Origin of the sequence: Acidovorax benzenivorans, from assembly GCF_028680575.1 — a bacterium.
Classification (GTDB): Bacteria; Pseudomonadota; Gammaproteobacteria; order Burkholderiales; family Burkholderiaceae_C; genus Acidovorax; species Acidovorax benzenivorans.
Genome location: NZ_JAPCKI010000001.1, coordinates 335463 through 391895 on the forward strand (window position 1 = coordinate 335463; position 56433 = coordinate 391895).

53 protein-coding genes and 1 riboswitch (2 of these 54 running past the window's edge) are annotated in these 56433 nt (G+C 66.5%); of the genes, 37 read left to right on the forward strand and 16 right to left on the reverse strand.

Annotated elements, in window-relative coordinates; genetic code table 11:
• Positions 1–4, forward strand: the final stretch of a protein-coding gene (locus OIN59_RS01585; protein WP_274106461.1) for an acylphosphatase. The gene continues 299 nt to the left of window position 1, outside the view; the window shows 4 of its 303 coding nt (coding positions 300–303); its start codon lies off the left edge, out of view; it ends in the stop codon at positions 2–4.
• A gap of 14 nt (positions 5–18) precedes the next feature.
• Here the strand turns inward: OIN59_RS01585 and OIN59_RS01590 are convergent, their stop codons facing one another.
• The 3 genes from OIN59_RS01590 to OIN59_RS01600 are packed head-to-tail and all read right to left on the reverse strand — an operon-like array spanning position 19 to position 2963.
• Positions 19–819 (reverse strand): DUF72 domain-containing protein, encoded by an 801-nt coding sequence (locus tag OIN59_RS01590; RefSeq protein ID WP_274106463.1) that lies wholly within the window; start codon positions 817–819, stop codon positions 19–21.
• 60 nt (positions 820–879) lie between these two features.
• Positions 880–2199 (reverse strand): ATP-binding protein, encoded by a 1320-nt coding sequence (locus OIN59_RS01595; RefSeq protein WP_274106464.1) that lies wholly within the window; start codon positions 2197–2199, stop codon positions 880–882.
• Positions 2196–2963 carry a response regulator gene (locus OIN59_RS01600; RefSeq protein ID WP_274106466.1) on the reverse strand — a complete coding sequence of 256 codons (768 nt, stop codon included), beginning with the start codon at positions 2961–2963 and terminating at the stop codon, positions 2196–2198. Before OIN59_RS01600 ends, OIN59_RS01595 begins: the two co-directional genes overlap by 4 nt.
• A gap of 179 nt (positions 2964–3142) precedes the next feature.
• Between OIN59_RS01600 and OIN59_RS01605 the strand changes: the two genes are divergently transcribed.
• The 5 genes from OIN59_RS01605 (at position 3143) to OIN59_RS01625 (ending at position 8069) form a co-directional block, all read left to right on the forward strand.
• Entirely contained in the window at positions 3143–3658 is a 516-nt protein-coding gene (locus tag OIN59_RS01605) for a DUF2147 domain-containing protein (protein ID WP_274106468.1), read from the forward strand.
• A complete protein-coding gene (locus OIN59_RS01610) occupies positions 3655–4377 on the forward strand; it encodes a cytochrome c biogenesis CcdA family protein (RefSeq protein ID WP_274106470.1) in 723 nt (240 codons plus the stop codon). The genes OIN59_RS01605 and OIN59_RS01610 overlap by 4 nt, the downstream gene beginning before the upstream one ends.
• 36 nt (positions 4378–4413) lie before the next feature.
• Positions 4414–4986 carry a thioredoxin family protein gene (locus tag OIN59_RS01615; protein WP_274106472.1) on the forward strand — a complete coding sequence of 191 codons (573 nt, stop codon included), beginning with the start codon at positions 4414–4416 and terminating at the stop codon, positions 4984–4986.
• A gap of 74 nt (positions 4987–5060) precedes the next feature.
• Positions 5061–6383, forward strand: a complete 1323-nt coding sequence (locus tag OIN59_RS01620) for a serine hydrolase domain-containing protein (RefSeq protein WP_274106473.1) — start codon at positions 5061–5063, stop codon at positions 6381–6383.
• 45 nt (positions 6384–6428) lie between these two features.
• Complete coding sequence (locus OIN59_RS01625; protein ID WP_274106475.1) at positions 6429–8069, forward strand: AMP-binding protein; 1641 nt, start codon at positions 6429–6431, stop codon at positions 8067–8069.
• 76 nt (positions 8070–8145) lie between these two features.
• Here OIN59_RS01625 and OIN59_RS01630 read toward each other — a convergent pair whose 3' ends face one another.
• The 4 genes from OIN59_RS01630 to dnaA form a co-directional block, all read right to left on the reverse strand.
• Positions 8146–8559 carry a YkgJ family cysteine cluster protein gene (locus OIN59_RS01630; protein WP_274106477.1) on the reverse strand — a complete coding sequence of 138 codons (414 nt, stop codon included), beginning with the start codon at positions 8557–8559 and terminating at the stop codon, positions 8146–8148.
• A 130-nt stretch (positions 8560–8689) separates the two neighbouring features.
• On the reverse strand, positions 8690–11308 hold the full coding sequence (gene gyrB, locus OIN59_RS01635; protein WP_274106479.1) for a DNA topoisomerase (ATP-hydrolyzing) subunit B: 2619 nt from the start codon (positions 11306–11308) through the stop codon (positions 8690–8692).
• Between the two features lie 154 nt (positions 11309–11462).
• On the reverse strand, positions 11463–12581 hold the full coding sequence (dnaN, locus tag OIN59_RS01640; RefSeq protein ID WP_274106481.1) for a DNA polymerase III subunit beta: 1119 nt from the start codon (positions 12579–12581) through the stop codon (positions 11463–11465).
• A gap of 131 nt (positions 12582–12712) precedes the next feature.
• Positions 12713–14137 (reverse strand): chromosomal replication initiator protein DnaA, encoded by a 1425-nt coding sequence (dnaA, locus tag OIN59_RS01645; RefSeq protein WP_274106483.1) that lies wholly within the window; start codon positions 14135–14137, stop codon positions 12713–12715.
• Between the two features lie 398 nt (positions 14138–14535).
• Between dnaA and rpmH the strand changes: the two genes are divergently transcribed.
• The 7 genes from rpmH to OIN59_RS01680 all read left to right on the forward strand — a co-directional run bounded on the left by rpmH (position 14536) and on the right by OIN59_RS01680 (position 20465).
• Entirely contained in the window at positions 14536–14670 is a 135-nt protein-coding gene (gene rpmH, locus OIN59_RS01650; protein ID WP_005798102.1) for a 50S ribosomal protein L34, read from the forward strand.
• A 73-nt stretch (positions 14671–14743) separates the two neighbouring features.
• Positions 14744–15256, forward strand: a complete 513-nt coding sequence (locus OIN59_RS01655) for a ribonuclease P protein component (protein WP_274106486.1) — start codon at positions 14744–14746, stop codon at positions 15254–15256.
• Entirely contained in the window at positions 15253–15546 is a 294-nt protein-coding gene (yidD, locus tag OIN59_RS01660; protein ID WP_274106488.1) for a membrane protein insertion efficiency factor YidD, read from the forward strand. Before OIN59_RS01655 ends, yidD begins: the two co-directional genes overlap by 4 nt.
• Entirely contained in the window at positions 15543–17255 is a 1713-nt protein-coding gene (gene yidC / locus OIN59_RS01665; protein ID WP_274106490.1) for a membrane protein insertase YidC, read from the forward strand. Before yidD ends, yidC begins: the two co-directional genes overlap by 4 nt.
• A gap of 147 nt (positions 17256–17402) precedes the next feature.
• A complete protein-coding gene (mnmE, locus tag OIN59_RS01670) occupies positions 17403–18824 on the forward strand; it encodes a tRNA uridine-5-carboxymethylaminomethyl(34) synthesis GTPase MnmE (RefSeq protein WP_274106492.1) in 1422 nt (473 codons plus the stop codon).
• An 81-nt stretch (positions 18825–18905) separates the two neighbouring features.
• Positions 18906–19397, forward strand: a complete 492-nt coding sequence (locus OIN59_RS01675; protein ID WP_274106494.1) for a Crp/Fnr family transcriptional regulator — start codon at positions 18906–18908, stop codon at positions 19395–19397.
• 111 nt (positions 19398–19508) lie between these two features.
• Positions 19509–20465, forward strand: coding sequence for a hypothetical protein (locus OIN59_RS01680; protein WP_274106496.1), 957 nt, complete (start codon positions 19509–19511; stop codon positions 20463–20465).
• A gap of 76 nt (positions 20466–20541) precedes the next feature.
• On the opposite strand, the gene OIN59_RS01685 is transcribed toward OIN59_RS01680, so the two are convergent.
• Positions 20542–21096: an adenine phosphoribosyltransferase gene (locus tag OIN59_RS01685; protein WP_274106498.1), complete on the reverse strand. Its 555-nt coding sequence runs from the start codon at positions 21094–21096 to the stop codon at positions 20542–20544.
• A 211-nt stretch (positions 21097–21307) separates the two neighbouring features.
• Between OIN59_RS01685 and OIN59_RS01690 the strand changes: the two genes are divergently transcribed.
• Entirely contained in the window at positions 21308–24361 is a 3054-nt protein-coding gene (locus OIN59_RS01690; protein ID WP_274106499.1) for an EAL domain-containing protein, read from the forward strand.
• Positions 24362–24509: 148 nt separating this feature from the next.
• Here the strand turns inward: OIN59_RS01690 and OIN59_RS01695 are convergent, their stop codons facing one another.
• Positions 24510–26495 (reverse strand): monovalent cation:proton antiporter family protein, encoded by a 1986-nt coding sequence (locus OIN59_RS01695; RefSeq protein WP_274106500.1) that lies wholly within the window; start codon positions 26493–26495, stop codon positions 24510–24512.
• 125 nt (positions 26496–26620) lie between these two features.
• On the opposite strand from OIN59_RS01695, the gene OIN59_RS01700 reads away from it, so the two are divergent.
• The 4 genes from OIN59_RS01700 to OIN59_RS01715 all read left to right on the forward strand — a co-directional run bounded on the left by OIN59_RS01700 (position 26621) and on the right by OIN59_RS01715 (position 29737).
• Positions 26621–27622 carry a KpsF/GutQ family sugar-phosphate isomerase gene (locus OIN59_RS01700; protein ID WP_274106502.1) on the forward strand — a complete coding sequence of 334 codons (1002 nt, stop codon included), beginning with the start codon at positions 26621–26623 and terminating at the stop codon, positions 27620–27622.
• Between the two features lie 111 nt (positions 27623–27733).
• A complete protein-coding gene (locus OIN59_RS01705) occupies positions 27734–28294 on the forward strand; it encodes a KdsC family phosphatase (RefSeq protein WP_274106504.1) in 561 nt (186 codons plus the stop codon).
• Positions 28291–28911, forward strand: coding sequence for an LPS export ABC transporter periplasmic protein LptC (lptC, locus tag OIN59_RS01710; RefSeq protein ID WP_274106506.1), 621 nt, complete (start codon positions 28291–28293; stop codon positions 28909–28911). The genes OIN59_RS01705 and lptC overlap by 4 nt, the downstream gene beginning before the upstream one ends.
• 43 nt (positions 28912–28954) lie before the next feature.
• Positions 28955–29737: an SDR family oxidoreductase gene (locus OIN59_RS01715; protein WP_274106507.1), complete on the forward strand. Its 783-nt coding sequence runs from the start codon at positions 28955–28957 to the stop codon at positions 29735–29737.
• A 107-nt stretch (positions 29738–29844) separates the two neighbouring features.
• Here the strand turns inward: OIN59_RS01715 and OIN59_RS01720 are convergent, their stop codons facing one another.
• Positions 29845–30414 carry an RNA recognition motif domain-containing protein gene (locus OIN59_RS01720; RefSeq protein WP_274106509.1) on the reverse strand — a complete coding sequence of 190 codons (570 nt, stop codon included), beginning with the start codon at positions 30412–30414 and terminating at the stop codon, positions 29845–29847.
• A 271-nt stretch (positions 30415–30685) separates the two neighbouring features.
• Positions 30686–31069 carry an RNA recognition motif domain-containing protein gene (locus tag OIN59_RS01725; RefSeq protein ID WP_056056787.1) on the reverse strand — a complete coding sequence of 128 codons (384 nt, stop codon included), beginning with the start codon at positions 31067–31069 and terminating at the stop codon, positions 30686–30688.
• A gap of 245 nt (positions 31070–31314) precedes the next feature.
• A riboswitch (yybP-ykoY riboswitch) is annotated at positions 31315–31507 on the forward strand.
• A gap of 9 nt (positions 31508–31516) precedes the next feature.
• Between OIN59_RS01725 and OIN59_RS01730 the strand changes: the two genes are divergently transcribed.
• The 4 genes from OIN59_RS01730 (at position 31517) to OIN59_RS01745 (ending at position 35269) form a co-directional block, all read left to right on the forward strand.
• The gene (locus OIN59_RS01730) at positions 31517–32083 is read left to right on the forward strand and encodes a TMEM165/GDT1 family protein (RefSeq protein WP_274106512.1); all 567 of its coding nucleotides are present in this window, start codon (positions 31517–31519) and stop codon (positions 32081–32083) included.
• Positions 32084–32328: 245 nt separating this feature from the next.
• Positions 32329–33459 carry a homoserine O-succinyltransferase MetX gene (metX, locus tag OIN59_RS01735; protein ID WP_274106514.1) on the forward strand — a complete coding sequence of 377 codons (1131 nt, stop codon included), beginning with the start codon at positions 32329–32331 and terminating at the stop codon, positions 33457–33459.
• Positions 33456–34040 (forward strand): methionine biosynthesis protein MetW, encoded by a 585-nt coding sequence (metW, locus tag OIN59_RS01740; protein WP_274106516.1) that lies wholly within the window; start codon positions 33456–33458, stop codon positions 34038–34040. Before metX ends, metW begins: the two co-directional genes overlap by 4 nt.
• Positions 34041–34123: 83 nt before the next feature.
• Entirely contained in the window at positions 34124–35269 is a 1146-nt protein-coding gene (locus OIN59_RS01745) for a glycerophosphodiester phosphodiesterase (RefSeq protein WP_274106518.1), read from the forward strand.
• On the opposite strand, the gene OIN59_RS01750 is transcribed toward OIN59_RS01745, so the two are convergent.
• On the reverse strand, positions 35238–35888 hold the full coding sequence (locus tag OIN59_RS01750) for an NAD(P)H-dependent oxidoreductase (RefSeq protein WP_274106520.1): 651 nt from the start codon (positions 35886–35888) through the stop codon (positions 35238–35240). The genes OIN59_RS01745 and OIN59_RS01750 overlap by 32 nt on opposite strands.
• A gap of 76 nt (positions 35889–35964) precedes the next feature.
• Positions 35965–36441 (reverse strand): MerR family transcriptional regulator, encoded by a 477-nt coding sequence (locus tag OIN59_RS01755; protein WP_274106522.1) that lies wholly within the window; start codon positions 36439–36441, stop codon positions 35965–35967.
• Positions 36442–36605: 164 nt separating this feature from the next.
• Here OIN59_RS01755 and OIN59_RS01760 point away from each other — a divergent pair, with 164 nt between their 5' ends.
• From OIN59_RS01760 to OIN59_RS01780, 5 genes are all read left to right on the forward strand, one after another.
• Positions 36606–37427, forward strand: coding sequence for a hydroxypyruvate isomerase family protein (locus OIN59_RS01760; protein WP_274106524.1), 822 nt, complete (start codon positions 36606–36608; stop codon positions 37425–37427).
• A gap of 231 nt (positions 37428–37658) precedes the next feature.
• Positions 37659–39722, forward strand: coding sequence for a methyl-accepting chemotaxis protein (locus tag OIN59_RS01765; RefSeq protein WP_274106526.1), 2064 nt, complete (start codon positions 37659–37661; stop codon positions 39720–39722).
• A 112-nt stretch (positions 39723–39834) separates the two neighbouring features.
• Complete coding sequence (locus OIN59_RS01770; RefSeq protein WP_274106528.1) at positions 39835–41061, forward strand: GGDEF domain-containing protein; 1227 nt, start codon at positions 39835–39837, stop codon at positions 41059–41061.
• A 70-nt stretch (positions 41062–41131) separates the two neighbouring features.
• Positions 41132–42613, forward strand: coding sequence for a M20 family metallopeptidase (locus OIN59_RS01775; RefSeq protein ID WP_274106530.1), 1482 nt, complete (start codon positions 41132–41134; stop codon positions 42611–42613).
• Positions 42614–42737: 124 nt separating this feature from the next.
• Positions 42738–43616 (forward strand): alpha/beta hydrolase, encoded by an 879-nt coding sequence (locus tag OIN59_RS01780; RefSeq protein WP_274106532.1) that lies wholly within the window; start codon positions 42738–42740, stop codon positions 43614–43616.
• A 48-nt stretch (positions 43617–43664) separates the two neighbouring features.
• Here the strand turns inward: OIN59_RS01780 and OIN59_RS01785 are convergent, their stop codons facing one another.
• Complete coding sequence (locus tag OIN59_RS01785; protein ID WP_274106534.1) at positions 43665–44147, reverse strand: YidB family protein; 483 nt, start codon at positions 44145–44147, stop codon at positions 43665–43667.
• Between the two features lie 117 nt (positions 44148–44264).
• Complete coding sequence (locus OIN59_RS01790; RefSeq protein WP_274106536.1) at positions 44265–45635, reverse strand: M20/M25/M40 family metallo-hydrolase; 1371 nt, start codon at positions 45633–45635, stop codon at positions 44265–44267.
• A gap of 150 nt (positions 45636–45785) precedes the next feature.
• On the opposite strand from OIN59_RS01790, the gene OIN59_RS01795 reads away from it, so the two are divergent.
• Positions 45786–46706 carry a LysR family transcriptional regulator gene (locus OIN59_RS01795; RefSeq protein ID WP_274106538.1) on the forward strand — a complete coding sequence of 307 codons (921 nt, stop codon included), beginning with the start codon at positions 45786–45788 and terminating at the stop codon, positions 46704–46706.
• Here OIN59_RS01795 and OIN59_RS01800 read toward each other — a convergent pair.
• Entirely contained in the window at positions 46692–47876 is a 1185-nt protein-coding gene (locus OIN59_RS01800) for an MFS transporter (protein WP_274106540.1), read from the reverse strand. The two genes, OIN59_RS01795 and OIN59_RS01800, sit on opposite strands and share 15 nt — an antisense overlap.
• Before the next feature lie 219 nt (positions 47877–48095).
• Between OIN59_RS01800 and ubiU the strand changes: the two genes are divergently transcribed.
• From ubiU to OIN59_RS01845, 9 genes are all read left to right on the forward strand, one after another.
• Positions 48096–49157, forward strand: coding sequence for a ubiquinone anaerobic biosynthesis protein UbiU (ubiU, locus tag OIN59_RS01805; protein WP_407655045.1), 1062 nt, complete (start codon positions 48096–48098; stop codon positions 49155–49157).
• A 38-nt stretch (positions 49158–49195) separates the two neighbouring features.
• The gene (locus OIN59_RS01810) at positions 49196–50158 is read left to right on the forward strand and encodes a U32 family peptidase (protein ID WP_274106544.1); all 963 of its coding nucleotides are present in this window, start codon (positions 49196–49198) and stop codon (positions 50156–50158) included.
• Between the two features lie 18 nt (positions 50159–50176).
• A complete protein-coding gene (gene trhA, locus OIN59_RS01815; RefSeq protein WP_274106545.1) occupies positions 50177–50797 on the forward strand; it encodes a PAQR family membrane homeostasis protein TrhA in 621 nt (206 codons plus the stop codon).
• 17 nt (positions 50798–50814) lie between these two features.
• A complete protein-coding gene (gene ubiT, locus OIN59_RS01820; RefSeq protein ID WP_274106547.1) occupies positions 50815–51351 on the forward strand; it encodes a ubiquinone anaerobic biosynthesis accessory factor UbiT in 537 nt (178 codons plus the stop codon).
• A 3-nt stretch (positions 51352–51354) separates the two neighbouring features.
• Positions 51355–51768 (forward strand): putative zinc-binding protein, encoded by a 414-nt coding sequence (locus OIN59_RS01825; protein ID WP_274106549.1) that lies wholly within the window; start codon positions 51355–51357, stop codon positions 51766–51768.
• Positions 51761–52357, forward strand: coding sequence for a UbiX family flavin prenyltransferase (locus OIN59_RS01830; RefSeq protein WP_274106551.1), 597 nt, complete (start codon positions 51761–51763; stop codon positions 52355–52357). Before OIN59_RS01825 ends, OIN59_RS01830 begins: the two co-directional genes overlap by 8 nt.
• 66 nt (positions 52358–52423) lie before the next feature.
• Positions 52424–53911, forward strand: a complete 1488-nt coding sequence (gene ubiD, locus OIN59_RS01835; protein ID WP_274106553.1) for a 4-hydroxy-3-polyprenylbenzoate decarboxylase — start codon at positions 52424–52426, stop codon at positions 53909–53911.
• A gap of 201 nt (positions 53912–54112) precedes the next feature.
• Positions 54113–55747: a long-chain-fatty-acid--CoA ligase gene (locus tag OIN59_RS01840; RefSeq protein WP_274106555.1), complete on the forward strand. Its 1635-nt coding sequence runs from the start codon at positions 54113–54115 to the stop codon at positions 55745–55747.
• Between the two features lie 56 nt (positions 55748–55803).
• Positions 55804–56433: the start of a branched-chain amino acid ABC transporter substrate-binding protein gene (locus tag OIN59_RS01845; protein WP_274106557.1), read on the forward strand. It continues 630 nt past the right edge of the window; only the first 630 of its 1260 coding nucleotides appear in the window; it begins with the start codon at positions 55804–55806; the stop codon falls past the right edge of the window.

Sequence of the window (56433 nt, forward strand, 5' to 3'; positions counted from 1 at the left end):
TTGACCGGACCGCTGCAGCTACGCGCGTGGGGCAAGCTGTCTCAGCAACTCCATCGCCCCTGCAGGCGCCCGCTCCTTGGCGCCGTTGATGAAGTACACGAACACATCGCGCGGATGGTCGCCACTGGTCCAGGCGCGTACGCCCTGGGCCCACTGTGCAATGGCCTCGGGCGTGTAGCCCGTGGGCACATCGCTCTGGCCGCGCATCAGCCGCAGGTAGGCAAAGTCAGCCTCGGCATCGGCAAGCGCCGGAAACTTCTCGGAGTCAGTGTGCACGGGTACGCAGCCGTAGCGGCGCGCAAGGGCAAGGAACTCCGGCGTATCAAAACTCGGGTGGCGCACATCCAGCGCGTGGCGCAGGCGGCGACCATCCACCTGCTGCGGTAGCAGGGCCAGAAAGGCCTCGAAGTCGCTCGGCTCAAACGCCTTGGTCGGCATGAACTGCCACACGATGGGCCCGAGCTTGTCCTTCAGTTCCGAGATGCCGCTCTCCACAAACCGCGTGATCGAATCGCCCGCATCTGCCAGCACGCGCCGGTGCGTGGCAAAGCGGTTGGCCTTGAGCGAGAACATGAAGCCTTCGGGCGTCTCGTTGTGCCACTTGGCAAAGGTGGGCGGCTTGAAGGTGCTGTAGTAGGTGCCGTTGACCTCGATGGCCGTGAGCTGGCGGCTGGCGTATTGCAGCTCTTTGCTGTGGGCCAGGCCCGCAGGGTAGAAGTTACCGCGCCAGGGCTCGAAGGTCCAGCCGCCGATGCCGACGCGGATGCGTGGGTCGCTGGCGCTGATCTCGCTCTGGCGGCTGCTGGCAGAGGTGTCCACGGCGTTGTCCTTCGAGAGTCCACGGAGCGGCCACTGTAGCAGCGGCGCTGGTGCGCAACCCTATGCTGGGAGCACCTCGGGCAGTTCCACCCGCGCCTCCAGCCCTTGGGCGCCGTCCTCGCGCGGCCCCAGTACCAGCCGACCTCCCAGGGCCTTGGCCAGTTCGCTGGCAATGGCCAGGCCCAGGCCCGTGCCACCGGTGCCCCGGTTGCGCGAATCTTCCAGCCGCACATAGGGCTGCAGCACGGCGACGAGGTCGGCCTGGGGAATGCCGGGGCCTTGATCCATCACGCGCACGAGCCACTGGCCCGGCACGCCCGCCTCCAGCGTCAGCTCGGCAGCGCCTGCAAACTTGAGCGCGTTGTCCACCAGGTTGCACACCAGGCGGCGCAGGGCCTGGGGGCGTGTGTCGCAGGTCACGTCCACCACCCGCAGCACCTGCACCGGCAGGCCCGCATCGGCGTAGTCGTGTGCAATGCTTTCCACCAGCGCGCGCAGGTCCACGCGCTGCGTGGGCTCGCGCACGGCCTGCGGTGAGCGCGCGTAGGCAATACCCTCCTCCACCAGCGACTGCATCTCTGCCAGGTCGGCATGCAGCTTGTCGCGCAGCGTGGTGTCGTCCAGCAGGTCGGCGCGCAGGCGCAGCCGGGTGATGGGCGTTTGCAGGTCGTGCGAGACGGCGGCCAGGATCTGCATGCGCTCCTGCAGATGCGCCTGGATGCGCTGCTGCATGCGGTTGAATGCAGCGGCGGCGCGCACCACTTCGCGCGGGCCGTCCTCGGCCAGGGGCACGGTGGGGCGGTCGGCGCCCAGCGCGTCGGCCGCATCGGCCAGCGTGCTCAGAGGCCGCGTGGCCGCGCGCACGGCCCAGGCGCACAGGCCCACCAGAAGCACCAACTGGAAGGCCAGCGCGCCCAGTACCCAGGGAGAGACTTGCAGCCGGGGCTCGTCCATGTCCACGGCCAGTGGCGTGCCGTCGGCCAGGCGCAGCTGTAGCCGCAGCTCGGTGCCGGGCACGCGAGGGTCGATCACCTGCACTGTCTGGCCTGCGGGCAGCGTCGCCTTTGCCGCACTGGCGACGAGGCGTGCAAGCTGGGAAGGGTCTTCGGGGGCGTTGATCGGTTCGGTCAGTGCAAAGCGGTAGTTGCGGCGTGCCAGCCGGTCCACCCACTGTGCGCGTTCTGTTGCGGGCAGGCGCTCCAGCATGGCCACGGAGCTGGCCACATCGCTCGCGAAGTACGACACCATGGCCCGCCGCATGGTCATGCTGCGCTCGGTGAACGCGAGCACAAACGTCAGCGCATGCGCCAGCGCCAGGCCCAGCGCCAGCACCAGCAGAATGCGCCCAAACAGCGAGCGCGGCCACCAGCGCTGCGTCATGGCGCAGCCTCTTTGGGCGCAGACACGGCGTGTACGTCGGCGCAGAACACATAGCCCTCATTGCGCACCGTCTTGATGTAGCGCGAGCTGCGTGCGCCACGTGCGTCATCGCCCAGCCGCTGCCGCACGCGGCTGACCAGCAGGTCGATGGAACGGTCAAACACATCGGCATCGCGCCCCTGCGTGAGCTGCAGCAGCTGGTCGCGCGTGAGGATGCGCTGCGGGTGGTCCAGCAGCACGCGCAGCAGCCGGTACTCGGCGCCCGACAGCGCCACCACCGCGCCCGTGGCATCGAGCAGGTGGCGTGCCGTGGTGTCCAGCCGCCAATCGCCAAACACCAATTGGCGCGTGGGCTCGGCCACCGCCAGGTTGGGCGGCAGCATGCGCGTGCGCCGCAGCACGGCGTGGATGCGCGCCAGCAGCTCGCGCGCGGCAAAGGGTTTGGTCAGGTAGTCGTCCGCACCCAGCTCCAGGCCCAGGATGCGGTCTGCCTCGTCACTGCGTGCGGTGAGCATGATGATGGGCAGCGGCGGCGCGCCCGGGCTGCGCAGCTCGCGGCACAGGGCGATGCCGTCGGTGCCGGGCAGCATGAGGTCCAGCACCAGCAGGTCGATGCGTTGCGTGGCCAGCACCTCGCGCATCTGTCGGCCATCGGCCGCCACGCTGACCTGCAGACCCTGGCGCTGCAGGTATTCGGCGGCTAGTTCGCGGATGCCGGCGTCGTCATCGACGATCAGGATGTGGTCGGGTGGGGGCGTCGTCATGGCGGTCATTGTCCGGGCTTTGGCGGGGCTGCGGTGGTGGCGTTGTTGGCGGGTATGTATCTGAACTTGTCTGCCTGGCATCCCGACAAGTGCACATACCAAAAGGCCCTGGCCGGACAAATCGCAGATACCTGCGGTGGCTTCAATGCAGTCTTCCTGAACTTCACGAGGACCTTGCCATGAAACTCCCCATCGCCGTGGCCGCCCAGGCCGTCTTTCTGGCACTGGGCCTGACACACGTTGCCGGTGCGCAAGAGACTACCGCAGCGCCACCCGCCACCACCGCGCAGGGCGCAGCCCAACCCAAGGCGCCCCTGGGTCGCTGGATCACCGAGAGCGGCAACCTGGAGGTGAACATCGCCCCCTGCAACCCGGGTGGGAGCAACACCTTGTGCGGCAAGGTGGTGCGTGTGCTGGCCAACCGCTCCATGAGCGCGCCGGGCACCGACATGGTGGCCGCCGACGCGCGGCCCGCACTGGGCATGACGCTGCTGTCGGGTCTGCGCCAGGCGGATGGCGGCAACAGCGAGTACCAGGGTGAGATCTACAACCGCGAGAACGCCAAGACCTACCGCGTCAACCTGACACCTGCCGAGCCTGAGCAACTGCTGGTGCACGCGTACGTGGGCATTCCGCTGTTCGGCAAGACGCAGGTGTGGCGCCGCCCTGCGGCTGAGCAGGGGAGCGGGCAATGACGATGGCCACCACCTCGCCCTGGCTGGCCGTGGCCGCTGGCATGCTCACCGTGGGGGCGCCCTGCGTGCTGCCCATGCTGCCGGTGGTGCTGGGGGCGTCGGTGGGCAGCAGCAGTGCAGTGCAGCGTACGCGCCCGCTGTTCATTGCGCTGGGCTTTGCGCTGTCGTTCGCGGCGGTGGCGCTGTTGTTCAGCAGCTTCACGCAGGTGCTGGGTGTGTCGCAAGAGGGCCTGCGCCGGTTTGCCGCCGTGATGCTGCTGGTGTTTGGCGTGCTCACCGTGTGGCCCCGGCCGTTTCAGTGGCTCAGTCAACACGCTGGCGGCGTGCTCAGCCGCATGGCCAGCCTGGGCATGGGCTGCGGGGGCGGCAACTGGGGTGGGCTGCTGCTGGGCCTGAGCCTGGGTGCGGTCTGGACACCCTGCGCCGGGCCGGTGCTCGCCTCCATCCTCACCCTCATCGCCACCGAGCCTGCCGGCGTGGGCACCGCCGTGCTGCTGCTCGCGTATTCCACCGGCGCGGCGCTGCCCATGCTGGCCATTGCCTACGGTGGCCAGGCCGCCGCCACCCATGTGCGCCGCCTTGCCCGCCACGCGCACCGCGTGCAGCAGGTGTTTGGCGTGGTGGTCATCACCGTCGCGCTGGCCATGTTGTGGGAGGTGGATGGACAGATCACCGCCTGGCTCACGCAGTTTTATCCCTCGGGCTGGGGCGGCCTGTAAGGGCTGACACGTCACCGCTTGCAAGGAGCTTTCACCATGACATTGCACCCCACTTCACCTCTCTTCTCAGAACGCCGCGCGTTTCTGGCCTCGCTGGCCACCGCGTTGGTGGCGCCTGGGCTCACCCACGCGGCGGGCCCCACCAGCCCGCCTGGAGCGCTGCCCGACTTGGGCGCCGCGCCCGAGTTCACCGGCATCGAGCGCTGGCTTAACTCCGAACCCCTGAGCCTGGCGCAACTGCGCGGCCGCGTGGTGTTGGTGGATTTCTGGACCTATGCCTGCGTCAACTGCATCCGCACCCTGCCCCATGTGAACCGCTGGGCCGAGCAATACACGCCCCAGGGCCTCACGGTGGTGGGTGTGCACACGCCCGAATTTCCGTTCGAGCGCTCGGCCAGCAATGTCGAGGCGGCGATGCGCCGCTATGGCGTGAAGCACCCCGTGGCGCAGGACAACCGCTATGGCACCTGGAAGGCCTACAGCAACCAGTACTGGCCTGCCACCTACCTCATCGATGCGCAGGGCCGCATTCGCTACAAGCACTTTGGCGAAGGCGAATACGAGCGCACCGAGTCTGTGATTCGCACGCTGCTGGCAGCCCGGGGCTGAGCGGCCCGGTCGATTCCGCTCCCCTTTTTTTGTTCTCTCCTTTCCCACGATTTTTTGACAGAGGTCTTTTCACCATGCGCCACTTTCATCGCCACCTGACCCGCTCATTCACCGCCGTCGCCCTGGCCTGCACCTTGCTGGTTGCCGCACCCGCCAGTCAGGCCCAGGCCCCGCAGCTGCCACCGCCGGATGCGACCAACCCTGTGACCCTGCAGCTGATGCAGGGCTTCCCTCCGCCGCCCGACAAGCTGGTGCGGCTGGCCAACACCCTCAAGTACCCCAACGTGCGCTGGGCCGCGCAGCACCTGCGCGAACTCGGGCCCACGGCCACCGTCTGGCGTGGTGCCGCCGCGCCCAGCGCACTGCCTGCAGCGCCGCGCGCCTTACCCGATACCCTGGCGTTTGCCGACGGCAAGGGCGCCCCCACCACGCTGGCCGACTGGCAAAAGGCCACCTACACCGACGCCCTGCTGGTGCTGCACCGGGGCCGTGTGGTGTATGAGCGCTATCACATCGGCATGCAGCCGCAGCAGCCGCATGTGCTGTGGTCCATGAGCAAATCGCTGGTGGGTCTGCTGGTGACCGAACTCATCCAGGAAGGCACCATAGACGCCAACGCGCCCATCCCCCGCTACCTGCCCGAGCTGGCGAGCAGCGCCTGGGCCGATGCCACCGTGCAGCAGACCCTGGACATGACCACCGGCGTGAAATACGCCGAGAACTTTGCCGACCCCACCTCGGGCGTTTTCCAGTATCTGGCCGCCGCTGGCCTGCAGCCCGCGCCCCCTGGCAGCAACCTCGCCAAGAGCATGGCCGAGCACCTGCCCACGGTGCAGAAGGAAGGCGAGCACGGCACCGCGTTTGCGTACAAATCGGTGGACTCGGAAGTGCTGGGCTGGCTGCTGCAGCGCGTGACGGGCAAGAGCTACGCCACGCTGCTGTCCGAGCGCATCTGGTCCAGGCTGGGCACGCAGGAGGACGCCTATGTGTTTGCCGACGCCAATGGCGGCCAAGCCACCAGCGTGGGCGTCAACGCCACGTTGCGCGACCTGGGACGCCTGGGCGAAATGCTGCGATCCAACGGCCGCTTCAATGGGCAGCAGATCGTCTCGCCTGCCACCATTGCCGAGCTGCGCAAGGGCGCTGACCCCGCCCTGTTCAGCAAGGCCCCCGGCACTGCCATGCGCGCTGGCTACTCGTACCACAACCAGTGGTGGGTGCCCCACGATGCGGACGGCTCCTTTGAGGCCAAGGGCCTGATGGGCCAGCACATCCACATCAACCCGGCGGCCGAGCTGGTGGTGGTGAAGCTCTCCAGCCACCCCGTGCCCAACACCGCCTTCACCCACGCGCTGGACCGGCAGGCATTTGCCGCGCTGGCCAAGGCTGTGCGCTGAGCCCGGCCGCAGATTCCCGTTTCACCCCTCTAGGACCATTGCACCATGTCCCTCCAACCCTGGCTGGCCAGCTACGGCGCCATCCCCGCCCACATTGACCCTGACAGCCACCCCAGCGTCGTGCACCTGCTGTGTGCCGCCATGCAGCGCCATGCACACCGGCCCGCATTCACGTGCCTGGGCCAGACGCTGACCTATGCTGAGGTGGACCAGCAATCTCGTGCCTTTGCCGCCTACCTGCAGAACGTGCTGCGCGTGCGCAAGGGCGACCGCATCGCCGTGATGTGCCCCAACTTGATCGCCTTCCCGATCGTGCTGCTGGGCATCGCGCGCGCGGGCTGCGTGCAGGTCAACGTGAACCCGCTGTACACCCCGCGTGAGCTGGAGCACCAGCTCCATGACGCAGGCGCCCGGGTGATGGTGATCTATGCCGGATCCACCGCCACCCTGGCCGCCATCCAGGACCGGGTGGAACTGCACAGCATCATCACCGTGGCGCCTGGCGACGGCGCAGCGGCCGACTTGCCGGGTCCGCCGGTCGATGCGGGCCTGCACACCACCACCTCGCTTGAGCGGGCCCTGGCGGAAGGCGCCACCCTGCCTTTTGCGCCGCCCGTACTGGAGGGTGGCGACCTGCTGCTTCTGCAATACACCGGGGGCACCACTGGCCTGTCCAAAGGCGCCATGCTGACGCACCGCAACCTGGTGGCCAACATAGAGCAGTTCAAGGCCTTCATCCCCGATGCCCTTCGCCCCGCGCAGGAGGTCATCGTCACGGCCATTCCGCTGTATCACATCTTCGCGCTCATGGTGAACCTGATCACCTACTTCTCGGTGGGCGCACACAACTGGCTGGTACCGAACCCGCGCGATCTGGAGTCGTTGATCGAGGTGCTGAAAACCGCGCGCCCCAGCGTGTTCATGGGCGTCAACACCTTGTATGCCGGGCTGGCAGCGCACCCCGGCACGCGGGGGGTAGATTTCTCCAACCTGCGGCTGGCGGGGGGCGGTGGCGCTGCCATTCTGCCCTCGGTATCGGCCCGCTGGCAGGCCATCACCGGCCAGTTCATCCGCGAAGGCTACGGCCTGAGCGAAACCAGCCCTTTGGTGGCGCTCAATCCCTCATCGGTCACCACGTTCAGCGGCAGCACCGGCCTGCCACTGCCCTCCACCGAAGTGGAGTTGCTGGACGACCAGGGCCAACCTGCGCCCCTGGGCCAGCCCGGCGAGGTCTGCGTGAAGGGCCCCCAGGTCATGAGCGGCTACTGGCAGCAGCCCGAGGCCAACGCGGCAGCCTTCACCCCCGACGGCTACTTTCGCACTGGTGACATCGGTCAGCTGGACGAGCGCGGCTTTCTCAAGATCGTGGACCGCAAAAAGGACATGGTCATCGTCTCGGGCTTCAACGTTTTCCCCAACGAGATCGAGGCCGTGGCCACCGCCTGCCCCGGCGTGCTGGAGTGCGCCTGCATCGGCGTGCCCGACGACAAGACGGGTGAGGCGCTGCGGTTGTACGTGGTGCGCGCGGCGGGTACTGCGCCGCCGGTGGATGCAGACAGCATTGCCGCCCATTGCCGCACGGCGCTCACCCCCTACAAAGTGCCCCGGCAGATCGTGTTTGTGGAGGCCCTGCCCAAGTCCAGCGTCGGCAAGATACTGCGCCGCGAGCTGCGCGACATGGCGTGAGCGCGCGGGGGGGCAGTTTCAGAAGGCGGCGGGCTTGCGCAGGTGAGAGGCGTGAGGCCCCTCAGCGCTTGTCTAGTCAGCCCCGCCGCTGCAGGTCCCGCGCTCCATAGGCGCAGTAGCCCGGCTTGGGGCTCTTCTTCTGCGGGTGCAGGCGGCAGGTCTCGGGCCGCTTCTCATACACCGTGCACAGCCGCGTCTTGGGGTCGAGGAAATTGCAGTCCCCACTCGCCCGCCGCGCCATCGTGAAGATAGCGTTCTTGTGGTTGAAGTGGTCGATCAGCCGCGCCTTCTGCAGCCGCTTGGCAATGTGGCGGATTTCCTCATGCTCGGCCTCGAACGGGTCCACCAGTTCAAGTCGCACCAGGTCCGATAGCTGCACCTCCAGCGGCATCGTGCAGCAGTTGGCCGCGCAGGTGTCGCACAGGCCTGCGCGGTAGCGGGTCCAGGTGTCGAGGCGGTCTACGTCAACGATGGCGATGGGGGAGCGCATGGGGGTGGGATTGTTTCAGCGTGCAATGGCTGTACTCAAGGGGACGTCGGCTTCATCCACGGTGTTCCGGGAATGTCAAAAGAAAACGCTCCCTTGGGAGCGTTTTCTTGCGATGCCACGGCGCAATGTATCAAACGTCAATATTCCCCGCCCGCAGCGCATTCGTCTCAATGAAATCCCTGCGCGGCTCCACCTCGTCGCCCATCAGCATCGTGAACACTCGGTCCGCCTCGATCGCATCGTCGATCTGCACGCGCAGCAGGCGGCGCACGTTGGGGTCCATCGTCGTTTCCCACAGCTGCTCGGGGTTCATCTCGCCCAGGCCCTTGTAGCGCTGGCGGCTGGTGGTGCGTTCGGCTTCGGTGATCAGCCACTTCATGGCCTGGCGGAAGTCGCCGACCTTTTCTTCCTTCTGCTTGTCGCCTTCGCCGCGCAGGGCCTTGGCGCCCTCGCCCAGCAGGCCACGGAAGGTTTCGGCGGCTTCGGCCAGGGCGGCGTAATCGGCGCCGTGCACGAAGTCTTGCGTGATGACGCTGCTCTTGATATTGCCGTGGTGGCGGCGGCTGATGCGCAGCAGGGGCTTGTCGGTGCGGGCGTCAAATTCACCGGCCACTTCGGCGGGGGCGCCGGTGGTGTTCAACTCGCGCAGCTTGGCTTGCAGGGCGACGGCGCTGACTTCGGCGTCGGCCACGGTGTCGAGCTTGAGGCTCACACCGTCGGCGATCGCGCGCAGGGCCTCCTGGTCCATGAAGTTGCCCAGGCGGGCGATGACGCTTTCAGCGATCTGGTGCTTGCGCGCCAGCTCGGCCAGGGTGTCGCCGGTCAGGGTTTGTGGGTTGGCGCCGCCGGTGGTCACGCTGGCGTGGTTCAGCGCGATGCGCAGCAAGAAGCCGTCGAGCGCGGGCGCGTCCTTCAGGTACAGCTCTTCCTTGCCCGCCTTGACCTTGTACAGCGGTGGCTGCGCAATGTAGATGTGGCCGCGCTCGACCAGTTCGGGCATCTGGCGGTAGAAGAAGGTGAGCAGCAGGGTGCGGATGTGGGCGCCGTCCACGTCAGCGTCAGTCATGATGATGATGCGGTGGTAGCGCAGCTTGGCCACATCAAAGTCGTCGCCCCCGGTAGTGCCACCCGCCTTGCCGATGCCGGTGCCCAGGGCCGTGATCAGCGTGAGGATTTCGTTGCTGGTCAGCAGCTTTTCGTAGCGGGCTTTTTCCACGTTCAGGATCTTGCCGCGCAGAGGCAAGATGGCCTGGAACTTGCGGTCGCGGCCTTGCTTGGCAGAGCCACCGGCGGAGTCACCCTCGACGATGTAGATCTCGCACATCGCCGGGTCTTTTTCCTGGCAGTCGGCCAGCTTGCCGGGCAGCCCCATGCCGTCGAGCACGCCCTTGCGGCGGGTCATTTCGCGGGCCTTGCGGGCGGCTTCGCGGGCGCGGGCGGCTTCCACGATCTTGCCGCAGATGATCTTGGCGTCGGCTGGGCGCTCTTGCAGGTAGTCGGTGAGCAGCTTGCCCACGATGTCTTCCACCGGGGCGCGCACTTCGCTGGACACGAGCTTGTCTTTAGTCTGGCTGCTGAACTTGGGCTCGGGCACCTTCACGCTCAAGACGCAGCACAGCCCTTCGCGCATGTCGTCGCCGGTCACTTCGACCTTGGCCTTCTTGGCGAACTCGTTTTCTTCGATGTACTTGTTGATGACGCGGGTCATCGCGGCGCGCAGGCCGGTGAGGTGGGTGCCGCCGTCACGCTGGGGGATGTTGTTGGTAAAGCACAGCACCTGCTCGCTGTACGCGCTGTTCCACTGCATGGCCACTTCCACGCCAATGTGGGTGCCGGGGATGCCGCCGTACGTTTCGGCTGGACGCTCGCCTGCGGCATAGAAGGAGTTGGGATGCAACACCGTCTTGCCCTTGTTGATGAACTCCACGAAGCCGCGCACGCCGCCAGCACCCGAGAAGTCGTCTTCCTTGCCGCTGCGCTCGTCTTTGAGGCGAATGCGCACGCCGTTGTTCAGGAACGAGAGTTCGCGCAGGCGCTTGGCTAGGATTTCGTAGTGGAAGTCGTAGTTCTCTTTGAAGATCTCGGTGTCGGGCAAGAAGTGCACCTCGGTGCCGCGCTTTTCGGTCTCGCCGGTCACCTTCATGGGGCTGACTTCAAAGCCGTCCACGGTGTCGAGCAGGCGGTCTTGCACAAAGCCGCGTGCAAATTCGATCTGATGCACCTTGCCTTCGCGGCGCACGGTCAGGCGCAGCCATTTGGACAGTGCGTTCACGCAGCTCACGCCCACGCCGTGCAGGCCGCCGGAGACCTTGTAGCTGTTCTGGTTGAACTTGCCGCCTGCGTGCAGCTCGGTCAAGGCAATTTCTGCCGCACTGCGCTTGGGCTCGTGCTTGTCGTCCATCTTCACGCCGGTGGGGATGCCGCGGCCGTTGTCGGTCACGCTGATGGAGTTGTCGGTGTGGATGGTGACGACGATGTCGTCGCAGTGGCCGGCCAGGGCTTCGTCGATGGAGTTGTCGACCACCTCGAACACCAGATGGTGCAGGCCGGTGCCGTCGCTGGTGTCACCGATGTACATGCCGGGGCGCTTGCGCACGGCCTCCAGGCCTTCGAGGATGGTGATGGCGCCTTCGCCGTAGCTTTCACTGGCACCCGCCTGGTTCGTGTCGATCTTGTTGACGATGGGCTCCACATGGCCGGAGACGCCGGAGGAATCGGGCTCGGAGGGAATGTTGTTGTCAACGGTCATGGTGGGCCTTGGGATCCGTGGAAACCGGGGTTTCCAATGTGTTCAATGGTCAAATTGGCTGCAGGCGCATATTGGATATGCGCTAACAGCTATCAATATAGTAGCGTTCGCGGTGGGCGATGCGACAGTGGGACGTGGCTTGTGCCACGCCACCTCAAATGCGCATGGGCATCACCACGTACTTGAAACTCTCGTTCTCGGGGATGGTCAGCAGCGCAGAGCTGTTGCCGTCCGAGAGCTCCACCTTCACCATGTCCTGGCCCATGTTGGCCAGGGCGTCGATGAGGTAGGTCACGTTGAAGCCGATCTCGATGGTGTCGCCACCGTAGTCGATGTCGAGCTCGTCCACGGCTTCTTCCTGCTCGGCGTTGTTGGACGCCACGCGCAAGGTGCCGGGCTCCAGGTTCAGGCGCACGCCCTTGAACTTGTCGCTGGTCATGATGGCCGTGCGCTGCAGGCTGGCCAGCAGTGGGGCGCGGCCCAGGGTGATGCTGTTCTTGTGGTTCTTGGGGATCACGCGGTTGTAGTCGGGGAACTTGCCCTCGACCAGCTTGGTGACGAACTCCATGCCGCCAAAGGTGAACTTGGCCTGGTTGTTCGCAAACTGCATCTCGATATGCGGCTGGTTCTCGCCGCCCGCATCAGACAGCAGACGCTGCAGCTCAATCACGGTCTTGCGCGGCAGGATGACTTCCTGCTTGGGCACTTCGACGTCCAGCGTGGCGCTGGCAAACGCCAGGCGGTGGCCGTCGGTGGCGACCAAGCTCAGCTGCTTGCCTTCGGCGACGAACAGGATGCCGTTGAGGTAATAGCGGATGTCCTGCACGGCCATCGCAAACGACACCTGACCCAGCAGGTCTTTCAGCGTTTTTTGTGGCACGGCGAACACGGGGCCGAAGGCGGCCGATTCTTGCACCAGCGGGAAGTCCTCAGCGGGCAGGCTTTGCAGCGTGAAGCGGCTCTTGCCGCCCTTCAAGATCAGCTTGGACTGGGCCGATTCCAGGCTCACGGTCTGGTCGCCGGGCATGGTCTTCAGGATGTCGATGAGCTTGCGCGCGCCCACGGTGGTGGTGAAGTCGCCCGTGTCGCCACCGAGTTCGGCGGTGGTGCGGATCTGGATTTCGAGGTCGCTGGTCGTCAGCTGCAGGGCGTTGCCCGTCTTGCGGATCAGCACGTTGGCCAGGATGGGCAGTGTGTGGCGGCGCTCCACGATGCCAGCCACGGACTGCAGAACCGCGAGAACCTTGTCTTGTGTTGCCTTCAGGACGATCATGTCATCAACCTCTTGTGGTTTTTGGGACGGTGCTTGGACAGCTGCGCAGGTTGTGCCTCCCCCCGCTGCCTAACCCGCCATTTTGCCCGTTTACCGGGCGGTTCCCGCTCGGTGTCTTTCCCCACGCGCCGTCAGCCCTTCAGGGTCTGCTCCAACACGTGCAACTGCTGGTTCAGCTCGGTCAGCTGCTGGCGCTCTCCCGCAATCTTGCGCACGGCGTGCAACACCGTGGTGTGATCGCGTCCGCCAAACAATTCTCCAATTTCGGGAAGACTCTTTTGCGTCAGCTCCTTGGCCAGGTACATCGCAATCTGGCGCGGGCGGGCAATGCTGGCCGGGCGCTTCTTGCTGTACATGTCGGCGACCTTGATCTTGTAATAGTCAGCCACCGTCTTCTGGATGTTTTCCACAGAAATCTGCCGGTTCTGGATGGACAGCAGGTCGCGCAGCGCCTCGCGGGCGAGCTGGATAGAAATTTCCTTCTGGTTGAAACGTGAGTACGCCAGGATCTTGCGCAGCGCGCCTTCGAGTTCGCGCACGTTGGAGCGCACGTTCTTGGCCACGAAGAAGGCGACTTCCTCGGGCATCTCGGTGCCTTCAACGCGGGCCTTGTTGATCAGGATGGCCACGCGCATTTCCAGCTCGGGCGGCTCGATGGCGACCGTCAGGCCCGAGTCAAAACGCGACACCAGCCGCTCGTGGATGTTGGCCAGACCCTTGGGGTAGGTGTCCGACGTCATCACGATGTGCGACTTCTTGGCCAGCAGCGCCTCGAATGCGTTAAAAAATTCTTCTTGTGTGCGGTCCTTGTTGGCGAAGAACTGCACGTCGTCGATCAGCAGCAGGTCGAGCGAGTGGTAGCGTTCCTTGAACTCGTCGAACGTGCGGCGCTGGTAGGCCTTAACCACATCCGACACAAACTGCTCTGCATGGATGTAGAGAACTTTGGCGTCGGGCTTGTCCTGCAGCAGGCGGTTGCCCACAGCGTGCACCAAGTGGGTCTTGCCCAGGCCCACGCCGCCGTAGATGAACAACGGGTTGTACAGGTGACCGGGCATGCCAGCCACGTGCATGGCCGCCGAGCGCGCCATGCGGTTGGCCGTGCCCTCCACCAGGGTCTCGAAAGTGAGGGCGGCATTGAGACGGTTGCGGAACGCGCCCGCCGTGGCTTCATCGTTGTTGCTGGACTGGGGTTCGGCCGGTGCCGCAGCGTTGGTGGGCTCTTGCGATGCCGGGCGTACATAAGTACGGGCAACAGATTCTCGCTGAGCGAGCGCTAACTCCAGTGTGACGGGCTGGCCGTACAGGCCTTCGAGCAGCGCGGCAATGCGGCCCGCATATTGGGCACGGATCCAGTCGAGCTTGAAGCGGTTGCCCACGAGCAGCGTGACTTTGGAGAAGTCTTCGGCCACTTGGGCAATCAGGGGCTTGATCCAGGTGTTGAATTGTTGTTCTGGCAGGTCTTGCGCCAGTTGCTCAACGCAGGCTTGCCACAGGCCCTGACCGGCATCTGCGCCGGGCGAATTGGGGGAGCTGCGGGTGGGTTCCTCGATCATTTCAGGGGGATTCTTATTGTGGATAGGAGGAACGGGGCTGGGCGGCGGATTGTAGCTTGTCAAGGAGTTATCCACAATTTGAGGGCGGCTGTCATCTGGGGGATTCCGGGGGTGTCATGCGGGGTGCGCCCCTTGTCTGGACCTCTTCCGGCGACGCTGTCGCGGCCTTTCGGAGGTTCGCTGATAAAGGCCTGCCCGCCGAAAGGCATTGCCAGCCAGCCACAAGCCTGCGATAATTTTGGGTTTCCCTGAATGTGTTCAGGGTGATTTGACCCGGCGCGCCGTTATTTCTGCCCCGTGGGTCTGCCTCCAGGCGGTGTTTCATATACAGCGTGGGTGTGCAGATTGCAGGGGGTTCAAGAGCAGCAGTCCGGAACTGAACCTCAAGGAATAGCACCATGAAACGTACTTACCAGCCCTCCAAGACGCGCCGCGCGCGCACCCACGGTTTCCTCGTCCGCATGAAGACCCGCGGCGGCCGTGCCGTTATCAACGCACGCCGCGCCAAGGGCCGCAAGCGCCTGGCCGTCTAAGGCCGTTACGGTCTACGGCCTGCTCCCCGCCTGTTCCCGGTTTGTACCGCCAGGTTCCAAACGGGGCGCTCGCATGCACAGGCTAAAAACCCGGCCGCAGTTTCAGGCTGCCATGGCGGGGGGCACTGTCTCCCGCACGGCGCATTTTGCGTTGCACCGCTTGGTGTTGGACGCCGATGGCAGCGCTGCTGCCGTCCAAGCTGCTGCTGTCGCTCCCACAGGGCCCGGCTCCTTGCCGCACACGCAAGGGCCGCAGGCCCTGTTTGTCGTTCCGGGCGTCTGGCTGGGTGCCATGGTGCCCAAGCGCTGGGCGCGCCGCGCCGTGACGCGCAACACCATCAAGCGGCAGATCTATACCGTAGGCGCTACGTTTGAGGCGCGTTTGCCGCAGGCGGCCCATGTAGTGCGCCTGCGCTCGGCGTTTGATCGCAAGCAGTTTGTGAGCGCCACGTCCGACCAGCTCAAGCAGGCGGTGCGTGCTGAGCTGCTGCAGCTGTTCGGATACGCAACCCGGCATTCAGGCGCTGCAGCGGCTCACGTTGCTGCACCTGTGCCGCCGTTGGCAGAACCGGTGGCCACCCCATGATGCAGCGTTTGCTGATTGGCGTGGTCAAGGGCTATCGGCTGTTCCTCAGCCCCTGGCTGGGCTCGGCCTGCCGTTTCGAGCCGACCTGCTCGGTCTATTCGCTGCAGGCGCTGGAGCAGCACGGCGCTGCGGCCGGCAGTTATCTCACGGTGCGCAGGCTGGTACGCTGCCACCCCTGGTGTGACGGGGGCCACGATCCGGTCCCACAAGATCTGCCGCGCAGCATGCGGCTTTTCTCACGGCTCACCCCTTCCACCACCCCACCATCCTCACCAAAGAAGTCTTCATGAACGACATTCGCCGCACCATCCTGTGGGTGATTTTTGGCTTTTCCATGGTTCTGCTGTGGGACAAGTGGCAACTGCACAACGGCAACAAGGCCACCTTTTTCCCGACCACCCCTGCAGTGACGGCTCCTGCTGCCGCAGCAGGTGCGGCCTCTGGCGCGACCGGAGCAGCCAGTGTGCCAGCCTCCAGCGCACCTGCAGCCACAGCTGCAGCGCAAGGCGCGGCAGCTGTACCCGGTCAGCTCGCGGCAGCGGCAGCGCCCGCCAAGCGCGAGCGCATCGAGGTCAAGACCGACCTGTACCGTCTGGTGTTCGACAGTGAGGGCGGCTCACTCACGCAGGCCGAGCTGCTCAAGCACGCCGACATGGCCGACAAGGCCCACAACTTCTTGCTGCTGGACGAGAGCGCTCAGCGCGTCTACGTGGCGCAGACCGGCCTGGTGGGCGGCACTTTCCCCACGCACAAGACCGTGATGACGGCCGTGCCCGGCCCGCGCGAACTCAAGGACGGGCAGGACGAGCTCAGCATCCGCTTCGAGTCGCCCGACCAGGGCGGCGTGAAGCTGGTCAAGACCTGGACCATCAAGCGTGGCGCCTATGACATTGCTGTCAAGCACGACATCGTCAACACCGGCAGCGCCGCCGTGTCGCCCCAGCTGTACCTGCAACTGGTGCGTGACGGCAACAAGCCGCCCGGAGAGTCGTCGTTCTACTCCACCTTCACCGGCCCAGCGGTTTTCACCGAAGCCAAGAAGTACCAGAAGATTGAGTTCAAGGACATCGACAACGGCAAGATCGACATCCCCAAGGACTCGCCCAATGGCTACGTCGCCATGGTGCAGCACTACTTCGCCACCGCTTGGCTGCTGGCCGACGGCGTGCAACGCGAGCCCTTCACCCGCAAGGTGGACACCAACCTGTACTCAGTGGGCATGCTGACCTCGCTCGGCACCATCGAGCCCGGCGCCACCAAGACCATCGACGCGCGCCTGTTCGCCGGCCCGCAGGTCGAGACCATGATGGAAAAGCTGTACCCCGGCCTGGAACTGGTCAAGGACTACGGCTGGCTGACCATCCTGTCCAAGCCGCTGTACTGGCTGCTCGACAACCTGCACAAGCTCCTGAACAACTGGGGCTGGTCCATCGTGGCCCTGGTGCTGCTGCTCAAGATCGCGTTCTACTGGCTCAACGCCAAGGCCTACGCCAGCATGGCCAAGATGAAGGCCATCAACCCCAAGATCATGGAGATGCGCGAGCGCCTGAAGGACAAGCCGCAGCAGATGCAGCAGGAGATGATGCGCATCTACCGCGAGGAAAAGGTCAACCCCATGGGCGGCTGCTTCCCCATCATGATCCAGATCCCCGTGTTCATTGCGCTGTACTGGGTGCTGCTGTCCAGCGTCGAGATGCGCAACGCGCCCTGGATCGGCTGGATCCACGACCTCTCCGCGCCTGACCCGTTCTTCATTCTGCCCCTGCTGATGACAGCCAGCTCGCTGCTGCAGACCGCCCTGAACCCCGCACCACCAGACCCGATGCAGGCCAAGATGATGTGGTTCATGCCGCTGATCTTCAGCGTGATGTTCTTCTTCTTCCCAGCCGGCCTGGTGCTGTACTGGCTGACGAACAACATCCTGTCGATTGCGCAGCAGTGGATCATCAACACCCGAATGGGCGTGCCACCGCAATTCAACCTGCCAAAATTTAAGTAACCCCCTGAGCGGCTGCGCCGCTTCCCCCTTTCTCTCGCGCTGCGCGCGGGAAGGGGGACGACACCAGCGCGGCGGGGCGGCCCTTGCGCGGTGTCTCGCGCTTGGGCCGCGCCAATTTTTGGCGCTCTCTTCCCAAAATCGCCGCACATGCTTGCCCGCCACCAAGACCCCATCGTCGCCATTGCCACCGCCCCGGGGCGTGGGGCCGTCGGCATCGTGCGCGTGTCAGGGCGCGGGTTGGATGCGCTGGTGCAGGCGGTTTGCGGGCGCACCCTCAAGCCCCGCGAGGCCACCTACCTGCCCTTTCGTGATGCGCAGGGCCAGGCCATTGACCAGGGGCTGGCGCTGTACTTTCCTTGCCCGCACAGCTACACCGGCGAAGACGTGCTGGAGCTGCAGGCCCATGGTGGCCCCGTGGTGCTGCAGCTGCTGCTGGCACGCTGCCTGGAGGCGGGTGCCGCCACCGACCCCGCCACCGGCCAGCCCCACCTGCGCGGCTTGCGCGTGGCCCAGCCAGGGGAGTTCACCGAACGTGCCTTCCTGAACGACAAAATTGACCTGGCCCAGGCCGAGGCGATTGCCGACCTGATCGACGCCAGCACCGAGGCGGCCGCCCGCAGTGCCAGCCGCTCGCTGACCGGCGCGTTTTCCGCAGAAATCCACAGCCTGCACGACGCGCTCATCCACCTGCGCATGCTGGTGGAGGCCACGTTGGACTTCCCTGAAGAAGAAATCGACTTCCTGCGCAAGGCAGACGCGCGCGGCCAGCTATCAAGTTTGCAGCAAACCTTGGCCTCGGTGATGCAACGGGCGCGCCAAGGCGCGCTGCTGCGCGAGGGCATCAAGGTGGTCATCGCCGGGCAGCCCAATGCAGGCAAAAGCTCGCTGCTCAATGCGCTGGCAGGGGCCGAGCTGGCCATCGTCACGCCCATCGCGGGCACCACGCGCGACAAGGTGCAGCAGACCATACAGATCGAAGGCGTGCCCCTGCACATCATCGATACCGCTGGCCTGCGTGACAGCAGTGACGAGGTGGAGCGCATCGGCATCGCCCGCGCCTGGGACGAGATTGCGGGGGCGGACGCCGTGCTGTTCTTGCACGACCTGTCGCGGCAGTCTGCTCCTGAATATATAGCTGCCGACGCAGATATCGAAAGCGCCTTGGGGCAAAAACTGCCTAAGAACATTCCCGTCATTGATGTCTGGAACAAGCTGGACTGCGCGGTGGATGTCGCCCCCACCGCCAGCTCCGAGCGCCCTGCAGTACACCTGTCTGCCCGCACCGGGCAGGGGCTGGACGGCTTGCGACGGCTGCTGCTGGACGTGGCGGGCTGGCAGTCGGCGCCCGAGGGCATCTACATTGCACGGGCGCGGCATGTACAGGCGCTGCAGGCCGTGTCGTCGCACCTGCAGGAAGCCTCCGATCAGCTGCAGGCCCAGGGCCCGGCGCTGGACCTTCTGGCCGAGGAGTTGCGGCTGGCGCAGAACGCCTTGAGTGCCATCACCGGCGAGTTCACTTCCGACGACCTGCTGGGTGTGATCTTCTCCAGCTTCTGCATCGGCAAATAGCGACCGTTGGTCGCCCTATCTTGTAAACGGACGTAAACAGCGCTTGTGCCTGACCTGTAACAGGGTTACTTTCGGCGGACCATGAATGTTCCCATGCCCGTTGCCTCCAAGGTGGACCTCAAAGGTCTGATCGACGCCATTGCCCAGACCACGGCGGACGACAGCATGACCAACCCGCTGGCGGCCGCCCAGTGGGAGGTGCTGTCGTCCTACCTGCTGCCGGTGGTGTTGCCCGCCGGGCAGGTGCTGTTCAGCCAGGGTGCCACGGACCGCACCCTGTACCTGGTCGAAAGCGGTAGCCTGAGCGTGCACTACCAAGACGAAAAAGAGCGCCTGCGCCTGGCGATTGTGGGCGCCGGGTCGGTGGTGGGTGAAGGTGCCTTCTTCTCGCACCGTGCGCGCAGTGCCACCGTGCAGGCCAGCGCGCCCTGCAAGTTGTGGAGCCTCACGGCGATTCGCTTTACCGAACTGACCAACCGCCAGCCCGCCATTGCCTTGGGTTTGGCCATGGCTGCAGGGGCTGTGCTGGCCAAGCGTCTGGGCAACCGCCGCCGCCGCGTTGCGGCCACCTGACAGGCGGTTCCTGTCGGGGGTTTCCATCGGACTTCTTCCGCCTTCTGCGGGGGGATGGCGCGTTACACTCGATTTGGATTTTGTCCAGGCACCGTCCGAAGAAAGCAAGTCATGTCCCTGTTCAGTTGGTTCAGCCGCAAACCCGCTCCACCCAAGCCTCGCTCAGCGGCCGAGCCCTCCGGTCTGCTCAACGCCGACGCCACCGTGCCCCTGCAACCTGGGCGCCAGGGCAAGCCGCTGGTGGAGCCCCTGCCGCCGGAGCACGCCGCCAACCGCAAGAACGAGCGCATGGAGCGCCGTGAGTTGCTCTACACCGTGGTGCGCGACGCCATGGTGCGCGCCGGTGTGCTGTCGGCCAGCTACAAGTTCAAGGTGCTGTCGCTCGACCAGCGTGGCCGCCAGTTCCTGGTGATGATGGACCTGGCCCGGGAATACGGCGGCGAGACGGTGCGCCTGAGCGAGATCGAAGCACTCATCGCCCAGACGGCCAAGACCCGCTACGACATCCTAGTGACGGCCGTGTACTGGCGCATCAACGACCATGTGGCGGTAGGCATTCCGCAAAAGGGCGTGGCGCCCCAGGGGGCGGCGCTACCGCTGCAAGCGGCGTCCACAGCGGTGCGCCGCCCGCCAGCAGCAGCGGCCACTGCCCCTGCACCCCTGGCCCCATCGCCTGCCCCTTTGGCTGGAGCACGCCCCGCTGCGGCTGCACCGGTTTCATCGACTGCTCCGGCCCCGCTGGCTGCGCGCCGACCGCTCGGCGCGGTGTCGGCCCCCGCGCCTCTGGTGTCCGCACCTGCCCCGCTGGCCGCCGCGCGGCCTGCATCCTCTTCCCGCTTTGAACCCATCGAGGCCGACGAGGTGGCCGCGTTCAAGCGCGCGCTGGCCAATGCGGCAGGGGCATCGGTGGCCACGGCCGCCGCTGCCCGGCCGGGCGTACCCGTGCGCTCTGGCCCGCTGCTGCCCCCGTCTCAGCCCCAGCCCACGGGCTTTGAGGACACCGAGATGCCCGGCGCCGATAGCCGTGCCCCCGACCTGAGTAGTACCCAGTACGGCGAACTCAACTAAGAACCTGTTCTGAGGATCCGTGCGGGGCATGCCGAGCGGGGCTGCATTGCAGCCCCCATGCCTTCACCCTTTTGGGTCAGTGGCCCGCAAAGTCCACCAGCGTATACAGCTGCAGGCCCGATTCGCGCAGGCGCTGTGAGCCGCCCAGTTCGGGCAGGTCCACGATGGCGGCGCCCTCGGTGACCGTGGCGCCTAGTTTTTCCAGCAGCTTCTTGCCCGCCATCATGGTGCCGCCGGTGGCGATCAGGTCGTCGATCAGCAGCACGCGGTCACCGGCCTTCACAGCGTCGGTGTGCAGCTCCACGGTAGCGCTGCCGTATTCGAGTTCATAGGTTTCCTCCACCGTCGTGAAGGGCAGCTTGCCCTTCTTGCGGATGGGCACAAAGCCCACGTTCAGCTCGTAGGCCACCACAGCCCCCAGGATGAAGCCCCGCGCATCCAGGCCCGCCACCACGTCTGGGCGCAGCGCCTTGTCCATGTAGCGGTGCACAAAGGCATCAATCAGCACGCGGAACACCTTGGGGTCCTGCAACAGGGGGGTGATGTCGCGGAACTGCACCCCCGGCGCCGGCCAGTCGGGGACGGTGCGGATGTGCTGGCGAAGGTACTCGTTGACGCTGAGGGGCTGCATGGGCGGGTGTGGGAATGAAGACTCTGAGGAGGACCGGACAGGGCCGGTGCCTGGGTCGGGCAGGCGGCGTTGGGTTCGGAAAGTGCGAGAGTGTAAACAGCCCGCGTGTTGGGCGCGCGCCCGTACCAGACGCCATAATGTGTTTCACTGGCGTTACAAACTGCGCGCTACCTGCGGCGGGCGGCGCCCAAACCTCCACGACGATCGGCCCATGCCCATCTCCGTCCTGCTGATCGAAAGTGATCACCCCCACGCACAGGCCGTGGCGGGGGCGCTGGCGGACCCTTGGTCGGGCTGGCGGGTGGACGTGGTGGAGTCCCTTACCCAGGCGCGCGAACACCTGCTGCGCAACCGCCCCGACATCGTGCTGGTCGCCCAGCGCACCATGGACGGCTCTGCGTTCGACCTGCTGCAGCTGCTTGACGGGGTTCCGGCCATCATCATCGTGCGCATGGGGGCAGAAACCCATGCTGCGCAGGCCATGCGCCATGGGTTTGACGATTTCGCCGTGCAGGACCCGGCGCTGGACTACCTGCTCACCCTGCCCGCGCAGATCGAGGCGGTGCTGGACCGCAGCTCCAGCGCCCGCGCCCGCCGTGCGGCCGAGGCCATGCTGGCGCGCCAGCACCGGCTGCTGCAGGCCATCTCGCAGGCCCAGGGCATGTTCATTGCCAGCTCGGGCCCCCGTGCCGCGTTCGAGGCGCTGCTCAGCGAGCTGATGACCCTGACCCAGAGCGCGTTCGGCCTGGTGGGCCAGGTGCAGCGCGCCGACGATGGCCACCCCTATCTGCGTGTGCATGCGATGACCGACATCAGTTGGGACGAAGCCTCGCGCCAGCGCTACGCCCAGCACGCCGAAGATGGCATGGTGTTCGACAACCTGCACTCGCTGGTGGGCGCGGCCCTGGCGACCGGCGAGCCGGTGATCGCCAATGATGCCAACCATGACGCCCGCAGCGCGGGCACGCCACCCGGCCACCCCACGCTGCGCACCTACCTGGGGCTGCCCATCCACGCAGGAGGCGAGCTGGTGGCCATGGTGGGGCTGGCCAACCGCCGCGGTGGCTATTCCAATGCCGATGTGCAGTTTCTGCAGCCCTTGCTGAGCACCATTGGCCAACTGGAGACAGCCCGTCGCGCCGAGCTGGCCCGCAGCCATGTGGAGGCCGAACTGGCCCGCACCAGCGCCCTGCTGGCCGAAAAGACCCGGGCGCTGGAGGGCACGCTGGCCAACATCTCCCAGGGCATCACCAACGTGGATGCCGAGGGGCACATCCGTGTCTACAACCAGCGCTACCTGGAGCTGCTGGACCTGCCCGAGTCCTTGCTGGCCACGCAGCCCCCGGTGGAAGAGGTGGTGCGCTTTCAGACCGAGCGGGGCGACTTTGGCCCCGAGTTCCAGCTCATCGAGCCCATGGCGCGCCACTACGTGGCGTCGGAATACGCGGCCCATGGCGACCGCCTGGCCATGCCGCAGAGCTACGTACGGCGCACCCGGCAGGGCCGCTACATCGAGGTGCGCACCCGCGCGCTGGAGCCTGGCGGGCGCGTGCGCACGTTCACCGATGTCACCGACTACCTGAGCACGCTGGAGGCCCTGCGCCAAAGCGAGGCGCGCTGGCGCAGCCTGACAGACCTGTCGTCCGACTGGTACTGGGAGCAGGACGACCAGTTCCGTTTTGTGCGGCTGGACGGCAACCCGTACCACATGGAGGGCGTGCCGGATGAGATGCACTATGGCCTGACCCGCTGGGAGCTGCCGGACACCTTTGTGCCCGAAGGCCAGTGGCGGGTGCACCGCGACCAGCTGGAGGCGCACCAGGTTTTCCATGACTTCGAGATGCAGCGCCTGTCCCAGGACGGCAAGCCCGTGTGGGTGTCGATCAGCGGCGAGCCCATCTTTGATGAAGAAGGGCGGTTTACTGGCTACCGGGGCGTGGCGCGCGACATCACCGAACGCAAGCTGGCCGAAGCCGAGATCCAGCGCCTGGCTTTTTATGACGAACTCACCGGCCTGCCCAACCGGCGCCTGCTGATGGACCGGCTGGAGCGCGCAGTAACCACCACCCACCGCGAGGGCCGCCACGGCGCCCTGCTGTTTCTGGACCTGGACAACTTCAAGGGCATCAACGACACCATGGGCCACGAGTGGGGCGACCGGCTGCTGGTGCAGGTGGCCGCGCGCATCGAGGCCAGTGTGCGGGCCACCGACACCGTGGCGCGGCTGGGCGGCGATGAGTTTGTGGTTGTGGTGCAGGGCCTGCACAGCCAGGAGGTCGAAGCTGTCGCCGAGGCCGAAGCCGTGGCGCAAAAGGTGCTGGCGGCGCTGAACCAGCCCTACGTGGTGGACGGCTGCGACATGCACAGCACCCCCAGCATCGGCATTGCGCTGTTCCAGGACGCGCAGTTGCCCGTGCAGGAGCTGCTCAAGCGCGCCGACCTGGCCATGTACCAGGCCAAGGCGCAGGGGCGCAACACCTTGTGCTTTTTCGACCCCGCCATGCAGGCCGCAGCGTCGGCTCGCTCAGCGCTGGAGGGCGATATCCGCCAAGGCATAGCGCGCAACGAGTTTTTGCTGCACTACCAGCCGGTGGTGGACGCCACAGGCCACCCGCTGGGTGCCGAGGCGCTGGTGCGTTGGCAGCACCCGCAGCGCGGCATGGTCTCGCCCGCCGACTTCATCCCGCTGGCTGAGCAAACGGGGCTCATCCTGTCCCTGGGGCGCCAGGTGCTGGCCCTGGCCTGCCGCCAGCTGGCCCGGTGGGCCACCGCCCCGGCGACTGCCGCCTGGACCCTGGCCGTCAACGTCAGTGCGCAGGAGTTCCGCCAGTCCGATTTTGTGGAGCAGGTGCTGGCAGCGCTGCGCGATTCGGCCGCCAACCCGCGCCTGCTCAAGCTCGAACTCACCGAAAGCCTGCTGCTGCACGACGTGGAGGACAGCATCCTCAAGATGCAGGCCCTGCGCACGCTGGGTGTGGGCTTCTCGCTCGACGACTTCGGCACGGGCTACTCATCGCTCAGCTACCTCAAGCGCTTGCCGCTCGATCAGCTCAAGATCGACCAGAGTTTTGTGCGCGACGTGCTCACCGACCCCAACGACGCCGCCATCGCCTGCACCATCATCACCCTGGCCCACAGCCTGGGCCTGGACGTGGTGGCCGAGGGCGTGGAAACCGAAGGGCAGCGCGCTTTCTTGCTGAGCAACGGCTGCCGCCAGTTCCAGGGCTACCTCTTCGGGCGGCCTGGGCCGGCAGAGTTGTTGTAGTTTGCTATTAAAAATATAGCTGTTGGCGCACATTGCACTTGCGCTACAGGCCAATTTCACTTAGATCCTGGCGAAAATCCAATACAACGGGCGCGTCCTGCGCCAGGAATGCCAAGCGAGGGCCGCCCCGCCGCCGCTCAGGAGGGGGTCACCCCTTCAATAGCTTGTCTTCCGCCAGCGCCAGGGCTGCCGGGTGCCCGGACAGCACCAGCGTGTCGCCTTCGGCCAGCAGCGCGTCGTCCACGGCCGCGCTCACATGGCCATTGCCGCGCCGCAGGTTCACCACACGCACGCCCATCGCAGGCAGGGCCAGGTAGCCCAGGCTGCGGCCCAGGGCGCTGGAGCCCGGTGGCAGGTTGATGGTGGACAGGCGCTCCTGGTCGCGTTCGTTCACCGTGTCGTCGTCCGCGCCATGGAAGTAGCCGCGCAGCAGGTTGTAGCGCGCATCGCGCTGGTCTTGCACCAGCCGCAGCACCCGGCGCATGGGCACGCCCACCAGGGCCAGCGCATGGCTGGCCAGCATCAGCGATCCTTCGATGGCCTCGGGCACCACCTCGGTCGCACCGGCTTCCTGCAGCTTGTCGAGGTACAGGTCGTCCTGCGTGCGCACCACCACGGGCACCTGCGGCGCGTGTGATCGGGCGTTGGCCAGCACCTTCAGCGCGGCGGGCACGTCGATGTAGGTCACGGCCACGGCGCTGGCGCGCACCAGGCCGGCGGCCATCAGGGCCTGCAGGCGGGTGGCGTCGCCGTACACCACTGAGTCGCCCGCCGCCGCCGCCTGGCGCACACGGTCCGGGTCCAGATCCAGCGCCATGTAGGGGATGCCCTCGTGCTCCAGCATGCGCGCCAGGTTCTGGCCGCAACGGCCATAGCCGCAGATGATCACGTGTTTGCTGGTGTTGATGGACTTGCGCGCAATCGATGTCATCTGCAACGACTGCTGCAACCAGTCGCTGGCCACCAGCTTCATCACGATGCGGTTGCTGTACATGATAAGGAACGGCGTGGCCAGCATGGACAGCACCATGGCCGCGAGGATGGGGTTCATCAGCGCCGGCTGCACCAGGCCGTTGCCCTGTGTGAGCGACAGCAGCACAAAACCGAACTCGCCCGCCTGCGCCAGGTACAGCCCCGTGCGCAGCGCCACGCCCGTGGTGGCGCCCATGCCACGCGCCAGCACCAGGATGATCACCAGCTTGAGCACCAGTGGCACCACCAGCAGCGCCAGCACCAGCGCCCAGCGGTCCACCAGGATGTGCCAGTCCAGCATCATGCCGATGGTGATGAAGAACAGCCCCAGCAGCACGTCGTGGAAGGGCCGGATATCTGTGCCCACCTGGTGCTTGTACTCCGTCTCGGACACCAGCACCCCGGCGATGAACGCTCCCAGCGCCAGGCTCAGGCCCGCTACCTCGGTCAGCCAGGCCAGGCCCAGCGTGATCAGCAGCAGGTTCAGCATGAACAGCTCGTCGCTCTTGCGCCGCGCGACCAGCGTGAGCCACCAGCGCATCAGCCGCTGCCCACCCGTGAGCAGCAGGCCCACCAGCACCGTGGCCTTGATCAGCGCCCAGCCCAGCGAGGTCAGCAACTGGTCGGGCGACGATCCCAGCGCCGGAATCAGCACCAGCAGCGGCACCACCGCCAGGTCCTGGAACAGCAAGATGCCCATCACCCGTCGGCCGTGTTCACTCTCCAGCTCGGCCCGTTCGGCCATGAGCTTGACGACAATCGCCGTGCTGCTCATGGCCATCACGCCCGACAGCGCCAGCGCCGTCTGCCAGCCCATGTCCCACACCCCACCCGCCCAGCGCGACAGAACCAGCGCCAGGCCGGACACGATGGCCATGGTCAGCACCACCTGCATCAGCCCCAGGCCAAACACCTGCTTGCGCATGGCGCGCAGCTTGGGCAGGCTGAACTCCAGCCCGATGGCAAACATCAAGAACACCACTCCAAACTCGCCCAGGTGGCGCACGCCCTCGGAGTTTTGCGTCAGCGCCAGCGCATGCGGGCCAATGAGCACCCCGGCGGCCAGGTAGCCCAGCATGGGCGGCAGCTTGAGGCTGCGACAGGTCACCACGCCCAGCACCGCGGCCAGCAGGTAAAGCAGTGTGAGGGCGAGAGAAGACATGGGTTCGATGCTATCCGAGCCGGGTGGGCCGGACACGGCCTTTTCTGCCCGGATGCACGGACCGTGCCAATGGACTTGGCAAGCGCGATGGCCCGGCGGGCATGCCCGGTCGATAGAATCCCTGCATGACTCCCGCCCCCGCCGCGCTGCCCCCCTTTGATGCTGATCAGGCCCTGCGCCTGGCCCGCGAGACCTTCCACATCGAGGTGGAAGCCCTGAACGGCCTGGCGGCTCGCGTGGATGGTGTGTTCGCCCAGGCGGTGTTGATGGTGCTGCAGGCCCGGGGCCGCGTGGTGGTGATGGGCATGGGCAAAAGTGGCCATGTAGGTCGCAAGATCGCCGCCACCCTGGCCTCCACCGGCACCCCCGCCTTTTTCGTGCACCCCGCAGAAGCCAGCCACGGCGACCTGGGCATGGTCACTGGCGACGACCTGGTGCTGGCCATTTCCAACAGCGGCGAAAGCGGCGAACTCACGGCCATCCTGCCGGTGCTGAGGCGCCTGGGCGCTCCGATGATCGCCATGACGGGCGGCCTGCAGTCCACCCTGGCGCGCCACGCCGACCTGGTGCTCGACTGCAGCGTGGAGCGCGAAGCCTGCCCGCTGAACCTGGCACCCACCGCCAGCACCACGGCCCAACTGGCCATGGGTGACGCACTGGCCGTGGCCCTGCTGGACGCCCGGGGCTTCCGTCCCGAAGACTTTGCCCGCTCGCACCCCGGCGGTGCGCTGGGCCGCAAGCTGCTCACCCATGTGAGCGACGTGATGCGCTCGGGCGCCGAGGTGCCGTGTGTGGCCCCCGATGCCTCGTTCAGCGACCTCATGCGCGAGATGAGCGCCAAGGGCCTGGGCGCCTCGGCCATCGTGGACGCTGCCGGGCAGGTGCTGGGCATCTTCACCGACGGTGACCTGCGCCGCCGCATCGAGGCCGGGGCGGACCTGCGGTCCACCACCGCCGCCCAGGTCATGCACGACAACCCGCGCCGCATTGCCCCCGATGCACTGGCCGTGGACGCCGCCGAAATGATGGAGGCACACGCCATCACCAGCGTGCTGGTGGTGGACGCCGCAGGCGCCCTGGTGGGTGTGGTCCACATTGGCGACCTGATGCGCGCAAAAGTCATATGACCCCCCTGAGTCGCTTCGCGCCTTCCCCCCAAGGGGGACGCACCCCCTGGCCCGGCGAAGCCGGTTCCACGGGTGCACTCGCTTTGGCCGTGCCTGTTCAAACGCTGTGTAATGACCTCTGACGCAACCTTTCCCGTGCTGCAATTCCCCCCCGAGCTGCTGCTGCGCGCCCAGGGCGTGCGCGTGGCCTTTTTCGACGTGGACGGCGTGCTCACCGATGGGGGCCTGTACTTCAGCGAAACGGGCGAGACCATCAAGCGCTTCAACACCCTGGACGGGCACGGCCTCAAGCTGCTGCAAAAGGCGGGCATCACCCCTGCCGTGATCACCGGCCGCGACTCTGCGCCGCTGCGCGTGCGCCTGAAGGCTTTGGGCGTCGAGCACGCCGTGTTTGGCACCGAAGACAAGCGCCCCGCCGCCGAGCAGATTCTTGCCACCTTGGGCCTGACCTGGGCGCAGGCGGCGGCCATGGGGGACGACTGGCCCGACCTGCCCGTGATGCGCCGCAGCGCCTTTGCGTGTGCGCCTGCCAACGCCCAGACCGAGGTGCGCCACGCGGCCCATTTCGTCACCCAGGCGCGCGGGGGCGACGGTGCGGCGCGCGAGCTGTGCGACTTGCTGCTCGTGGCCACGGGGCGCTATGCGGCGCTGCTGGCGGACTACACCGCATGATCCGCGTGATCCGACAGGGCTGGGACCAGCTCTCGATCTACCTGCCCGTGGTGCTGATGGGCCTGCTGGCCCTGGGCACTTGGTGGCTGGTGCGCAATGCGCCCATGCCCCAGTTGCCCGCGATTGACCGGCCCGTGCACCACCAGCCGGACTATTTCATGAGGTCCTTCTCGGTGAAGACGTTCGACGCCACGGGCCGCCTGCAAAGCGAGGTGCAGGGCGACGAGGCGCGCCATTACCCCGACACGGACACGCTGGAGATCGACCAGGTCCGCATGCGCTCGGTGGGCCTGGATGGCCGCGTCACCGTGGCCACGGCCAACCGGGCCCTGAGCAACGCCGACGGCTCGGAAGTGCAGTTGTTTGGCAACGCCATCGTCACCCGTGAGCCCCTGCCCGCCAAACCGGGGGCGGTGGCGCAGCCCCGCATGGAGTTCCGGGGTGAGTTTCTGCATGCCTTCACCAACACCGAGCGTGTGCGGTCCGACCAGCCCGTCACGCTCACCCGGGGCAACGACCGGTTTACCGCCGACAACATGGATTACGACAACCTTGACCAGTTGCTGCAATTGCGCGGGCGGGTGCGCGGCATGATCCTGCCGGGCACCACCCGGTAGCCCGCCGCTCCATCCTGCCTCGCCGCCCACTGCCGGAACGCACATGACCACTCCCCTTGTTTTCATCACCGGCGCATCCAGCGGCATCGGCCAGGCCCTGGCCCACCGCTACCACCGCGCAGGGTATCGCCTGGCATTGGTGGCGCGGCGCACGTCCGAGGTCAAAACATGGGCAAGTGCCCAAGGAATAAGTCCAGAATGCTATGAAATTTATAGTGCCGATGTCTCGGTGACCGACAGCATCGTGGCTGCGGGGCGCGAATGCATCGCACGCCAGGGTGTGCCGGACGTGGTCATTGCCAACGCCGGCATCAGCGTAGGCATGGACACAGCCGTGCGCGACGACATCGACGTCATGGCCCGCACCTTTGCCACCAACAACATCGGCATGGCGGCCACCTTCCAGCCGTTTGTCGACGCCATGGTGCAGCGCGGCAGCGGCACCCTGGTAGGCATCGGCAGCGTGGCGGGCATCCGGGGCCTGCCCGGCCATGGTGCCTATTGCGCCAGTAAGGCGGCGGTTATCAGCTACTGCGAAAGCCTGCGGGGTGAGTTGCGCCCCCACGGCGTGCGCGTGGTGACGGTCTCGCCGGGCTACATCGACACACCCCTCACGCAGCAGAACCGCTACAGCATGCCATTTCTGATGCAGCCGGTCGATTTTGCAGACCGGGCGTTCCGGACCATTCAGGCGGGCGTGAGCTACCGGGTCATCCCCTGGCAGATGGGCGTGGTCGCCAAACTGCTGCGCATGCTGCCCAACCCACTGTTTGATAAGCTGCTGGCAGGCCGCCCGCGAAAGCGCCGCCAGACCGAAGTGCAGTGAGGGCGGCACCCTGGCCGGTAGGGGCGCGGTCAACCACTCCACCGGAATCCGGCCAACCATGAAAAAAGCCCCCGAAGGGGCCTTTTGACAGAAAGAGCTGTTGGGGTTCAGTAGCCGCTGTTGCCGCCGCCACCATAGCCACCACCGCCGCCATTGCGGCCGCCGCCCCCACCACCACCGTTGCGCGAGCCTGAGCCGTACGGGCTGCGGAAGCCGCCTTCGCTGCGGCCACCGCCGCCATAGCCACCGCCACCACCACCACCTTCGCGGCCGCCGCCGTAACCACCACCGCCGCCGCCCTCGCGGCCACCACCATAGCCACCGCCGCCTTCACGGCCGCCGCCATATCCGCCACCACCACTGCGGCCACCGCCGCCGTAGCCGCCACCACCGCCGCCGCCAAAACCGCCACTGCGGGGTGGGCGAGGTTCCATGGGACGGGCTTCGTTGACAACGATGCTGCGGCCCCCCAGGGGTTGGCCGTTCATGCCGTTGATAGCGGCCTGGGCTTCTGCGTCGCTGCCCATTTCCACAAAGCCAAAGCCTTTGGAGCGACCCGTGTCGCGCTCCATCATGACCTTGGCGCTGGTCACGGCACCGAACTGGCCAAAGGCCTGCTCCAGATCACCGTCGCGCACCGAGTAAGGCAGGTTGCCGACGTACAGTTTGTTGCCCATCGAGGGACTCCTCAAAAACACATGGATAAAGCGATGGAGTCCCCAAAACGCAGCCAGCTAATCTCAATGACGCTCTCAGCGCGAAACTGACGGATCACCGCAAACTTGAAATGCGGGCCAAACCCGCCAGACCATTATGCGCCACACTTTTGCAGAAAAAGCAAGCGGCTTTGCGTGCTGTGGTGCCCATGCCGCGCCAGAACGCAAAAAGGAGCCCGAAGGCTCCTTTTTTTGCCGTCAGCAGACCCTGAGGACTGCCGATGAGGACTTTTTAGTAGCTGCTACGGCCACCGCCGTAACCACCACCGCCGCCACCGCCGTAGCCGCCGCCACCGCTACGGCCACCGCCGTAACCGCCGCCGCCGCCATTGCCGCCACCGAAGCCACCGCTACGGGGAGCGCGGGGCTCCATAGGACGGGCTTCGTTGACCACGAGGTCACGGCCGCCGAAGTTTTGACCATGCACGCCTTGGATGGCGGCTTGGGCTTCAGCATCGCTACCCATTTCGACAAAGCCGAAACCCTTGGAACGGCCGGTGTCACGTTCCATCATGACCTTGGCGCTGCCAACCGAGCCGTACTGGCTGAAGGTCTGCTGCAGATCTTCGTCGCGGAAAGAGTAGGGCAGGTTGCCCACGTAAAGTTTGTTGCCCATGAAGGACTCCTGAAAAAACACAAAAACGCGATGGAGCCCGACGCAATCAACAAACCTGTGACGACTTCAAAGACGCGAAACTGACCATTCACCGCTAAGCTAACTGCCCCTCTGCAAGCAGAAAAGCGAATCCATTATTAATCACTTTATGGGGCTCGTGGGGTTTTATTTCTGGGCAGATGGGCTCAAAACGCCGAGTTCGCGTGGTTTTTCGGTGAATCCCAGGGCAAACCACAGGGTAAAATGCCAGAGTCTTTGGGGAGTAGCCCGCCCGGCCGCGCAATGCGCCGGGGGCATGCGTCAACACACTTGGGTTCTTTGAAACCTATGGCGTATGCGGCTTTTGAGCTGGGCGAGACCATTGACTGCAAACCGATCCACATGGCCGGAGTCGGGGTGCAGTCAATGCGTTTTCCACCCATCCGGCCGGATAGGACCCCCTCCCCCATGGAAGCCTTCTTCATTTCTACCGCCATCGTGGCGCTCGCCGAGATGGGCGACAAGACGCAGCTGCTGGCGCTGGTGCTGGCGGCACGCTTTCGCAAACCCTGGCCCATCGTGCTGGGCATTCTGGTTGCCACACTGGTCAACCACGGCCTGGCTGGCGCTGTGGGTGCCTGGGTAACTACCTTCCTGGGCCCCCAGGTGCTGCGCTGGATCCTGGGCGCATCGTTCATCGCCATGGCGGTCTGGATGCTGATCCCCGACAAGCTCGACGAAGGCGAAGCCGACGGATCGCCACGCTGGGGGGTGTTTGGCACCACCGTGGTCGCGTTCTTCCTGGCCGAGATGGGCGACAAGACCCAGATCGCCACCGTCATGCTGGCGGCCAAATACAACGCTTACCTCTGGGTGGTGGCGGGCACCACGCTGGGCATGATGCTGGCCAATGCGCCGGTGGTCTGGCTGGGCGAGCGCATCACACGCAAGGTGCCCATTCGCGCCGTGCATCTGGTGTCGGCCGTGATCTTTCTGGTGCTGGGGCTGCTGGCGATTTTTTCGTCTGCGGGCTGACCCGATCGACGCGACGGGCTGGGCGACGCGGCGCGGCTTTGGTATATTTGCCGAACGCGCCGATTTGCCACAGCTTGCGGGCGCTTTATAAATTCTGCTAAAGACCCGTCCGACACACCTGCCCGGCCTCGTTTTTAGCGACGCCGGGTATTTTTTTGCCGTGGGCCTGCCCCCAGCAACAGCGGCTCACCAGGGAGCTACGGCGTGCGCAAGCGGTGGAACGTGAGGGCTTACCAGTTCCAACTATGTCGTTCATCGCCACACCCCAGTCCATGCATTTCCCGGATGCGCTGCCGCTACAAAGCGGCGCGTCCATCCGCGACTACCACTTGGCCTACGAGACCTACGGCACGCTCAATGCCGACCGCTCCAATGCCGTGCTCGTGTGTCACGCTCTCAATGCCTCGCACCACGTAGCAGGTGTTTACGCCGGGCAGGACAAGAGCGAGGGCTGGTGGGACAACATGATCGGCCCCGGCAAACCCGTGGACACCGACCGCTTCTTCGTCATCGGCGTGAACAACCTGGGCTCTTGTTTTGGCTCCACCGGCCCCATGCACCACCACCCCGACACGGGCGAGGTCTATGGCGCGGACTTCCCCGTGGTCACGGTGGAAGACTGGGTCAACGCCCAGGCCCGCTTGCTCGACCGCCTGGGCATCCAGCAACTGGCGGCTGTGCTGGGTGGCAGCCTGGGCGGCATGCAGGCCCTCAGCTGGACGCTGCAGTACCCTGACCGCATGCGCCACGCGGTGGTGGTGGCCAGCGCCCCCAACCTCACGGCCGAAAACATTGCCTTCAACGAGGTCGCCCGCCGCGCCATCGTGACTGACCCGGACTTCCACGGCGGTCACTTCTACCGCCATGGCGTGATCCCCAAGCGCGGCCTGCGCATCGCTCGCATGATCGGCCACATCACGTACCTCAGCGACGACGTGATGAACGAAAAATTCGGCAGGCAACTGCGCGAGGGCCTGGAGCTGAAATACAGCACGCAAGACATCGAGTTCCAGATCGAAAGCTACCTGCGCTACCAGGGCGACAAGTTCAGCGACTACTTCGACGCCAACACCTACCTGCTGATCACCCGCGCGCTCGACTACTTCGACCCCGCGCGCACCCATGCCGGCAACCTCGCGCGGGCCCTGGCCCGGGCGCAGGCCAGGTTCCTGCTGGTGAGCTTCACCACCGACTGGCGCTTCTCACCCAAGCGCAGCCGCGAGATCGTGAAGGCCCTGCTCGACAACCGCCGCAGCGTGAGCTACGCCGAGATCGACGCGCCCCACGGGCACGATGCCTTTTTGCTCGATGACGCCCGGTACATGGGCGTCATGCGCTCTTACTTCGATAGCATTGGCAAGGAGTTGCAACCATGACCGAAAAATCGGCGATGCAAGCCCTGGCGCGCCTGGTGCCCCCCGGCTCGCGTGTGCTCGACCTGGGATGTGGCAACGGCGCCATGCTCGACTACCTGCAGCGTGAACGCGGCTGCAGCGGCTACGGCGTGGAGATTGATGATGCCAACGTGCTGGCCTGCGTGCAGCGCGGCGTGGATGTGATCCAGCTCAACCTCGACGAGGGGCTGGCCATGTTCGACGACAACAGCTTTGATGTGGTGCTGCAGATCGACACGCTGCAACACCTGCGCAATGCCGAAACCATGCTGCGCGAGACGGCGCGTGTGGGCCGCACCGGCGTGGTGGCCTTCCCCAACTTTGCGCACTGGCCCAACCGGCTGTCCATCCTGCGCGGGCGCATGCCCGTCACTCGGCGCTTGCCCTACCAGTGGTACGACACGCCCAACATCCGCGTGGGCACCTACAAGGACTTCGAGGTGCTGGCCACCAAGAACAGCCTGCGCATCCTGGATTCTTTTGGTTTGCAGGACGGGCAAGAGGTGCGTTGGCTGCCCAATGCGCGGGCGGGCACGGCCGTCTTTCACTTCGAACACGCATAGCGCTTACTGGCGCATACGCCCCGGCGACACGCCTCTGTCAACCGCATCGGCTAAGGTGCAGGCTCCGTTTGTAGGAGACCCGCATGAAACGCATTGCACTGCGCGCCGTGACTGCTGCCGCGCTGCTCACTACCTGGGCGCTGGGCGCCGTGGCCCAGGCCTGGCCACCCATCCCCACCGTCATCGCCCACCGGGGCGCATCGGCCCTGCGGCCCGAGCACACGCTGGCTGCCTACCAGCAGGCCATTGACGATGGCGCCGACATCATCGAACCCGACCTGGTCATCACCAAGGACGGTGTGCTGGTGGCCCGGCACGAGAACGCCATCGCCATTCTGAACACCGATGGCTCCGTGAAAGAAGCCACCACCGACGTGGTGGACCGCCCCGAGTTCGCGGGCCGCAAAACCACCAAGACCATCGACGGCAAACCCATCACCGGCTGGTTCACCGAAGACTTCACGCTGGCCGAGCTGAAAACCCTGCGCGCCCGCGAGCGCATCCCCGCGCAGCGCCCCGCCAACGTGGCCTACAACGGCCAGTTCGAGGTGCCCACCCTGCAGGAGGTGATCGACCTGGCCAAGGCGGCCACAGCCAAGACCGGTCGCACCATTGGCATCTACCCCGAGACCAAACACCCCACCTATTTCCAGTCCATCGGCCAGCCGCTGGAGGCACCACTGCTGGCCGTGCTGGAGAAAAACGGCTGGAACCACAAGGACGCGCCCGTGTTCGTGCAGTCGTTCGAGGTGGCTAACTTGCAGGCGATCCGCAAGCTCAGCAGCGTGCGCCTGGTGCAACTGGTGGCCCCTTCGGGCCGGCCGTATGACTTTGTGGCGCAGGGCGCGGCCAACACGCGCGGCTATGCCGACCTGATCACGCCTGAGGGCCTGAAGCAGGTGGCCACCTATGCCAATGCCATCGGCCCTTTCAAGACGCTGGTGGTGCCGGTGAAGGACGGTGTGCCCGGCGAGCCCACGCCGCTGGTCGCACAGGCCCATGCCGCCGGGCTGGCCGTGCACATCTGGACGCTGCGGCCCGAAAACGCCTTCCTGCCCGCCAGCTTGAAAAAGGCGCCCACCGCCGACGGCATCGTGCGCGGCGATAGCGTGGCCGAGATCACGGCCTACCTGCGCGCGGGCATTGACGGCTTCTTCACCGACGACTCGGCGGTGGGCCGTGTCGCAGTGCAGGCCTTCACTGGGAAGGCGATGACGGCGACGAAGTAGCTGGCGCCAGGCACGGCTTGCCCGTTGCGGCGCGTGCCCCCTGGCGCAACCCCAGCTGCCGTGCCTTTTCCACCCACAGCGCTAGCCGCTCGGTGCTGGCGGTGCGCACAGGGCCAAAGCTGCGCACCCGCACGGGCCGTATGCCGCAGAACTCCAGGATGGCCTTCTTCATCTGGTGGTGCCCCGGCATGCGCGTGACCCAGCGGAAGTACCAAGGCGGCGAGTCCATGGTCACCAGCAGCTCGGCCGAACGTCCTGCCAGCAACTTGTCCCACAGCGATGAGCCCTTGCGGTACTTGAACGCGTAGCCGGGCAGGAATGTGCGGTCGATAAAACCCTTGAGCAGCGCGGGCATGGCGCCCCACCAGATGGGGTACACCCACACCAGGTGGTGCGCCCAGGTGATGTCGGCCTGCGCGGTTAGCAGGTCGGGTTCCAGCGGCTGGGTAGCGCCATAGCCCTGAAACAGAGGGTTGAAGGCGAGCTGACCCAGGTCCAGAAAGCGCACCTGCGCCCCAGCGTGCCGGGCGCCCTCGGCATAGGCACGTGCCATGCCCGCGCACAGGCTCTCGGCGGTGGGGTGGCCCAGGATGACCAGAATGTTGTGTTGTTCTGCCACAGACGCTCCATCTCGGTGTTGTTGATGGCGCCATGGTCACCTTGTCCCACGGGGCAGAGTCAAGCGGTCGGGTCAATCAAGGGTGGCCGAACCCGGTGGCACCCGCCGTGGTGGTGGCAACAAATTGCGCGGGGTTGTGGGCTGGGGGCGCCACCGCCAGGGCCAGCGCAGAAGGCGCTGCGCAGGCCTCGGGCGCCACGGGTACGGCCAGCGTGTCGCAGGTGTGCAGCTCGGCTTCCAGCAGGGCCAGTTGTGCGTCCAGCGCGGCCAGGCGCGTCAGCTCCTGCGCTACGGCGGCCCGCCGCCCGGCCACCAACTGCGCCATGCGGTCCCAGCCAGCGGCGGTGTCGATGTGGGGCAAGCCGTCCAGCTCCGACAGCCGAAAGCCGAGCGCCTGGGCCCGGCGGATCAGCAACACGCGCGCTACATCGGCCTCGCCATAGTGGCGGTAGCTGCCCGCGCGTGCCACCGTGCCCAGCAGACCTCGCGACTCATACAGCCGGATGGCCTTGGGCGTGGTGCTGGTGCAGTGGGCGAGTTCTCCGATGCGCATGGTGTGATTTTGAATGAGTGCTATTAAATATATAGCTTCAAAGGTATATAAAACGGGCGCTAGAGGCGGATTTGGCATCAATCCTGACCCAGCGGCGCCTTGGGCTCGGTGGCTACACGATAAGCTGCGGCGCTTTGACGTTGCCTCTTCCAGCTGCCCCGCCCATGCCCCAGTTTGCCGCCAACCTGAGCCTGATGTACACCGAGCTGTCGTTGCTTGACCGTTTTGCCGCTGCGGCACGCGACGGGTTTCGGGCGGTGGAGCTGCACTTCCCCTACGCCTTCGACCCCCGCGAGATCGCTGTCCGGCTGCAGGACAACGGCTTGCAGCTGGTGCTGCTCAACGCCCCGGCGGGCGGTACTGACCCTGCCGACATGGCCCATGCCTGGGCGCAGGGCGCACGCGGCCTGGCCGCACAGCCGGGGCGGGAGGAGGAGTTCCGCGCCGGGGTGCTGGAGGCCTTGCGATATGCCGAGCTGCTGCGCTGCCCCGCCATCCACGTGCTGTGCGGCACCGTGCCGCCGGGCGTGGAGCGCGAATCGCTCAAGGACCTGTGTGTGGGCAACCTGCGCTGGGCTGCGGACCAGGCCGGGCGCGCGGGGTGCGACATCCTCATCGAGCCCACCAACCTGCGCGATGTGCCGCGTTATTTCCTGAACCGGCAAGACCACGCGCACGAGCTGCTCGATGCCGCGCAAGCCAACAACCTGAAGGTGTTGATGGACCTGTACCACTGCCAGCTGGTGGAAGGCGACCTGCACGGCAAGCTGCAGCGCTACCTGCCCACGGGCCGTGTGGCCCACATCCAGGTGGCAGGCGTGCCCGCACGCCACGAGCCCGACCGGGGCGAGCTGCACTACCCGTTTTTGCTCGACACCATCGACGCTCTGGGCTACTCGGGTTGGGTGGGCTGCGAATACAGCCCGGCGGCGGGGACATCGCAGGGACTGGGCTGGATGAAAGGGGTGACTCCCCGAGTCGTTTAGCGCCTCGGTGGCGCCGCCAGAGGCTATGGCTCTTGTGTGGCGGCTCTGCTGGCTGAGTGCTGCGGCCCATGTGCCGACCGCGTTCAGGTACGCAGCTTTGCGTAAGGGAATGCGTGAATAAATGTAACAAGCCTCTGGACTTAGAGTGAAGAAGCGTGTTCTCGCAGATTGGAGAACGCTTCCCGAGACCGGCTCAGTCGGCTTTTGTATTCATTCCAGGAGACACCCCGCATGCCCGCATCCCTTGCCAACAACCGATCGGTCGCGCGCCAGGTCACGCTGACCGCCATTGCGCTGGTGGCGCTGGTGCTGGTGCTGGTAGGGCTGGCGATTGCCGTGCTGACCGAGCGCAGCACTCGCGCCCAAGTGGTGGCCAGCGTGGGTGACACCGCGCAGAGCGTGGCGCAGTCGCTGGACGCGGCGGACAACACCAACCGCGAGCTGGTGCAGCTGACCATGAAGGGCTTTCAGCGCTACTTCGAAGCCACCATGCAGCTCGACGAGGCCTCGGGCGAGCTGCGCAGCTACGGCGCGCTGGTGAACGAGGACTACGGCTCGGTGGACAAATTCGCCAACGAGACGGGTGGCATCGCCACCGTGTTCGCCAAGAAGGGCGACGACTTTGTGCGCATCACCACCTCGGTCAAGAACGACAAAGGCGAGCGCCAGATGGGCACGCCGCTCGGCCGCACCGACCCGGCCTATGCCACGGTGTCCAAGGGTGAGCCCTACACCGGCGTGACGGTGGTGAACGGCAAGCCCTTCATGGGCCACTACCTGCCCTCCAAGGACGCCTCGGGCAAGGTCATTGCGCTGCTGTTCATTGGCAACGACATCAGCGTGTTCCACGCCATGCTGCAAAAGCAGGTGGCGCAGACGAAGTTCTTCGAGCACGGCGGCACCTACGTGATCAACCCCGGCACCTCGCTGGACCAGGCCGTGTTCGTGTACCACCCCACCGCGCGCGGCAAGCGCGTGCTGGAGGCTTACCCGCAGGCGCGCCCCTTCTTTGAGGCGCTGGCGGCCTCCCAGGACGGCTTTGTGCGCGAGGCGGTGGACGTGCTGGGCGCAGGCGCCGAGAACCCCTGGGCGCTGGTGCGCAAGACCGGCGGCGGCTGGTGGGTGGTGGCCGAGGTGCCAGACGGCGAGGCCATGGCCAGCCAGCGCCGCGTCACGCTGGCCGTGTGGGGCCTGATGGCCGTGGCTGTGGTGCTGCTGGCCATCGGCCTGTTCGTCATGCTGCGCCGGGGCGTGAGCCGCCCGCTGCAGGACCTGACCCAGGCCATCACCCTGGTTGCGCAGGGCGACCTGACCGAGGCCTTCCACACCACGCGGCGCGACGAAATCGGCGCGCTGGTGCAGGAGGTGGAAGGCATGCGCCAGCGCTACACGCAGATGCTGCAGCAGGTGCGCAACGCGGTGGACAGCATCACCACGGCCAGCGCCGAGATTGCCAGCGGCAACCAGGACCTGTCGGCCCGCACCGAGGCCACGGCCAGCAGCCTGGCGCAGACGGCGCAGAGCATGGAGCACCTGACCTCCACCGTGCGCCAGTCGGCCGACGCCGCGCGCCAGGCCAACCAGTTGGCCAGCACCGCCGCTGCCGTGGCCGCACGTGGCGGCCAGGTGGTGGGCGAGGTGGTCACCACCATGGGCGACATCAACCAAAGCTCGCGCAAGATCGCCGACATCATCGGCGTCATCGATTCCATCGCCTTCCAGACCAACATCCTGGCGCTCAACGCGGCGGTGGAAGCTGCCCGCGCGGGTGAACAAGGCCGGGGTTTTGCCGTGGTGGCCAGCGAGGTGCGCAATCTGGCCGGACGCAGCGCCGAGGCTGCACGCGAGATCAAGACGCTGATTGGTGCCTCGGTGGAGCGCGTGGAGTCGGGCGCGCGCCTGGTGCAGAACGCGGGCAGCACCATGGACGAGATCGTGAGCTCGGTCAAACGGGTGGGCGACATCATTGGTGAGATCACGGCGGCATCGAATGAGCAGTCCGACGGCATTGGCCAGGTCAATACCGCCGTCAACCAGCTCGACCAGATGACGCAGCAGAACGCGGCCTTGGTCGAGGAGTCTGCCGCCGCTGCACAGAGCCTGCGCGAGCAGGCCACGCGCCTGGCTGGCGCCGTGCAGGTGTTCAAGCTCTCGCGGTCCGATGACACGGCGGCCAGCGGTGGCCTGGGCTACACCCAGCGGACGGCATTGGCCGCGCCCATGGCGCAAACCGGTGAGGACGAGGGGCAGTACGCGCCCGGTAGCGGCGCCCGGGCGCCCGCCCAGCTGCAATAAGGACCGGATCGAAGGCCTGACAACTGGCGGGGTGGTCATCCGGCGGTTTGCGGTCTGCAGCCCTTGGTTTATGCTGGCCTGATCCCCCCAACCCCCCCGTTTACCTGCACCCATGGCCGCTCATGTCCCCACCATGTTGGCAGTGATCATTGCCAGCTCCCTCATGATGGCGGCCTCCATGGCCGTGGTGGGCTGGGGGCGGCGGCGCGATGGTCTGGGCCGTTGGGCTGCGGCCCTACTGGTCAATGCCATTGGTCACCTGCTGCTCATGCTGCGTGGCTCGATCCCCGATGTGTTGACGATCGTCGTCGCCAACGTCTTTTTGTCCTGCGTGTTCGTGGGAATGATCGCTGCGGTCTACCAGTTCCAGGGGCGGCCCGTGCGCTGGGCGCTGCTGCTGGCACCACCGTTGCTGGTGCTGGTTTTTGTGACTGCGTTCATCGATAGCTTTCCGGCACGGGTGAGTTTTGTGGGGCTGGTCATCGGGCTGCAGGCCGTGTGGGCGCTGCTGGCGGCGCTGTCGCACCGGCATGCCACCGTGGGGCGCGGGCAATGGCTGCTGGTGGCGGGCCTGTCGCTGGAGGCCGTGGTGCTGGGCGGACGTGCGCTGGTGGCCATCAGCACGCACTCCGAGGCCACCCACATCCTGCAAAGCAGCGCGCTGCAGACGCTGACCTTTCTGGCCACCTTCTCGGTGGTGCTCGTCAGCTCGGTGGGTTTTGTGTTCATGTCGCGCGACCGGGCCGACGAAACCAACCGCGTGCTGGCGGCGATGGACCCGCTCACCGGCGTGGCCAACCGCCGCTCACTCATCGCTGCGCTGGACCGCGATGTGGCCCGCGCGCAGCGCATGCGCGAGCCCATGGCGCTGATGATGGTGGACATCGACCACTTCAAGGACGTGAACGACCAGTACGGCCACCCGGCGGGTGACCGCGTGCTGTGCGGCGTGATCAACGTGCTGCGCCAGCGCGTGCGCGCGCAAGACCTGGTGGGCCGCTATGGGGGCGAGGAGTTCATGGTGCTGCTGCCCGACACTGGCCTGGCGGGGGCCGAGCAGCTCGCGCGCGAGCTGTGCAAGGCGGTCGAAGAGTCGCGCTGCCCCGCCGACGGCGTGCCGGGCCCTGGCATCGCTGTCACCGTGAGCATTGGTGTGTTTGGCGGGCGGCTGGAGTCCGGCGACAGCTGGGACATGCTGATCGCCGCCGCCGACCGCGCGCTGTACCAGGCCAAGAACAACGGCCGCAACCGCGTCGAGGTGGCCACAGGCCTGCGCCGCCCCAGCGCCCAGTTGGTGGCCCAGGCCAATCCCGAGACCCTGCCCGAGTCTCTGTATTGATCGATGGCGCCCGGCGGGGGGTTGTGTTGGAATGGCGGATTGACCACCTTCTGCCCTCAGGAGCCCCACCATGAACGCCCGCGTGCCCTCCCAAGTCCTTCAGCCTGAGCTCGCCCTGCAGCGTGTCAGCCAGGCGTGGGACAGCGACATTGTTCGCCAGCTCACCGACTACATCGCCATCCCTGCCAAGTCCCCCACGTTCGCTGCCGACTGGGCCGAACTGGGCCTGCTCGACACCGTGGTGCGCAACGCCGCCGCCTGGGTGGAGTCGCAGAAGGTCGAGGGCCTGACGCTCGAAATCGTGCGCCTCGAAGGCCGCACCCCCGTGCTGTTCTTCGAGATCGCCGCCACCCAGCCCGGCGCGACCGACACCGTGCTCATGTACGGCCACCTGGACAAGCAGCCCGAGTTCTCGGGCTGGCGCAGCGACCTCGGCCCCTGGACGCCCAAGTACGAAGACGGCAAGCTCTACGGCCGGGGTGGCGCCGATGACGGCTACGCGGTGTACGCCAGCATCGCCGCCGTGCAGGAACTCAAGCGCCAGAACGTGCCGCACCCGCGCATCGTGGGCCTGATCGAAACCTGCGAAGAAAGTGGCTCGCGCGACCTGCTGCCCTACATCAATGCGCTCAAGCCCCGCATGGGCAACGTGGCGCTGGTGGTGTGCCTGGACTCGGGCGCCGGCAACTACGACCAGTTGTGGCTCACCACCAGCCTGCGCGGCATGGCCAGCGGCACGCTCAAGGTCGAGATCCTGACCGAGGGCATCCACTCGGGCGACGCCTCGGGCCTGGTGCCCTCGTCCTTTCGCATCATGCGGCAGGTGCTCGACCGCCTGGAAGACAGCGCCACCGGCCGCCTGCTGCCCGCCAGCTTTCATTGCGAGGTGCCCGCCGACCGCCTGGGCCAGGCCCGCGCCACGGCCGCCATCCTGGGCGACGAGGTGTACAAGCGTTTCCCCTGGGCGCACTACGACTGCGGCGGCTCCACCACATTCGCATTGCCCACCACCACCGACCCGCTGCAGGCCCTGCTCAAGCGCACCTGGGAGCCCACGCTCAGCGTCACCGGCGCCGAGGGCTTCCCGGCGCTGCAAGACGCGGGCAACGTGCTGCGCCCCTACACCGCCTTCAAACTCAGCCTGCGCCTGCCCCCGCTGGTGGATGCTGCGCAAGCGGTGCAGGACCTGAAGGCACTGCTGGAAGACAACGCGCCCTACCAGGCCAAGGTCACCTTCCAGAGCGGTGGTGGTGCCACGGGCTGGAACGCACCCGCCACCACGCCGTGGTTCGAGCGGGCGCTCAACGAGGCCTCGCATGCGCACTTTGGCGCGCCCTGCGGCTACATCGGCCAGGGCGGCACCATCCCGCTCATGAACATGCTCAGCGAAGGCTTCCCCACCGCGCAGATGATGGTGTGTGGCGTGCTGGGCCCCAAGAGCAACGCGCATGGCCCCAACGAGTTCTTGCATGTGCCGTATGCCAAGCGCCTCACCGCCTCGGTGGCGCATGTGATGGCCGCCATGGCGAAAAACTCGGGTACAACCCCCTGAGGCGCTGCGCGACTTCGGGAAGGGGGCGATGCCCTCGCTGCGGGGCGGCCCTTGCTCGGCATCCCCGGTATTGCGCTCCGCCTGATCCGCGTTCTGTTCCCTTGTCCGTGCCTGCCTTTTCACCATGACCCTCGACGACGACGAACTTGCGCCCTCGACCCTGACCACCTTCACCGCCAGCGACGGCGAGAACCTGGCCGTGCAGGACTGGCCCTTGCCGCAGGGCGAGCCGTGCCGGGGGACGGTGCTGCTGGTGCACGGCCTGGGCGAGCATGTGGGCCGTTATGACGCGCTGGCCCGCCACCTCAACGACTGGGGGTTTGCGGTGCGGGGCTACGACCAGTACGGCCATGGCGAATCGGCCGGGCCGCGCGGCGGGCTCACGTCGGACATGCGCCTGCTGGACGATCTGGCGGACCTGGTGGACGCCACGCGCGCCCGCATGCCTGCAGGGCAGCCCCTGGTGCTGCTGGGCCACAGCATGGGTGGGCTGGTGGCCTCGCGGTTTGTGTCCCTGCACCTGCGGCCGGTCGATGTGCTGGTGCTGTCATCCCCCGCGCTCGACGCAGGCCTGGGCGCTGTGCAAAAGCTGCTGCTGGCCACCCTGCCGCGCATCGCGCCCAACCTGCGTGTGGGCAATGGGCTGGATGCGCAATACCTCTCGCACGACAAAGCCGTGGTGGCGGCCTACCTGGCCGACCCGCTATGCCACGACCGCATCAGCGCCCGCCTGGCCCGCTTTATTGCCGACGGCGGCCCCGCCACCGTGGCCCGTGCGGCGCACTGGAGCGTTCCCACGCTGCTGATGTGGGCGGGCAGCGACAAGCTGGTGCACCCCGCAGGCAGCCGCGCATTCGCTGCCGCCGCGCCCAAGGCCGTGGTGCATTCCCATTGCTTTGAGCCCCTGTTCCACGAGCTGTTCAACGAAAGCCCCGAGCTGGCCGAGCCGGTGTTCGACCTGCTGCGGCAATGGCTGGTGCGGCGTTGTCCTTGGGGGCAATGAATTCAAGAAAATAGCTTCTGGCGCTTACAGGATAAGCGTCGACAGCTATTATTTTTGAAGCAATCCGCCCAGCATACCGAACAGGTCATTGGCGTTGCCAAAGCCGCCCTGCGGGGCCTCGCCGCGTGGGCTGAGGTGGTCCACCAAGCCGGGCAACACCTGGGCCAATTGCCCTGCCGCCGCCCCGGGGCCCACGCCCAGTTGTGTGGCGATCTGCGACAGCGGACCGCTGCCCAGCACGTTGGACAACTGCTCACCCGAGATCGCCTGGTTGGGCCCAGCACTCAGCCAGGACCCAATCACGTTGTCCAGTCCTGCTTGCTGAAACTTGGCCATCAGGCCTGGCAGGCCGCCCACCGGGCCATCGTTGCTGATCAGGGACATCACGGCCTGCACTAGCTGCGGGTTTTGAGCGGCCATGCTGATCAGCCCCCCCAAGCCACCTGCGGCCCCACCGGATGCAGCGGCGCCGCTGCCGCCTTGCGATGCATTGTTGATGACGGCACCCAGAACGGAATCGAGCAAACCCATGGTGTTCTCCTGCAGAGGGATAAAAGGCGGCAGTGTGCCGGCCCGGACGGAACCGCCCATGGTACGCACCTTGGCGTCTCCTTCATGTCAACAATCGTGAATTGTTGTGCAGCGTGACTATTTGGTGCGGGGTGGACGCTTGTCCAGCAGCGGTGCGCTCACGCCCTGCACCCCCACCAGCCCCAGCACAGTGACCAGCGAGGTCTGTGCGCCTTTCCAGGCGTCTGTCAGGTCGATCCATTCAGACAGCGCATGAAAACCGCCCGTCTTGCCGCCGCCCCCGATCACGATGGCGGGGATGCCCAGCGACATGGGCACATTGGCGTCGGTGCTGGCGCCGCCCAGCACCGTCTGGCGGCCGAAGGCCGTGTTGGCGCGCACGGCGGCCTCGACGATCAGCGAGTCGGCCGCTGTGCGGCCACCGGGCCGGTCGCCGATGAGTTTGGTCGATGCGCTCAAGGTATTCACACCCCAGCGTGCGTTCTCCTCGGTCACCGCGCTGTCAACGGCGCCCAGCACCTGCTTTTCGGTGGCCAGCAGCGGGGCCATCTCGTCGGAGCGGATGTCCACCGCCATGCGCGCATCCGGCGCGATGGTGTTGACGGATGTGCCGCCGCCCACCGTGCCCACGGTGAAGGTGGTCTTGGGGCTCTTGGGGGTGCGGATCTCGGCGATCTTGGCAATGGCGCGGCCCATGCCGTGGATGGCGCTGGGCACCTCGCCAAACGCGGCGTAACTGTGGCCGCCCGGGCTCTTGAAGGTCACCTCGTGGCGGTGACTGCCCGTGCCCAGCACCAGGACGGTGCCGTCGGGCGCAGGCTCCAGCGCCACCAAACCATCAATGTCGAGGTGTTCCTTGAACAGGTGCTTCATGCCGCGCAGGTTGCCCAGCTCTTCCTCGCCCACATTGCCCACAAAAACTAGGTCGCCCACGGTGGCGATCTTTTGGTCGTTCAGCACCTTGAGCCATGACAGCAGCACAGCCAGGCCGCGCGTGTTGTCGGAAATGCCGGGCGCATACAGCTTGCCGTCGCGCTCCTTCACCTTCACGTCGGTGCCGGAGGGGAACACGGTGTCCAGGTGGGCCGAGATGACCAGCTTGGGCCCGTTGCCCGTGCCCTTGCGCACCCCCACCACATTGCCTTCGGCGTCAATGGCGGCATTGGTCAGGCCCAGGGCCTGGAGCCGGGCCAGGAAGGCTTCGGCGCGCTTTTGTTCCTTGAACGGAGGTGCCTCGATCTCGGTGAGCATGCGCAGGTCTTCGGTGGCGCGGTCGTGGTCGGCCTTCACGGCGTCGAGCAGCCGCAGGATCTGGGGCGCAGCCATGAGCTGGCTGTAGGCCTTGTCCACGGCGGGACGCAGCGCGGTGGGCGTGGGTGCCACGGCACCGAACTGTGCATGGGCTGCAGAGGGCAGCAACGTAGCGGTGGCAAGGACCACGGCACTGACGAGGGCGGTGGCACGGAAGGTATGGAGAGGGAGAGTCATGATGATCCAGCGAACACAAACGGAAGGGGTGGTCGGCACAACAAGCGCCGCAGATGGGGCCCGGTACCGGTACGCAGTGCCATGCAATTGTTGGACCGAACCCCGCCCTTGGGCTCTGCTTTAATCTGCCCAGCCGACAGTTTTTCTTACATGCGAAAACACATCCCCAGCACCCGCGCCCTGCTCGTTTTTGATGCCGTGGCGCGCCACCACGGTGTGAGCAAGGCCGCCGAAGAACTCTGCCTCACGCACAGTGCGGTCAGCCAGCAGCTGCGCCTGCTGGAAGGCCAGCTGGGCCTGCAACTGGTGCAGCGCGGCGCACGCGGCTCCACGCTCACCGACGTGGGCCGCCGCTACCACGCACAGATCGTGGGCGACCTGCTGCGGCTGCAGAACCACACGCTCGAAGCCATGGCCCAGCGGCCCGATGGCGCGCGCCTGCTGGTGGGCTGCGTGCCCGTGTTTGCCGAGCGCTGGCTGCTGCCCCGGCTGCCTGCTTTCCTTGCACAGCACAAAGGCTGCAGCCTGCACCTGCAGGTGTACCCCACGCAGATCTACATGGCAGAGATCCCGTTCGACGTGGCCGTGCAGTACGACGACGCGGCCTGGCCCGGGGTGGTGCCAGCGCCCCTGATACCCGAGGTCTGCGTGGCGGTGTGTGCGCCGCAGTCGCGCCACCGGCGCGCGATGGAGCGCGGCGACTTTCGGGCCGTGCCGCTGCTGCAGCTCAGCTCGCGCCTGGGGGCGTGGGACGACTGGCTGGCCCGTGCGGGCATCATGCGCACCCCCGGCCACACGTTGGGCGGCCACCGCTTCGATCTGTTCTCGATGCTGGTGGAGGCGGTGCGCGCCGACTTGGGGCTAGGCCTGGTGCCCCGGTACTTTGTCGAGCGCGAACTGCAATCGGGCGAGCTGGTGCTGGCCCACCCGCACCACGACAGCGGCGTGCGCGGCTACAGCCTGTTTGTGGCGCCGGGGCGTCAGGAAGACCCTGCGGTAGCGGCCTTTGCACAGTGGCTGCGCACCGCCGTGGCAGCGGAAAACGCCGCCGTGTTGTCAGACGCCGGGTGAAACGCGCTTGCGCTGCACACCCAGCCAGGCCAGTGCCAGCCCCGTTACCACAATGGGTACCAGCGAACCAGCGTTGAGCAGCGTCCAGCCCTGCGTGGTGACCAGCACGCCGGATGAAAACGCGCTCAGCGCCAGCGTGGCGTACACGCAGAAGTTGATGGCCGCCTGGGCACGGTCCTTCTCTTCGGGGCGGTAGGCCGTCATGGCCAGGGTGGTGGAGCCGGTGAACAGGAAGTTCCAGCCCACTCCCAGCAAGAACAATGCAATGCCAAAGTGGTGTAGCTCCACCCCCATCAGCGCCACGGCCACGCAGGCGAAGTTGAGCAACACCCCCGTGCCCATGATGGGCAACACGCCAAAACGCTTGATGAGGTGGCCGGTGACAAAGCCGGGCGCGAACATGCCGATTACGTGCCACTCCAGCACCAGCGCCGAGGCATCAAAATCAAAGCCACACACCTGCATGGCCAGCGGCGTGGCCGCCATCAACAGGTTCATCACGCCATAGCCCAGCGCGGCACCCACAATGGCCACGATGAAGGCGGGCTGGCGCATCAGCACCGAGAGAGGTCTGCCCTGCTCGCGTTGCCCTGCGGCATTGAGCACCACAGGCTGCGCCTCGAACCGAATGGCCGCCATGCACAGCATGGACAACAGCGCCACGCCGATCAGCGCGATGTAGGCGCCCGCAAACGGCACCGGGAACAGCGTGCGTGTGGCGCTGGCCAGGTTGGGGCCCGCCACGGCGCCCAGCAGGCCACCGGCCAGCACCAGCGACACGGCCTTCTCGCGGTAGTCTGGCGCGGCCAGTTCGGCGGCGGCAAAGCGGTACAGGCCACCGTTGGCGCTGTAGTAGCCCGCCACCACCGTGGCCGTGCACAGCAGCCAGAAGCTGGCGCTGAAGGCCGCCCAGGCACACAGCGCGGCCGATGCCACCGCCACGGCCAACCCGATCTGGAACGACACCTTGCGCCCCCAGCGCGACTGCGTTCGGGCCACCAGGGGGGTGGACAGCGCACCGCCCACCACATAGCCCATCACCGGCAGCGTGGCCATCCAGCCAAAGGGCGCCAGCTGCAGGCCCACCAGGCCGTTGATGGCAATGAAGACAACGTTGTTGGTGAGGAAAAGGCCTTGGCACAAGGCCAGCAACCACAGGTTCTTGTTCACGGCAGGGCAGCGCTCGGGGCGGGCAGAAGGGGTGGCGGGGATGGAGGCAAGTCAGGGCCGGGTGGCAGTGTGGTGTGCCAGGAAAGATCGGTCACATCAAAACCCGACTGCTTTGCTCCAGCATTGTGCACTGCCGTTGATGAAGATCAGCGGATGCGCAGCCCAGCCCCCGTATGGTGGCGCCCATTGCTATGGCTCCCCACCGGGGCCAGCGTTTGAATGCTTGTGATGGAACCCCTGAAATCGATGGCTGCTGCGTTGCCTGTGGCGGCAACCCCTGCCCTGGAACTCGTCTGCCCCGCTGGCAGCCTGCCTGCCCTGAAAGCGGCCGTGGACCATGGCGCCAACTGCGTCTACCTGGGCCTGCGCGACGCCACCAACGCGCGCAATTTTGCGGGCCTCAACTTTGACGAGGCGGCCATCGCCCAGGGCATTGGCTATGCGCATGCGCGCGGCTGCAAGGTCTTCATGGCGCTCAACACCTACCCGCAGGCCGCCCACCCTGAGCCCTGGCGCAGCGCGCTGGACAAGGCGGTGGACCTGGGTGTGGACGCCGTCATCCTGGCCGACCCAGGCCTGATGCAATACGCGGTGCAGCGCCACCCCACGTTGCGGCTGCACCTGTCGGTGCAGGGCTCGGCCACCAACTACGAGGCCATCAACTTCTATCGCGAGCAGTTCGGCATCGTGCGCGCCGTGCTGCCACGTGTGCTGTCGATGGAGCAGGTGCGCCAGGTCATCGATCGCACGCCGGTCGAGATCGAGGTGTTCGGTTTTGGCAGCCTGTGTGTGATGGTCGAGGGGCGCTGCGCGCTGTCGTCGTACGTGACCGGCGAATCGCCCAACACCCACGGCGTGTGTTCACCCCCGAAGGCCGTGCGCTGGGTGGAGACCCCGCAGGGCCGCGAGTCGCGCCTGAACGGCGTGCTCATCGACCGCTATGCGCCCGGCGAGAACGCGGGCTATCCCACGCTGTGCAAGGGCCGCTTCGACGTGGGGGACGACGAGAACTACTACGCCATTGAAGAGCCCACCAGCCTCAACACGCTGGAGCTGCTGCCCCAGCTGCTCAAGATGGGCGTGCGCGCCATCAAGATCGAAGGCCGCCAGCGCAGCCCCGCGTATGTAGCGCAGGTCACCCAGGTCTGGCGCGAGGCCATGGACCAGTGCCAGGCCCACCCCCACCGCTACGCGCCCAAGACGCACTGGATGGCCAGCCTGGACCAGGTGGCCGAGGGCCAGCAGCACACGCTAGGCGCCTATCACCGCCCGTGGAAGTAGTGCTTCCCCATAACGACAAAAACCCCGGAGACCGCCCCATGAAACTCTCTCTCGGCCCGCTGCTGTACTACTGGCCCCGCGACACCGTGTTCGCGTTCTACGAGGCCATGGCCGCCACGCCCGTGGACGTGGTGTACCTGGGCGAGACGGTGTGCTCGCGCCGCCATGAGCTGCGCCTGGCCGACTGGCTGGCGCTGGCGCGCATGCTGCGGGACGCAGGCAAGGAGGCGGTGTTGTCCAGCCAGGTGCTCATCGAGTCCAGCGCCGACGTGGGGGTGATGCACAAGATCACGGGCAACGGCGAGTTTCTGGTGGAGGCCAATGACATGGGCGCCGTGAGCTGCCTTGCGCGTGCACCCGGCGGGCCGCAGGCCTTTGTGGCGGGCCCGCACCTGAACCTGTACAACGCGCATTCGCTGCAGTGGATGGCGCAACTGGGCGCCACCCGCTGGGTGATGCCGCTTGAAATGTCGCAGGACGCGCTCTCCGCCGTGCTGGCGAAGCGGCCTGCAGGCGTGCAGACCGAGGTGTTTGCCTACGGGCGCATGCCGCTGGCCTATTCGGCGCGCTGCTTTACCGCACGCCACCGCAACCTGCCCAAGGACGACTGCCAGTTCAGCTGCCTGCCGCACGCCGACGGCCTGCCGCTGCGCACGCGCGAGAGCGAAGGTTTTCTGGTGCTCAACGGCACACAAACACAATCGGCCCGTGTCTACAACCTGGTCAACGAACTGGCGGCGATGCGCGCCTGTGGCGTGGACGTGGTGCGCCTGAGCCCTCAGGCCCAGCACATGCCGCAGGTGGTGGCCACGTTCGACGAAGCCCGCCGCGCCATGGACGCTGACGCAGCCGCTGAAAAGACGCCCGACTTTGTGGAGCGCATGCAGCCCTTCATGCCCGATCTGCCTTGCAACGGCTACTGGTTTGGGCGCCCGGGCCTGGAGCAGGGGTTGCAAGGGTCCACGGACGGTGTAGCCGCACGGACCGCCATGGCTTCATAGCGCGAAGGTGCACACCGCATGTACCCCGGAGAACGTTTCAACAGCATCAGCCACCTGGTGGGCGCCTTGCTCGCCACGGCGGGTGCGGCCGTGCTCATCACCCTCGCGGCGCGCCTGGGCGACCCGTGGAAGGTGGTCGCGTTCAGCATCTATGGCGCCATGCTGGTGGCGCTGTACACGGCCTCCACCGCGTACCACAGCGTGCGCCGGCGTGCCGTCAAGGCCGTGCTGCAAAAGCTGGACCACTGCAGCATCTACCTGCTGATTGCAGGCAGCTACACGCCGTTTGCGCTGGTGTCGCTGCGCGGGCCCTGGGGCTGGTCGTTGCTGGGCGTGGTGTGGGGCCTGGCCCTGCTGGGCATCACGCAGGAGATCTGGTGGGCACGGGGTGCGCGCGTGTTGTCGCTGGTCATCTACGTGCTCATGGGCTGGCTGGCGCTGGTGGCCGTGGTGCCGTTGTGGCAGGCGCTCACGCCCGGGGGTTTTGGCTGGTTGCTGGCGGGCGGGGCCTGCTACACGCTGGGCATCGTCTTTTATGCGCTGGACCACCGCGTGCGCCATGGCCACGGGCTGTGGCACTTGTTCGTGCTGGGCGGCAGTGTGTGCCACTTTTTCACCGTGTTTTTTTACGTGGCCTGAGGGCCCGTCTTCTACCTATGGCTGCTTTCCCTTCTTCGCCCATTCCTGCCGCGAACCCGCGGGTGGTGCCGCCGCCCGTGGGGGCCTTGCTGTCGCGCCTGCCTGCCTACCCCGGCTCGATGCTGGTGGTGACGGCGCTCAACCTCGCACTGGCCCGGCACCTGCCCGATGACGTGGGCCGCTTGCTGCTTCACAAGAAGATGCGGGTGCAGGTGCGCGATGCGCGCCTGGCGTTCGACTTTGCCTGGACGGGCCAGCGTTTTGCACCCCATGCCCCGCTGGTGGCCCCTGCTGTGGCCGATGTGACGCTGAGCGCCACGGCCCATGACTTTTTGCTGCTCGCCCAGCGCCAGCAAGACCCCGACACGCTGTTCTTCAGCCGTCGCCTGTCGATGGAGGGCGACACCGAGCTGGGCCTGGTGGTGAAGAACGCGCTCGACGCCATTGAGCTGCCGGTGCTGGACCCGCGCCAGTGGGCGCACACGCTGGCGCCGCGCCAGGTGCTGGGCCGCTTGCGGCGCCGCCTGGACCCGGCACCACGCCATGGAGGGTGACCCATGATCACCGACACCGATCCCCTGAATCACCCCCTGGTTTATTCCTGCTCCGGCTGTTCCAGCGCCGCGCAGCTGGCCAACCACGTGGCGCTGCAGCTCGACCGGCGCGGTGTGGCCGAGATGTCGTGCATCGCCGGTGTGGGGGGTGATGTGCCGCACCTCATGAAAACCGTGCGCTCGGGGCGGCCCATCATTGCGCTCGACGGCTGCCCGCTGGTCTGCGTGAAAAGCACGCTCGCGCGCCACGGCATGGCTGCCGACCGGCACTACCAGCTGCAGCAGTACGGCGTGAAAAAACGTGCGCACGAAGACTTTGACCCCGTGCAGGCCGCGCTGGTGCTGGAGCAGGTGGAGGCCGACCAGCAGGCGCAACCCCTGCGTACCCGTGCTGCCGAGGACGCGACCCATGGCTGAGCCTGTGCCCACCCGCCGCGTCATCGTTGCCATTTCGGGCGCCAGCGGTGCTGTGTACGGCGCGCGCCTGCTGCAGGTGCTGCAGGGCCAGAGCGGCATCGAGACGCACCTCGTGGTTTCGGATGCAGGCTGGCGCAACCTGCAGCACGAGCTGGACATGGACCGCCCCGCCGTCGAGGCCCTGGCCCACCGCGTGCACGACGTGGCCAACGTGGGCGCCGCCATCGCCAGCGGCTCGTTCCAGTGCCATGCGATGGTGGTGGCACCGTGCTCCATGCGCACGCTGGCTGCCATTGCGCATGGGCTGGCCGACAACCTGCTCACGCGCGCGGCCGACGTGGCCCTCAAGGAGCGCCGCCGCCTGGTGCTGATGGTGCGCGAATCGCCGTTGCACCTCACGCACCTGCGCAACATGGTGGCGGTGACCGAGATGGGCGGCATCATCTGCCCGCCGCTGCCCGCCTTCTACCTGCGCCCACAGACTGTGGGCGAGGTGGTGGACTACAGCGTGGCCCGGGTGCTCGACCTCATTGATGTGCCGCACGACCTGGCGCCGCGCTGGCAGGGCCTGGAACTGAATGCTCCTTAATTCATAGCTGTTGGCGCAATCAATACCTGCGCTACCGGTCGATTTCATTCAAATTCTGGACCTCACATGGCCTACCGCGACCTGCGCGACTTCATGGCCCAGCTCGAAGCCACGGGCGACCTGCGCCGCGTGTGCGAGCCGGTCTCGTCCCACCTGGAGATGACCGCGCTCAGCGACCGCGTGCTGCGCGCAGGCGGCCCCGCGCTGCTGTTTACGCAGCCCACGGGCCACCCGATGCCCGTGCTCACCAACCTGTTTGGCACCCCGGCCCGCGTGGCGCGTGCCATGGGCGTGGCCGACCTGCACGGCGTGCGCGCTCTGGGCGAGCTGCTGGCCACCCTCAAGGAGCCCGAGGCGCCCAAAGGCTTCAAGGACATGCTGGGCATGGGCCAGTTGCTCAAGACCCTGTGGAACATGGCGCCCCACACCGTGGCGCGCGGCGCGCCCTGCCAGCAAGAGGTGTGGGAAGGGCCGGATGTCGACCTGGCCCGCCTGCCCGTGCAGCACTGCTGGCCTGGCGACGTGGCCCCGCTCATCACCTGGGGCCTGACCATCACGCGAGGCCCGCGCAAGGCTCGGCAGAACCTGGGCATCTACCGCCAGCAGGTGCTCTCGCGCAACCAGGTCATCGTGCGCTGGCTGGCCCACCGAGGCGGCGCGTTGGACTTTGCCGACCACTGCGCCGCCCACCCCGGCCAGCCCTACCCCGTGGCAGTGGCGCTGGGGGCCGACCCCGCCACGCTGCTGGGTGCCGTCACGCCCGTGCCCGATTCTTTGAGCGAATACCAGTTCGCAGGCCTGCTGCGCGGCGCTCGCACCGAGGTGACGCCCGCGCTGGGCGTGCCGCTGCAGGTGCCCGCGACGGCCGAGGTCGTGCTGGAAGGCCACATCCAGCCCGACGCCCACCACGCCAGCGGCTGGCAGCACGCGCTCGAAGGCCCCTACGGCGACCACACCGGCTACTACAACGAATGCGCCGAGTTCCCCGTGCTCACCGTGGACCGCATCACCCTGCGCAAGGATGCGATCTACCACAGCACCTACACCGGCAAGCCGCCCGACGAACCCGCCGTGCTGGGCCTGGCGATGAACGAGCTGTTCATCCCGCTCTTGCAAAAGCAGTTTCCTGAGATCGTGGACTTCTACCTGCCACCCGAAGGCTGCAGCTACCGCATGGCGGTGGTCAGCATCCGCAAGGCCTACGCAGGCCACGCGCGGCGCGTGATGATGGGCGTGTGGAGCCACCTGCGCCAGTTCATGTACACCAAGTTCATCGTGGTGGTCGATGCCGACGTGGATGTGCGCGACTGGAAAGACGTGATCTGGGCCATCACCACCCGCATGGACCCGGCGCGCGACACCATGATGGTGGAGCACACGCCCATCGACTACCTGGACTTCGCCTCGCCCGTCAGCGGCCTGGGCAGCAAGATGGGGATGGACGCCACGAACAAGTGGCCCGGCGAAACCCAGCGGGAGTGGGGGCGCCCCATGGCCATGGAAGCCGCCGTGCAGGCGCGCATGGACGCGCTTTTCGCCGCACTGGATTGGTAGCGGGCTCAGACCGCGCTCCTGACGTTCCGCCGGTGCCACGGTGCACCACGGCGGTGCGACGACTCCCCCAGTCGCGCAGAAGACAAGCACGCCCCGCGTTGTTTGCGACGATGTGCCTGCCCCGGTAAAGAGGGCCCTGCACCGGCACCCCATGGATGCCGCGATGCAGCACCGCGCACAGACAACAAGGAGACGACAGCAATGCAGCAGCCCGGCAGCATGATGGACCGACCGTTACTGGTTTCGGCCATTCTTGAGCACGGTGAGAACCAATACGGCGACCAGCAGATCGTCTCGCGCGACACCGATGGCAGCCTGCACCGGTACCGCTTTGCCGACCTGGCACGGCGCGCCCGGCAGCTGGCCAACGCGCTGCAGGTGTTGGGGCTGCGCCCCGGCAGCACGGTGGGCTCGCTCGCCTGGAACAACCACCGCCACCTGGAGGCGTATTACGCCGTGTCCGGCAGCGGCATGGTCATGCACACCTGCAACCCGCGCCTGCACCCCGAGCAGCTGGCCTACATCGTCAACCATGCTGAGGACGAGGTGGTGCTGTTTGACACCACCTTTGCGCCGCTGGTGCGCGCCATTGCGGCGTCATGCCCAAGGGTGCGGCATTGGGTGGCCCTGTGTGATGCCGACACGCTGGGCAGCATCGATCTGCAAGGCGTTAGCGGGGTCGAGGCGTACGAGACGCTGGTGGCCCGTCAGGATGACCGCTTTGTGTGGCCCGAATGCGATGAAAAGACCGGTGCGGCGCTGTGCTACACCTCGGGCACCACCGGCAACCCCAAGGGCGTGTTGTATTCGCACCGGGCGCTGGTGCTCAGTGCGCTGTCGGCCTGCATGCCGGGTGTGCTGAGCATCAGCGCGCAGGAGACCATCCTGCCCGTGGTGCCCATGTTCCACATCAATGCCTGGTGCCTGCCCTACGCGGCCCTGATCGGCGGCGCCAAGCTGGTGCTGCCCGGCCCGCGCCTGGATGCCGCCAGCCTGTACGAGCTGATGGAGACCGAGCGCGTCACCGTCAGTGCGGGCGTGCCGACGATCTGGATGGGCCTGATCCAGCATGTGGAGCAGCACCAGCTGCGGTTCACCACCATGCGGCGCACGGGCGTGGGCGGCTCGGCCATGCCCAAGGCGCTGATTGCCAAGTTCAGCAACCAGTTTGGCGTGGAGGTGCGCCATGGCTGGGGCATGACCGAAACCACGGCCATTGCCACCATGAGCACGCTGTCTGCGGCCGATGCCGAACTGCCGCCCGAGGACCGCCACGCGCTGGTCGCCAAGCAGGGCAAGTCGGTGTTTGGCATCGAGCTCAAGCTGGTCGACGAAAACGGCGCCAGCCTGCCGCGCGATGGCGCATCGCAGGGCGAGCTGATGGTGCGCGGCCAGTGGATCGTGGACCGGTACCACAAGGCCGAGCGTTCGGCGCTGGTGGATGGCTGGTTTCCCACGGGCGATATCGCCACCATCAGCACGCAGGGTGTGGTGCAGATCCGCGACCGCACCAAGGACGTGATCAAGTCGGGCGGCGAGTGGATCAGCTCCATCGACCTGGAGAACGCGGCCGTGGCCCACCCGGCGGTAGCCATGGCCGCCGTCATCGGCGTCAAGCACCCCAAGTGGGACGAGCGCCCCCTGCTCTTCATCGTGCGCAAGCCCGGCCAGTCGCTCGACAAGACGCAGATCCTGGACTTCCTCGCAGAGCGTGTTGCCAAGTGGTGGCTGCCCGACGAAGTGCTGTTTGTCGAAAGCCTGCCGCTGGGCGGCACCGGCAAGGTCCAGAAAAACGAGCTGCGGCAGCGCCATGGTTCGGTATTCAGCGATGAATGACACCGCCCCTTATTGACTGACGGCATCCCTTTCTTACCCCACCCACGGAGACACACATGAACATGGTTCCCAGGAAATGGCCACGCCAATGGTTGAAAGCCGGTGCCTGCGCCGCCGCGCTGGTGATGGCGGCGCACGCCGGCGCGGCCGAGACGGTGAAGATCGGCTTCATCGACCTGTTGTCGGGCCCCTTTGCGCTCACCGGCCAAAGCTCGCTCAACCAGCTGCGCGAGGTGGTGGCGCAGGTCAACGCCAAGGCGGGGCCCAACGAGCCCAAGTTCGAGGTGATGGACTTTGACAACAAGGGCACGCCGCAGGAGAGCCTGAACGCGCTCAAGGCCGCCACCGACCGGGGCGTGCGCTACATCACCCAGGGGGGCGGATCGGGCGTGGCGCTGGCGCTGGTGGACGGGCTCAACAAGCTCGCCGAGCGCGACCCGGAGCGCGCCACCGTGTACCTCAACTACGCCGCCATGGACCCGCAGCTCACCAACGAGCGCTGCAGCTTCTGGCACTTTCGCTTCTATCCATCGAGCGAGATGAAGATGGAGGCGCTGACCACCTACCTGCAAGGCCGCAAGGATGTGAAGCGCGTGTACCTGCTCAACCAGGACTACACCCACGGCCGCCAGGTCTCCAAGGCCGCAAAGGAATACCTGGCCCGCAAGCGGCCCGACATCGAGATC

Coding starts and splice junctions, on each gene's coding strand:
- OIN59_RS01615 (WP_274106472.1), top strand. CDS start 4,414: ATGACATTGCACCCCACTTCACCTCTCTTCTCAGAACGCCGCGCGTTT.
- OIN59_RS01825 (WP_274106549.1), top strand. CDS start 51,355: ATGATCACCGACACCGATCCCCTGAATCACCCCCTGGTTTATTCCTGC.
- OIN59_RS01600 (WP_274106466.1), bottom strand. CDS start 2,963: ATGACGACGCCCCCACCCGACCACATCCTGATCGTCGATGACGACGCC.
- OIN59_RS01725 (WP_056056787.1), bottom strand. CDS start 31,069: ATGGGCAACAAACTTTACGTGGGCAACCTGCCCTACTCTTTCCGCGAC.
- ubiD (WP_274106553.1), top strand. CDS start 52,424: ATGGCCTACCGCGACCTGCGCGACTTCATGGCCCAGCTCGAAGCCACG.
- OIN59_RS01680 (WP_274106496.1), top strand. CDS start 19,509: ATGTCCCTGTTCAGTTGGTTCAGCCGCAAACCCGCTCCACCCAAGCCT.
- OIN59_RS01795 (WP_274106538.1), top strand. CDS start 45,786: ATGCGAAAACACATCCCCAGCACCCGCGCCCTGCTCGTTTTTGATGCC.
- gyrB (WP_274106479.1), bottom strand. CDS start 11,308: ATGACCGTTGACAACAACATTCCCTCCGAGCCCGATTCCTCCGGCGTC.
- OIN59_RS01675 (WP_274106494.1), top strand. CDS start 18,906: ATGAATGTTCCCATGCCCGTTGCCTCCAAGGTGGACCTCAAAGGTCTG.
- trhA (WP_274106545.1), top strand. CDS start 50,177: ATGTACCCCGGAGAACGTTTCAACAGCATCAGCCACCTGGTGGGCGCC.
- lptC (WP_274106506.1), top strand. CDS start 28,291: ATGATCCGCGTGATCCGACAGGGCTGGGACCAGCTCTCGATCTACCTG.
- OIN59_RS01745 (WP_274106518.1), top strand. CDS start 34,124: ATGAAACGCATTGCACTGCGCGCCGTGACTGCTGCCGCGCTGCTCACT.
- OIN59_RS01810 (WP_274106544.1), top strand. CDS start 49,196: ATGAAACTCTCTCTCGGCCCGCTGCTGTACTACTGGCCCCGCGACACC.
- yidD (WP_274106488.1), top strand. CDS start 15,253: ATGATGCAGCGTTTGCTGATTGGCGTGGTCAAGGGCTATCGGCTGTTC.
- mnmE (WP_274106492.1), top strand. CDS start 17,403: ATGCTTGCCCGCCACCAAGACCCCATCGTCGCCATTGCCACCGCCCCG.
- OIN59_RS01770 (WP_274106528.1), top strand. CDS start 39,835: ATGGCCGCTCATGTCCCCACCATGTTGGCAGTGATCATTGCCAGCTCC.
- ubiU (WP_407655045.1), top strand. CDS start 48,096: ATGCTTGTGATGGAACCCCTGAAATCGATGGCTGCTGCGTTGCCTGTG.
- OIN59_RS01690 (WP_274106499.1), top strand. CDS start 21,308: ATGCCCATCTCCGTCCTGCTGATCGAAAGTGATCACCCCCACGCACAG.
- rpmH (WP_005798102.1), top strand. CDS start 14,536: ATGAAACGTACTTACCAGCCCTCCAAGACGCGCCGCGCGCGCACCCAC.
- OIN59_RS01620 (WP_274106473.1), top strand. CDS start 5,061: ATGCGCCACTTTCATCGCCACCTGACCCGCTCATTCACCGCCGTCGCC.
- OIN59_RS01790 (WP_274106536.1), bottom strand. CDS start 45,635: ATGACTCTCCCTCTCCATACCTTCCGTGCCACCGCCCTCGTCAGTGCC.
- OIN59_RS01595 (WP_274106464.1), bottom strand. CDS start 2,199: ATGACGCAGCGCTGGTGGCCGCGCTCGCTGTTTGGGCGCATTCTGCTG.
- OIN59_RS01605 (WP_274106468.1), top strand. CDS start 3,143: ATGAAACTCCCCATCGCCGTGGCCGCCCAGGCCGTCTTTCTGGCACTG.
- OIN59_RS01775 (WP_274106530.1), top strand. CDS start 41,132: ATGAACGCCCGCGTGCCCTCCCAAGTCCTTCAGCCTGAGCTCGCCCTG.
- OIN59_RS01840 (WP_274106555.1), top strand. CDS start 54,113: ATGCAGCAGCCCGGCAGCATGATGGACCGACCGTTACTGGTTTCGGCC.
- OIN59_RS01830 (WP_274106551.1), top strand. CDS start 51,761: ATGGCTGAGCCTGTGCCCACCCGCCGCGTCATCGTTGCCATTTCGGGC.
- OIN59_RS01695 (WP_274106500.1), bottom strand. CDS start 26,495: ATGTCTTCTCTCGCCCTCACACTGCTTTACCTGCTGGCCGCGGTGCTG.
- OIN59_RS01630 (WP_274106477.1), bottom strand. CDS start 8,559: ATGCGCTCCCCCATCGCCATCGTTGACGTAGACCGCCTCGACACCTGG.
- OIN59_RS01720 (WP_274106509.1), bottom strand. CDS start 30,414: ATGGGCAACAAACTGTACGTCGGCAACCTGCCTTACTCGGTGCGCGAC.
- OIN59_RS01610 (WP_274106470.1), top strand. CDS start 3,655: ATGACGATGGCCACCACCTCGCCCTGGCTGGCCGTGGCCGCTGGCATG.
- OIN59_RS01730 (WP_274106512.1), top strand. CDS start 31,517: ATGGAAGCCTTCTTCATTTCTACCGCCATCGTGGCGCTCGCCGAGATG.
- OIN59_RS01655 (WP_274106486.1), top strand. CDS start 14,744: ATGCACAGGCTAAAAACCCGGCCGCAGTTTCAGGCTGCCATGGCGGGG.
- yidC (WP_274106490.1), top strand. CDS start 15,543: ATGAACGACATTCGCCGCACCATCCTGTGGGTGATTTTTGGCTTTTCC.
- OIN59_RS01625 (WP_274106475.1), top strand. CDS start 6,429: ATGTCCCTCCAACCCTGGCTGGCCAGCTACGGCGCCATCCCCGCCCAC.
- OIN59_RS01755 (WP_274106522.1), bottom strand. CDS start 36,441: ATGCGCATCGGAGAACTCGCCCACTGCACCAGCACCACGCCCAAGGCC.
- OIN59_RS01780 (WP_274106532.1), top strand. CDS start 42,738: ATGACCCTCGACGACGACGAACTTGCGCCCTCGACCCTGACCACCTTC.
- OIN59_RS01685 (WP_274106498.1), bottom strand. CDS start 21,096: ATGCAGCCCCTCAGCGTCAACGAGTACCTTCGCCAGCACATCCGCACC.
- dnaA (WP_274106483.1), bottom strand. CDS start 14,137: ATGATCGAGGAACCCACCCGCAGCTCCCCCAATTCGCCCGGCGCAGAT.
- ubiT (WP_274106547.1), top strand. CDS start 50,815: ATGGCTGCTTTCCCTTCTTCGCCCATTCCTGCCGCGAACCCGCGGGTG.
- OIN59_RS01705 (WP_274106504.1), top strand. CDS start 27,734: ATGACCTCTGACGCAACCTTTCCCGTGCTGCAATTCCCCCCCGAGCTG.
- OIN59_RS01760 (WP_274106524.1), top strand. CDS start 36,606: ATGCCCCAGTTTGCCGCCAACCTGAGCCTGATGTACACCGAGCTGTCG.
- OIN59_RS01765 (WP_274106526.1), top strand. CDS start 37,659: ATGCCCGCATCCCTTGCCAACAACCGATCGGTCGCGCGCCAGGTCACG.
- metX (WP_274106514.1), top strand. CDS start 32,329: ATGTCGTTCATCGCCACACCCCAGTCCATGCATTTCCCGGATGCGCTG.
- metW (WP_274106516.1), top strand. CDS start 33,456: ATGACCGAAAAATCGGCGATGCAAGCCCTGGCGCGCCTGGTGCCCCCC.
- OIN59_RS01700 (WP_274106502.1), top strand. CDS start 26,621: ATGACTCCCGCCCCCGCCGCGCTGCCCCCCTTTGATGCTGATCAGGCC.
- OIN59_RS01715 (WP_274106507.1), top strand. CDS start 28,955: ATGACCACTCCCCTTGTTTTCATCACCGGCGCATCCAGCGGCATCGGC.
- dnaN (WP_274106481.1), bottom strand. CDS start 12,581: ATGATCGTCCTGAAGGCAACACAAGACAAGGTTCTCGCGGTTCTGCAG.
- OIN59_RS01785 (WP_274106534.1), bottom strand. CDS start 44,147: ATGGGTTTGCTCGATTCCGTTCTGGGTGCCGTCATCAACAATGCATCG.